At 59.6% G+C, this 57,671-nt stretch carries 47 protein-coding genes, 7 pseudogenes and 1 other annotated feature (2 of these 55 cut by a window edge); of the genes and pseudogenes, 16 read left to right on the top strand and 38 right to left on the bottom strand.

From position 1 onward, the window contains the following. Positions 1–1,069, bottom strand: the 5' portion of a protein-coding gene (locus tag BLT55_RS27895) for a glycoside hydrolase family 28 protein (protein ID WP_223862862.1). 548 nt of this gene lie to the left of the window's left edge; the window shows 1,069 of its 1,617 coding nt (coding positions 1–1,069); its start codon is at positions 1,067–1,069; its stop codon lies beyond the left edge, outside the window. 135 nt (positions 1,070–1,204) lie between these two features. Between BLT55_RS27895 and BLT55_RS27890 the strand changes: the two genes are divergently transcribed. Next, positions 1,205–2,182, top strand: coding sequence for an IS5 family transposase (locus BLT55_RS27890; RefSeq protein ID WP_007247761.1), 978 nt, complete (start codon positions 1,205–1,207; stop codon positions 2,180–2,182). A gap of 339 nt (positions 2,183–2,521) precedes the next feature. Here BLT55_RS27890 and BLT55_RS27885 read toward each other — a convergent pair whose 3' ends face one another. Together BLT55_RS27885 and BLT55_RS27880 are read right to left on the bottom strand one after the other, a co-directional pair. Further along, the gene (locus BLT55_RS27885) at positions 2,522–2,785 is read right to left on the bottom strand and encodes a bacteriocin immunity protein (protein WP_005759799.1); all 264 of its coding nucleotides are present in this window, start codon (positions 2,783–2,785) and stop codon (positions 2,522–2,524) included. Next, entirely contained in the window at positions 2,785–4,785 is a 2,001-nt protein-coding gene (locus BLT55_RS27880; RefSeq protein ID WP_074801638.1) for an S-type pyocin domain-containing protein, read from the bottom strand. Before BLT55_RS27880 ends, BLT55_RS27885 begins: the two co-directional genes overlap by 1 nt. Before the next feature lie 215 nt (positions 4,786–5,000). Between BLT55_RS27880 and BLT55_RS35030 the strand changes: the two are divergent. From BLT55_RS35030 to BLT55_RS27860, 3 genes and pseudogenes are all read left to right on the top strand, one after another. Next, a pseudogene (locus BLT55_RS35030) lies at positions 5,001–5,111 on the top strand (TrfB-related DNA-binding protein); the annotation flags it as partial. 459 nt (positions 5,112–5,570) lie between these two features. Further along, positions 5,571–5,948: a hypothetical protein gene (locus BLT55_RS27865; protein ID WP_007247501.1), complete on the top strand. Its 378-nt coding sequence runs from the start codon at positions 5,571–5,573 to the stop codon at positions 5,946–5,948. Between the two features lie 46 nt (positions 5,949–5,994). Further along, positions 5,995–6,831 carry a DUF932 domain-containing protein gene (locus BLT55_RS27860; RefSeq protein WP_010210211.1) on the top strand — a complete coding sequence of 279 codons (837 nt, stop codon included), beginning with the start codon at positions 5,995–5,997 and terminating at the stop codon, positions 6,829–6,831. 318 nt (positions 6,832–7,149) lie between these two features. Here the strand turns inward: BLT55_RS27860 and BLT55_RS27850 are convergent, their stop codons facing one another. Next, positions 7,150–7,428 (bottom strand): hypothetical protein, encoded by a 279-nt coding sequence (locus BLT55_RS27850; protein ID WP_054071655.1) that lies wholly within the window; start codon positions 7,426–7,428, stop codon positions 7,150–7,152. 445 nt (positions 7,429–7,873) lie between these two features. Here BLT55_RS27850 and mobA point away from each other — a divergent pair, with 445 nt between their 5' ends. Together mobA and traI are read left to right on the top strand one after the other, a co-directional pair. Next, on the top strand, positions 7,874–8,203 hold the full coding sequence (gene mobA, locus BLT55_RS27840; RefSeq protein ID WP_003344297.1) for a plasmid mobilization protein MobA: 330 nt from the start codon (positions 7,874–7,876) through the stop codon (positions 8,201–8,203). A 10-nt stretch (positions 8,204–8,213) separates the two neighbouring features. Further along, positions 8,214–10,169, top strand: coding sequence for a TraI/MobA(P) family conjugative relaxase (gene traI, locus BLT55_RS27835; RefSeq protein WP_074801635.1), 1,956 nt, complete (start codon positions 8,214–8,216; stop codon positions 10,167–10,169). A 66-nt stretch (positions 10,170–10,235) separates the two neighbouring features. Here the strand turns inward: traI and BLT55_RS35025 are convergent. The 5 genes and pseudogenes from BLT55_RS35025 to BLT55_RS27800 form a co-directional block, all read right to left on the bottom strand. Then, positions 10,236–10,799 (bottom strand): annotated as a pseudogene (locus BLT55_RS35025) (helix-turn-helix domain-containing protein); the annotation flags it as partial. 54 nt (positions 10,800–10,853) lie between these two features. Beyond that, positions 10,854–11,000, bottom strand: a pseudogene (locus BLT55_RS35020) (autoinducer binding domain-containing protein); the annotation flags it as partial. A gap of 457 nt (positions 11,001–11,457) precedes the next feature. Further along, positions 11,458–12,687 (bottom strand): IS91 family transposase, encoded by a 1,230-nt coding sequence (locus BLT55_RS27810; RefSeq protein ID WP_074801624.1) that lies wholly within the window; start codon positions 12,685–12,687, stop codon positions 11,458–11,460. Next, positions 12,668–12,949, bottom strand: a complete 282-nt coding sequence (locus BLT55_RS27805) for a hypothetical protein (protein ID WP_057424767.1) — start codon at positions 12,947–12,949, stop codon at positions 12,668–12,670. Before BLT55_RS27805 ends, BLT55_RS27810 begins: the two co-directional genes overlap by 20 nt. A gap of 422 nt (positions 12,950–13,371) precedes the next feature. Then, positions 13,372–13,824 (bottom strand): type III effector, encoded by a 453-nt coding sequence (locus tag BLT55_RS27800; RefSeq protein WP_223283037.1) that lies wholly within the window; start codon positions 13,822–13,824, stop codon positions 13,372–13,374. Positions 13,825–14,029: 205 nt separating this feature from the next. Here BLT55_RS27800 and BLT55_RS27795 point away from each other — a divergent pair, with 205 nt between their 5' ends. Genes BLT55_RS27795 through BLT55_RS27780 form a run of 4 tightly spaced genes read left to right on the top strand, consistent with a single transcriptional unit; the run spans position 14,030 to position 15,184 of the window. Continuing rightward, a complete protein-coding gene (locus BLT55_RS27795) occupies positions 14,030–14,293 on the top strand; it encodes a type II toxin-antitoxin system RelB/DinJ family antitoxin (RefSeq protein ID WP_005730323.1) in 264 nt (87 codons plus the stop codon). Beyond that, positions 14,280–14,561 carry a type II toxin-antitoxin system YafQ family toxin gene (locus BLT55_RS27790; RefSeq protein ID WP_005730324.1) on the top strand — a complete coding sequence of 94 codons (282 nt, stop codon included), beginning with the start codon at positions 14,280–14,282 and terminating at the stop codon, positions 14,559–14,561. The genes BLT55_RS27795 and BLT55_RS27790 overlap by 14 nt, the downstream gene beginning before the upstream one ends. A 30-nt stretch (positions 14,562–14,591) precedes the next feature. After that, a complete protein-coding gene (locus tag BLT55_RS27785; protein WP_054999813.1) occupies positions 14,592–14,954 on the top strand; it encodes a hypothetical protein in 363 nt (120 codons plus the stop codon). A gap of 2 nt (positions 14,955–14,956) precedes the next feature. Beyond that, positions 14,957–15,184, top strand: a complete 228-nt coding sequence (locus tag BLT55_RS27780; RefSeq protein ID WP_054999814.1) for a hypothetical protein — start codon at positions 14,957–14,959, stop codon at positions 15,182–15,184. Between the two features lie 75 nt (positions 15,185–15,259). Here BLT55_RS27780 and BLT55_RS27775 read toward each other — a convergent pair whose 3' ends face one another. The 5 genes and pseudogenes from BLT55_RS27775 to BLT55_RS27750 all read right to left on the bottom strand — a co-directional run. After that, on the bottom strand, positions 15,260–15,892 hold the full coding sequence (locus BLT55_RS27775) for a recombinase family protein (RefSeq protein WP_074801626.1): 633 nt from the start codon (positions 15,890–15,892) through the stop codon (positions 15,260–15,262). 434 nt (positions 15,893–16,326) lie between these two features. Continuing rightward, positions 16,327–17,556, bottom strand: coding sequence for an IS91 family transposase (locus tag BLT55_RS27765; protein ID WP_074801624.1), 1,230 nt, complete (start codon positions 17,554–17,556; stop codon positions 16,327–16,329). Then, positions 17,537–17,818, bottom strand: coding sequence for a hypothetical protein (locus BLT55_RS27760; RefSeq protein ID WP_057424767.1), 282 nt, complete (start codon positions 17,816–17,818; stop codon positions 17,537–17,539). Before BLT55_RS27760 ends, BLT55_RS27765 begins: the two co-directional genes overlap by 20 nt. A gap of 279 nt (positions 17,819–18,097) precedes the next feature. Next, on the bottom strand, positions 18,098–19,327 hold the full coding sequence (locus tag BLT55_RS27755) for an IS91-like element ISPsy3 family transposase (protein WP_074801702.1): 1,230 nt from the start codon (positions 19,325–19,327) through the stop codon (positions 18,098–18,100). Between the two features lie 81 nt (positions 19,328–19,408). Beyond that, positions 19,409–20,365 (bottom strand): annotated as a pseudogene (locus BLT55_RS27750) (DUF4158 domain-containing protein); the annotation flags it as partial. Positions 20,366–20,458: 93 nt separating this feature from the next. Here BLT55_RS27750 and BLT55_RS27745 point away from each other — a divergent pair. The 3 genes and pseudogenes from BLT55_RS27745 to cmaL all read left to right on the top strand — a co-directional run bounded on the left by BLT55_RS27745 (position 20,459) and on the right by cmaL (position 22,798). Continuing rightward, entirely contained in the window at positions 20,459–21,064 is a 606-nt protein-coding gene (locus BLT55_RS27745) for a recombinase family protein (protein WP_054093013.1), read from the top strand. Between the two features lie 32 nt (positions 21,065–21,096). Further along, a pseudogene (locus BLT55_RS27740) lies at positions 21,097–22,079 on the top strand (IS3-like element IS51 family transposase); the annotation flags it as partial. Next, positions 21,135–21,251: a sequence feature (AL1L pseudoknot), on the top strand. (Overlaps the previous pseudogene by 117 nt.) A gap of 422 nt (positions 22,080–22,501) precedes the next feature. Further along, positions 22,502–22,798 (top strand): coronamic acid biosynthesis protein CmaL, encoded by a 297-nt coding sequence (gene cmaL / locus BLT55_RS27730; RefSeq protein WP_004666829.1) that lies wholly within the window; start codon positions 22,502–22,504, stop codon positions 22,796–22,798. 25 nt (positions 22,799–22,823) lie between these two features. On the opposite strand, the pseudogene BLT55_RS27725 reads toward cmaL, so the two are convergent. Then, positions 22,824–23,880, bottom strand: a pseudogene (locus BLT55_RS27725) (IS630 family transposase). Between the two features lie 333 nt (positions 23,881–24,213). Here BLT55_RS27725 and BLT55_RS27720 point away from each other — a divergent pair. After that, entirely contained in the window at positions 24,214–25,191 is a 978-nt protein-coding gene (locus BLT55_RS27720; protein ID WP_007247761.1) for an IS5 family transposase, read from the top strand. Positions 25,192–25,711: 520 nt separating this feature from the next. Here BLT55_RS27720 and BLT55_RS27715 read toward each other — a convergent pair. Both BLT55_RS27715 and BLT55_RS34170 read right to left on the bottom strand, forming a co-directional pair. Continuing rightward, on the bottom strand, positions 25,712–26,323 hold the full coding sequence (locus BLT55_RS27715; protein WP_004666828.1) for a LysE family translocator: 612 nt from the start codon (positions 26,321–26,323) through the stop codon (positions 25,712–25,714). A gap of 18 nt (positions 26,324–26,341) precedes the next feature. After that, entirely contained in the window at positions 26,342–26,455 is a 114-nt protein-coding gene (locus BLT55_RS34170) for a hypothetical protein (protein ID WP_004666827.1), read from the bottom strand. 83 nt (positions 26,456–26,538) lie between these two features. Here BLT55_RS34170 and BLT55_RS34165 point away from each other — a divergent pair, with 83 nt between their 5' ends. Continuing rightward, complete coding sequence (locus BLT55_RS34165) at positions 26,539–26,913, top strand: hypothetical protein (RefSeq protein WP_004666826.1); 375 nt, start codon at positions 26,539–26,541, stop codon at positions 26,911–26,913. A 59-nt stretch (positions 26,914–26,972) separates the two neighbouring features. On the opposite strand, the gene BLT55_RS27705 is transcribed toward BLT55_RS34165, so the two are convergent. From BLT55_RS27705 to BLT55_RS34160, 7 genes are all read right to left on the bottom strand, one after another. After that, positions 26,973–27,734: a thioesterase II family protein gene (locus BLT55_RS27705; protein ID WP_005734271.1), complete on the bottom strand. Its 762-nt coding sequence runs from the start codon at positions 27,732–27,734 to the stop codon at positions 26,973–26,975. A 9-nt stretch (positions 27,735–27,743) separates the two neighbouring features. After that, the gene (gene cmaC, locus BLT55_RS27700; RefSeq protein WP_004666824.1) at positions 27,744–28,166 is read right to left on the bottom strand and encodes a coronamic acid synthetase CmaC; all 423 of its coding nucleotides are present in this window, start codon (positions 28,164–28,166) and stop codon (positions 27,744–27,746) included. A gap of 9 nt (positions 28,167–28,175) precedes the next feature. Beyond that, a complete protein-coding gene (locus tag BLT55_RS27695) occupies positions 28,176–29,105 on the bottom strand; it encodes a chlorinating enzyme (protein WP_004666823.1) in 930 nt (309 codons plus the stop codon). After that, positions 29,092–30,879: an L-allo-isoleucine:holo-[CmaA peptidyl-carrier protein] ligase gene (gene cmaA / locus BLT55_RS27690; RefSeq protein ID WP_055000476.1), complete on the bottom strand. Its 1,788-nt coding sequence runs from the start codon at positions 30,877–30,879 to the stop codon at positions 29,092–29,094. The genes BLT55_RS27695 and cmaA overlap by 14 nt, the downstream gene beginning before the upstream one ends. Continuing rightward, positions 30,876–31,724 (bottom strand): alpha/beta fold hydrolase, encoded by an 849-nt coding sequence (locus BLT55_RS27685; RefSeq protein WP_004666821.1) that lies wholly within the window; start codon positions 31,722–31,724, stop codon positions 30,876–30,878. The genes cmaA and BLT55_RS27685 overlap by 4 nt, the downstream gene beginning before the upstream one ends. Positions 31,725–31,734: 10 nt before the next feature. Continuing rightward, positions 31,735–31,965 carry an acyl carrier protein gene (locus BLT55_RS27680; protein WP_004666820.1) on the bottom strand — a complete coding sequence of 77 codons (231 nt, stop codon included), beginning with the start codon at positions 31,963–31,965 and terminating at the stop codon, positions 31,735–31,737. Between the two features lie 233 nt (positions 31,966–32,198). Continuing rightward, positions 32,199–32,378 carry a hypothetical protein gene (locus tag BLT55_RS34160; RefSeq protein WP_223862779.1) on the bottom strand — a complete coding sequence of 60 codons (180 nt, stop codon included), beginning with the start codon at positions 32,376–32,378 and terminating at the stop codon, positions 32,199–32,201. On the opposite strand from BLT55_RS34160, the gene BLT55_RS34155 reads away from it, so the two are divergent. Beyond that, positions 32,337–32,618 (top strand): response regulator, encoded by a 282-nt coding sequence (locus BLT55_RS34155; protein WP_229626617.1) that lies wholly within the window; start codon positions 32,337–32,339, stop codon positions 32,616–32,618. The two genes, BLT55_RS34160 and BLT55_RS34155, sit on opposite strands and share 42 nt — an antisense overlap. Here the strand turns inward: BLT55_RS34155 and BLT55_RS27670 are convergent. The 14 genes and pseudogenes from BLT55_RS27670 to BLT55_RS27605 all read right to left on the bottom strand — a co-directional run. Beyond that, positions 32,509–34,089 carry a sensor histidine kinase gene (locus BLT55_RS27670; protein ID WP_004666818.1) on the bottom strand — a complete coding sequence of 527 codons (1,581 nt, stop codon included), beginning with the start codon at positions 34,087–34,089 and terminating at the stop codon, positions 32,509–32,511. The two genes, BLT55_RS34155 and BLT55_RS27670, sit on opposite strands and share 110 nt — an antisense overlap. Next, positions 34,086–34,682 (bottom strand): response regulator transcription factor, encoded by a 597-nt coding sequence (locus BLT55_RS27665; RefSeq protein ID WP_004666817.1) that lies wholly within the window; start codon positions 34,680–34,682, stop codon positions 34,086–34,088. Before BLT55_RS27665 ends, BLT55_RS27670 begins: the two co-directional genes overlap by 4 nt. Before the next feature lie 194 nt (positions 34,683–34,876). Continuing rightward, a pseudogene (locus BLT55_RS27660) lies at positions 34,877–35,845 on the bottom strand (IS5-like element ISPsy2 family transposase); the annotation flags it as partial. A gap of 112 nt (positions 35,846–35,957) precedes the next feature. Then, a complete protein-coding gene (locus BLT55_RS27655; RefSeq protein WP_004666814.1) occupies positions 35,958–36,701 on the bottom strand; it encodes a thioesterase II family protein in 744 nt (247 codons plus the stop codon). A gap of 55 nt (positions 36,702–36,756) precedes the next feature. Next, complete coding sequence (ccrA, locus tag BLT55_RS27650) at positions 36,757–37,962, bottom strand: crotonyl-CoA carboxylase/reductase (protein ID WP_004666813.1); 1,206 nt, start codon at positions 37,960–37,962, stop codon at positions 36,757–36,759. A gap of 49 nt (positions 37,963–38,011) precedes the next feature. Next, positions 38,012–38,455: a PaaI family thioesterase gene (locus tag BLT55_RS27645; protein WP_004666812.1), complete on the bottom strand. Its 444-nt coding sequence runs from the start codon at positions 38,453–38,455 to the stop codon at positions 38,012–38,014. Then, positions 38,452–44,652, bottom strand: coding sequence for a type I polyketide synthase (locus tag BLT55_RS27640; protein WP_055002093.1), 6,201 nt, complete (start codon positions 44,650–44,652; stop codon positions 38,452–38,454). Before BLT55_RS27640 ends, BLT55_RS27645 begins: the two co-directional genes overlap by 4 nt. Positions 44,653–44,657: 5 nt before the next feature. Continuing rightward, positions 44,658–52,826 (bottom strand): type I polyketide synthase, encoded by an 8,169-nt coding sequence (locus BLT55_RS27635; protein ID WP_074801616.1) that lies wholly within the window; start codon positions 52,824–52,826, stop codon positions 44,658–44,660. Next, entirely contained in the window at positions 52,714–54,132 is a 1,419-nt protein-coding gene (locus BLT55_RS27630) for a class I adenylate-forming enzyme family protein (RefSeq protein WP_054998987.1), read from the bottom strand. The genes BLT55_RS27635 and BLT55_RS27630 overlap by 113 nt, the downstream gene beginning before the upstream one ends. Further along, positions 54,129–54,662 (bottom strand): hypothetical protein, encoded by a 534-nt coding sequence (locus tag BLT55_RS27625; RefSeq protein WP_004666808.1) that lies wholly within the window; start codon positions 54,660–54,662, stop codon positions 54,129–54,131. Before BLT55_RS27625 ends, BLT55_RS27630 begins: the two co-directional genes overlap by 4 nt. Then, positions 54,659–55,768: a beta-ketoacyl-[acyl-carrier-protein] synthase family protein gene (locus BLT55_RS27620; RefSeq protein WP_004666807.1), complete on the bottom strand. Its 1,110-nt coding sequence runs from the start codon at positions 55,766–55,768 to the stop codon at positions 54,659–54,661. The genes BLT55_RS27625 and BLT55_RS27620 overlap by 4 nt, the downstream gene beginning before the upstream one ends. Before the next feature lie 29 nt (positions 55,769–55,797). Then, positions 55,798–56,295 (bottom strand): 3-hydroxyacyl-ACP dehydratase FabZ family protein, encoded by a 498-nt coding sequence (locus BLT55_RS27615; protein ID WP_004666806.1) that lies wholly within the window; start codon positions 56,293–56,295, stop codon positions 55,798–55,800. A gap of 11 nt (positions 56,296–56,306) precedes the next feature. Continuing rightward, a complete protein-coding gene (locus tag BLT55_RS27610) occupies positions 56,307–56,558 on the bottom strand; it encodes an acyl carrier protein (RefSeq protein WP_054998986.1) in 252 nt (83 codons plus the stop codon). Between the two features lie 86 nt (positions 56,559–56,644). After that, positions 56,645–57,671 carry the 3' portion of a class I adenylate-forming enzyme family protein gene (locus BLT55_RS27605; RefSeq protein ID WP_004666804.1) on the bottom strand. 503 nt of this gene lie beyond the right edge of the window, so only the last 1,027 of its 1,530 coding nucleotides appear in the window; the start codon falls outside the window, past its right edge; its stop codon occupies positions 56,645–56,647.

Below are 57,671 nucleotides of genomic sequence, written 5' to 3'. Positions count from 1 at the left end.
TTTCACTGCCGATGGACAAGCCGTGCCCATAGTAGAAGTGATTGTGCGCGAACATCAGGTCCCGGCTGCCGGGGAGGCGGCTGGACTTTATCGCTACGTTGTCATCGCCTGTACTGATATAGGAGTAGGCCAGCAGTACCTTGTTTGATTGGCCGGGGTCGAAGCCATCGGTGTTCTTCACGGTTTCCGGGGTAAAGCAGGTGCCCGGTGTCTTCTGGTCGGGCGTCGAACCGGTCGGGCAGTGATAACCCTCAACCGTATAGACGCGGCTGGGATTCAAAATCTTGATCCCCCAGACAGTCACCCCTGTCACGCCGTCAGTCACAATGTTGAAGGCCGGCGCGTTTTGCAGCGTTAGCCCCTGGATGACAAAGTCTGTCCCCCCACTGACCTGAATCAGGCGCGGTTTTTGCTGGTAAGCATTGGACAAGGTCTTCTGGTAAACAAGGTCCCACCAGCTACGCAGATTGGCATTTGCCCCTGAGGTAAGCAGACTCCCGCCGCGACCATCAATCACGCCTTTTCCTATCACGCCGCTGGCGCGGGTGTTTTTTGCAGAAATCAGCGAGCTGCAGGCGTCCTGATTGGCGACCGTGGTCACTCCGCAGGTGCCCTTGCCGTTGTCATAGTCTTTGGGGTTGCGTGACGCGAAAAGCGTAACGCCCTCGTCGACCCACAGCGTAACGCCGGACTTCAGTTGCAGAGGACCGCTGAGGAACGCTGAGTTGTCACCTGTGCCCTTGACAAGCTGGACGGCTTGTCCGGCGGCACAACCGTCGATTGCACTCTGGATTCTGTCCTGGTCAGGTCGGGAGTCGAGCGCCGCACTGTCGACACTGTCCAGTGAGCCGTTCCTGGGCGTTAGTGTGGCCTGTATCTGCTTGCAAACTGGCGGGCTGGATGGCTCGCTTACCCTGCCCCAGGACGTGACTACTGCAGCGTCGCTGGCCGCCTGCGTGGGTAAAGTGACAGTAAGCGAAATACCCACGGAAGTGGCTATCCAGAATACGTGCCGAAACGTGCGGGCACCGTATTTTTGCCCCGCCGTAATGAAAGATTGCATGTTCATGAAAGCTTTCCTACCTATTTTTTGACCAATGAGCGCCACCGACACTTATGGAGGCGCTGCAAAAATAGCCAACTGTCCCCACCCTTGGCACACTATGTTCCTTCAACAGCCTCCCTCTCCGTGAGCGTTACGCGCGTGCAGAAGACCTTCTCCGAACTCGAATATACCGGCAAGAAAAAGCAGACTCGCCGAGATCGCTTCCTGGCTGACCTTGAACAGTTGGTGCCCTGGGCCCTGCTGGAGGCGCAAGTGGCGCCGTTTTATAGCAACACCGCAGGCAAGCGCGGACGCCCTGCGATAGGGGTGTCGCGCATGTTGCGCATGTACGTCGTGCAGCAGTGTTTCGGTTTCTCCGATGAAGGTTGCGAAGATGCCGTCTACGACAGCCAGGCCATCCGCGGTTTTATGGGTATCGACCTGGGTCGCGAGTCTGCACCGGATGCCACCACCTTGCTGCGTTTTCGCCGCTTGCTGGAAGTCCATCAGCTAACCCGGCTGCTGTTTGAAACGATTAACCAGCATCTGGCCAGCCGGGGGCTGCTGCTCAAGGAAGGCACTATCGTCGACGCTACTCTGATCGCCGCGCCGCCCTCGGTCAAGAACCGAGAAGGCAAGCGTGATCCTGAGATGCATCAGGCCAGGAAAGGCAATCAATGGCACTTTGGGATGAAGGCCCACATTGGTGTAGACGCCACGTCGGGGCTGGTGCACAGCGTAGTAGGGACGGCCGCTAACGTGGCGGATGTCACCCAGGTTGGCCAGTTGCTTCACGGTGACGAAACCTATGTTTCGGGTGACGCTGGATACACCGGTGCGGCCAAGCGACCGGAGCATGCTGAACGGGACGTTATCTGGTCGATTGCAGAACGGCCAAGCAGTTACAAGCAGCACGGCGAAGGCAGCGTGCTGTATCGGGTCAAGCGCAAAATTGAATATGCCAAGGCGCAACTGCGTGCCAAGGTCGAGCACCCCTTCCAGGTAATCAAGGTGCGCTTCAATCATCGCAAGGTTCGCTACCGTGGGCTGGAAAAGAATACAGCGCAGTTGTTCAGTTTGTTTGGGTTGGCCAATCTGATGCTGGCCAAGCGGTATTTACAACAGACGGCAGGATAAATCCGTCTGAAAGGCGGGACTGGCCCGCCTTTCAGCAAAATGAGGGCAGAAATCTGCTCGAGAAACGTAAAATAAGGCCGGCAGGTTGAAAAAAACCGGCTTGGAAATGGGGACGGTGCGAACGGGTTAATTGTTCAGCGTCTCCTTAAGGAACCGCGGATTTATTCCGTTTTCACTCCGTCAAGCCTCACGCCTTGATTTATAGGGAGCAATAAATAAATCAGCACTTACTTAAGCTAAGGAGACGCTGATTTATTCTAAAACCCAGCTGTTGCCCCCAGATAAATCAAGGCCTCCAGAGCGTTGCAGGGACGAAAAATCGAATAAATCAGCGCCTCCCTAAGCTGTTTTGAAGCCTGGCTTACCGTTGGCGGATCGCCACTCTTTTACCTTATTAATAATTTTCTCAGGCGTGCTATCTGCATCTGAAGAAGCATAATAAATAAGGTCAGTGCCTTCAGGATGCTCGGTAATTTTTTCGAAATGCGCCAAGAGTATGTCTAGTTGGTCATCTGTCTTGGCGACGTTCTCTTTAAATATTTCCTTCATGAACTCCAAAAACTCAGACTCTGTGTATTCTGCAATACTATTTTTAAGGTCCATTATTTTACTCCTTTATGGATTTCTATATGACGCTTAGGCGTCAATACTCGCATATTGTCAACATTATAAACATCTCCATTTTTTGCCACCTCATCAATGTGATGAATCTCAAAAGATGAACGTTTACCCACTGTATCAGTTTTTCTAGACTTAGCAGCTTTACCAGTGATCATGCGATCTCTATTTGGGGTAATAAATTGCTTGGCAAGCTCTGGATCATTGACTACAGTTTTCCAGAAGTTCTCCCGAAAGTCTCTGAAGTTCTTGAACTCCTTGCCGCGAAGCTGATCAGCAATCTGCGATGGAATGGGAGCCCCTTCACCTTGCGATGCAGCCCCTAGCCAGATCCCCGATACAGGTTGACCGACACCTGTTGCAACGCCCGGATCTTCTCGCCGATCCCGGAACATCGTATAGATGGGTGGTAAACCAGAGTCTGCCGGAAAAACCGTAATGAAATCATCAAAACTGGCTTCTGAAACAGCCGGGAATGCATCTATCCTCCCTTCAACGGGCGTTACTGCAGCCCCCGTATACACGGGTGGAGCTGGCTGTTCAGCAGGCGATGTTGTTGAGCTATTCCCAGGACTGACAATCGGTGTCCAAGTCAATATCCTGGGTGGTACATCTCCCGTCGTCACGCTATAGGTGTTCTGCTCTACATCAAGAACAGCTGATACCACTCTTACTTTCGACGATGCTGTCAAAGCATCGGTCTTGACAACAAAAACTTCAGACTGCCCATCTGCTGCTGTTTTAGAGCTAAGTCGAAATGGCAAATCAACAGTACCACCAGATGCCGCAATCGCTGGCAAGTCTTTACCAAGCTCAGGCGTCAGATCCGACAATGGTGTGTTGAAAGCATAACGCTCAGGTAACTCTCCGTTAGCCAGTTTGGGTGAATAGACCAAAGCTGACACGCCGACCAAAAGCCCCGAAGCCGTACCAGCGGCTAAATTAGTTAGCGCGGCAACAGCGGAGCGGATAGCTGCTTGCAAGGTAACTGTCGCCGCTTCGATAACGGCAATCGTTCCCGCAGCCGTCATGATAACGGGAGCGGTAGCCGAAAGCGGGCCAGGCGCACGGAATGTATTAGCTGTCCGAACAGCCTCTGCAGCAATACGAGCCTGCTCTTCGGCAATGCGTTTGGCTTCCGCAGCTGCTGCTTCATCAGCTAAGCGTTTGGCTTCCGCAGCCGCTGCTTCATCAGCCAAGCGTTTGGCTTCTGCAGCCGCTGCTTCATCAGCCAAGCGTTTGGCCTCTGCAGCCGCTGCCTCATCAGCCAAGCGTTTGGCCTCTGCAGCCGCTGCCTCATCAGCCAAGCGTTTAGCTTCTGCCTCTGCAGCAATGCGAGCATCCTCTTCAGCCTGCGCCGTAGCCACGGTCTGTAAAAGTGCAGCTGACTTTTCCGTGAGTATTCGGATCTTCTCCTCAATAATTTTCGCAGCATAGGCGGCGGTAGCTGACGCTTCCCAACTTTTGAAAACCTCGAGCGGGGTGCCACGATCTTGTCTTGATTGAAAGATATTTACAAAATCTACTGCGCTTTTTTTAATTTCTACTGCCAACACATTTCTGCCAAAAAAAGCGCTGGCTGCTGCGTTGGCATTTGCCAGTTCTGCAGTGTTCTGCGTGATCAGGTTATCCACCACACTTTTTTCAGTTTTGGCCTTTTCAAGTGCGGATAAAGGATTGGGCCCGACTGCAGCAGCAATTTCTGCGTCAATGTCTGCCGGTAATTGCGGCAAATAGGTCGTAAAGGCTTGCTCAATGTTTCGTTGAGTAGTGGCTACCGTTGCCACCACAGAAATCGTGTACTGCTCACCTTTAATTCCTTGCTGACTAAAGAACTTATCAATTTCAGCGTCTGCAGGCACTTTACCGTCCCATGGCAGCGGCTTGGCAATCACACCACCTCCTGGAATAGGACCTGGAGGCTGAGGCAGTGGTGGATCAGGCGTAACGATGATAGGGGGCAGTGTAATCTCGTTCTGTGACATGTCTTTCTCCTTAATTTGTGGGTCACCTTGCAAAATCTCACTCTCAGAACTGATGGTATCGAGGCATGAGATAGCTGTATATATATACAGTAAAAATGACGATCGTCAACTCAGAGATCTATAGGCTTCGCATATCTGAAGACGGCGCAGGCAAAAAAGTGAAGTGGCGTAAACGGAGTTTGATCGTCAATACGTTGGGCCTGCTCGTGCTGCTACTAGAGGGTGTCCCGGCTGATTGGGTCAATGTCGAAGCCTGGCTGCCCCCTTCAGCTGCAGGTGATGTTCTGGCATTAGCTCAATCACTCAGATCTGCTCAATCGCAATAGGAGAGGAGTGCCCTGGCTGTTTGGGCCTCGGTGCAGCTCGATCGTTGACAACCTCTGACGTGCGTTCCCTTCGCTGCGCTCAGGGCCGGGCTTTCGTGCTGCGCATCGAGCCAGGCCATGAAGCCGGCCCGTCTCGCCCCTTCGGGCTTCAATCCTCGCCGGCAAGCCGGCTCTAACGCCTCCGGCCTCTCGGCCTGCGCGCTCCGCTTGCCGTCGCTGCCTGTACTTCCCGTATCACCTGCAGGCTTTGCTGCGCACCTTTCGCCGTGCGCTTGACGGTAGATCGAGCGCGGCACCTGACAAGGGTTCGGCTGCGCCCGCGACACTCCCCCGTTCAGACTCGCTTCGCTCCCTTAGCTGCGGCCTCGCATCGCGCCCTTGTCACGCACCTATGCGCCCGATCGACCTAAGCGCATCGGCGAAAGGCACTCAGCTAAGCCAGCACAGAGGTGAGACGAAATGAACAGGCAAGCAAAGCAACAGCTGATGAAGCGCTTCACAAGCGGTCAGGTCGAGATCTGCAAAAAGCTGCTGAAACTGAGTCGCCAGGTACACAAGTTCAATGCCCGCGTCGAGTTCCTGGTGCTGACGTTTAAGCATGACCTGGTAGACGCCGTAGTCCGGTATGAACTTTGGGACAACGGTTTCGAAGGCCTGGGCGAACGCCAGTTCGACAACTGCTTTGAAATGGGTGACTCGGCCGAGGTGATCGCCGAGCTAATCACCACAGCGCGTCGTGAAGGTTTCGTGGAAAAAATTCAGACCTGGTGCGGCAATGAATCGTTTGCCCGCTGGTGCAGCTACGCCGACCGCCAGGGCGACCTTTTCGCCGCTTAACCCCGCTTGCGCCCGTCAGGCCGGGCGCTACACCAGGAGAAAAAATATGCGTATGTCCAGCAACTTCCGTAACCCATGCATGATCCGCAGTGACGTCCCACTGAGCAACGATCAGATCGCCCACTATGTGCCTTCCATCTTCGCCGAAGAAGCGCACGACAGCAGGTCGGCACGTTATCTGTATATCCCGACAGTGCAGGTACTTGATGCGCTGCGCGCCGAAGGATTTGAACCATTCATGGCCTGTCAGACACGCGTGCGTGACCAGGGCAAACGTGAGCACACCAAGCACATGCTGCGCTTGCGCCATGCGAGCCAGATCCTGGACCAGGAAGCCAACGAAATCATCCTGCTCAACAGCCACGATGGCAGCAGCAGCTATCAGATGATTGGAGGCAAATTCCGTTTCGTGTGTGCAAACGGACTGGTACTGGGGGACGTTGCCGCTGACCAGAAAGTGCGCCATAGCGGCCGTGGTGATGTGGTAAATGACGTGATCAAAGGCGCCTTCGAAGTGTTGAAGCATTTCGAACAGATCGACCACATAACCGCTGACATGAAGCATCAACAATTAGACCAGGACGAGCAAGAGGCCTTTGCATTGGCTGCCTTGGCGTATCGCTACGATCCGGCAGAAGGACCTGCGCCTGTTACCCCGTCCCAGTTGCTCATGCCACGCCGTCGGGAGGACCGTAGCAGCGACCTTTGGACCACCTTCAATCGAGTCCAGGAAAACACCATCAAAGGCGGTTTGACCGGGCGCAACAAGCAAGGCCGACGCACGACAACGAGGGCAGTTAATGGCATTGATCAGGATGTGAAATTGAATCGCGCACTGTGGGTGCTCGCACAGGCTCTGCAAAGCCGTCAGCTCGCCGCCTAATCTCAAGCCCGGACATGATCTGTCCGGGCACACCACACCCTAACGGAGGAGAACACCATGTGCCCGTATATCGTAACCTGGACCATGTACAGCGAAAACCCCGGCGACCACAAGGCAGCCGCCCAGGAAGTAGCGGAGCGATATTTTCAAGAACGGATTGCAGCAGGAGAGCCCGATACGGCTTGTACGTTCGTTGTAACAAACAGCAAAGGCGAATCGAAACAAATCGACCTAGCAGTGCATTAGCTGACGAAAATTGCAGAAAAGAAGCCCCACGATGTGGGGCTTTTTTTGCTGATATTTTAACGTGAGCGGACGTTAAGCTGTCTGCGCTTTAACGCGAGGGGCAGCGCGTTTGCGAGAAGACGTCAATTCAGTAATTTCCTTGGCAGTCACATTCAAGCCCACGTCAGCAAGCGCTTGCTTGACCTCGATGACTGTGTAGCCTTTCGCTGCGCATAGCTTAACTATTTCCGCTTTCAGTGATTGAAGCACTTCCGCCTGGCTCAGCTTGTCCTGGCTCAGGTCTGGAAGCTCAGCGAGTTTCTGGCGTGCGGCTTCCAACTCTTTTTGGGTAAACGTCTTTTGCTTCGCCATTGCGCGATTCCGAATGATGTTGATCGATAACCCAGCACCCGATCATAGGGCAGGGCGCCCGTTAGTCGTCGAGGATATCAGGAAGCGGTCAATCGATGACAGTGTGGTTTTGCATGCTCAGGCAGATTGTGGTGGGACAATTAGACGAGCCAACGCTCTACGGGCCTTTTCCTGCCGGTCAAAGCATGGCCGCCCGTATGAGCTGTGAGGATCGTCTGAACGCATCGAAAACCCCAACCGGCCACCACCGCAGCCGCTTCTCTGCTTTGGCCCTAGGCGGCATTGAGCCAAAATGGTAGCCTAAAGGCTAAATCAAGATCATAAGATATGACCGGAAATGTTTTGTACGGACGGCCCGCACGCGGTCCATCCGACAAAACCCGGATCAGGGCTCCGCCCCGACACCCCGACAGCGTTATTCAGTTAGTTAAGGTTGAGTCAGAGCATGTCGAAAAGCACAGCGCGTCAAGCAACGGTGAGGATCGAAATTCGTTGCACTGAAGAGGATGCGGCCTTGATTCGCGAAAAAGCGCTGGCTGCCGAGATATCTGTTTCAGATCTGATGCGTCGTGCTGCGCTGAATCGCAAAATCAAGACACCGACTGACAAGAAGCTAATGGCCGCGTTACTACAGCTCGGTGGCTTGCAAAAGCATTTGTTCAACCAGATGCAGGACAGCATGACAACTGATCTGAGCAAGCAATTCTCTGACGTGTTGGTCGCCATCCGAAATGCCGTCAATGCCATCGATCTGTCCCAGACTCGCATCAAGTAGCCAATCAGCCATGAACGTCATCATCCCCCCGAAACGCGGCGATAAGGGCTCCAGCTTCAACCGGCTGGTGAGCTACATCAGCGACCGTGATGACAAGCCCAAAGATGATGATCTAATAAGCGCTGCACCTCGCCAGAATGCTTCGCGCACCAAGAAAGCGATGTTCGATCGGCTTGTCGATTATGCGGATCGGAATGATGGTGACAACCGTGCTGTCGTAATCACTGACGTGTTCCCCGATGGCCGTCAGCGCTTGATCAGTGGAGGCATTTCTTGCGAGACAAACTGCTTCTCCTGGGAGACATCAGCGGCGGAAATGAACATGGTTGCCGCCCAGAGTCGTCGCTGCCAGGACCCGGTCTATCACTTCATCTTGTCGTGGCGCGAAAACGAACTGCCTACAGATGCGCAGATATTCGAATGCGCCGAACACTGCATTCGTCAGCTGGGCATGGAAGGACATCAGTACGTCACCGCTATTCACCAGGACACCGACAATACGCACTGTCATGTAGCCGTGAACCGAGTCAATCCTATTACCTACAAAGCCGCCGCCTTGTGGAATGATGCTGACACGTTGCAGAAAAGCTGCCGGGTCCTCGAACGCAAATACGGATTCATTCAGGACAATGGGAGTTGGCAGTGGGGTGTCAACGACCAATTGGTCCGTGCTCCTTTTCGGTATGGCAGTGCTCCGCAAGGGACTGTGCCATTGCAGGTCTATTCCAACACCGAGAGTCTCTATCACTACGCCGTGCGTGAGGTGCGCGAAAAAATATCTGAGCTCATCGAATCGCGTGAGATTACCTGGCGTCAAATCCATCTGGCCCTGCATGAACTTGGCTTGGGATTGAGGGAGCAAGGCGAAGGTTTGGTGATCTATGATTTCTTGCGTCCCGAGGGTCCTGTGGTCAAGGCTTCTTCGGTTCATCCGACGCTGACCAAGTTTCGATTGGAAGCCCACATAGGTCCGTTTGAAGGACCTCCCAACTTCGAACATGAAGAATGGAGCTATGGTATTTTTTCCACTTACCAGCCTGCATTTGAACTCCGAGATAAAGACGTGCGTTTCGATCGCCGGCAGGCGAGAGCTGAGGCTCGGCTGGACTTAAAAATGCGCTACAAACGCTATCGTGACGGATGGGAAAAACCTGATCTTCATGTCAAGGATCGATACCAGCAAGTGGCTGCTCGCTACCAGGCAATGAAGGCGGACGTCAAACGCTCTCAGCACGATCCATTGCTTCGCAAGTTGCTGTATCGAGTTGCCGAGTTCGACCGGATGAAAGCCATGGCTGAGTTGCGCATCGAGCTTCGTGACGAGCGGCAAGCGCTTGCCGAAAATGGCTTGCTTCGTCCGCTTGCATATCGTCCCTGGGTCGAGCAGCAAGCTCTTAGAGGAGACGTTGCGGCTGTCAGTCAACTGCGTGGTTTTGTATATCGAGAAAAGCGTAAGGGGCGCACTCCAGACGGTGGTTTTGATCGTCTGATCCAATGCGGTCAGGCAGATGACTCTACTGTCTATCACCTGCGGACTTACACCTCGCATCTGCATCGTGATGGCACTCTCGAATATCTGCGCGATGGCAGGGTGGGTGTGATCGACCGTGGCGATTTCGTCCGCGTTAAACCAGGGTTCAATGATGACGATGATTTGGATAACTATCGGCTGGCAGCCAACCTGGTATCCACGAAAAGCGGTGACGCTGTGAGAATCATTGGTGATGACCAGTTCGTTGACCAGGTGCTTGATGCGGGATGTGGCCTCAACCATCGCGGAAGTCAGTATGTGTTCCAGGTGACCGATCCAGACCAGATGGCGCGCTATGACGTGATCGAGAAGGATCACCGTCAGTATTACGGATACGATGAGCCGGAGGTGAGTCCCCATTCACCAGCCCGGCATGACCAGGTGGATGACGCCCCCGATGATGGTTACCAGCCTCCAAGACCATTTGGCGGTTGAAACCCGAGTCTCCTTAGCGCAGGTCATTATTTGCGCAGCGTTTTAGCAGTGATAATGGCTACGTGCTGCGCTAATATGTTCGGCGGCCACGGGATGCAGGTGCAACAAGCGGATCTTGCTGCCTTTGCCGTGGACCCGTAAGTGCTTGATGCCGCGTCGTTCCTGCAGGCCGTGGTATAGCAGCACGACCAGAATCACCCGGTCGCGCAGTCCTTTAACGGTGTCGGTATTCGGCGCCTCGAGCAGCTGCTTGGCTTGGTGATCGCCGAGGGCCGGGGTCTTGCCTTCGTTGCTTTATATCCGGCCCGTTTGATGCCGTGCACCGGAATCGACCGAATTGTTTTCCAACGGGTGATCGAAGTGGCAGGCCTGCGCTGCTAGCAGCCCTCGTGCAGCGGCGCTACCAACCGCCTGCTGGCGGCTGACCGAGCCGAGTTTGCGCCGGGCGTTGAGCAGGTGGAAGTCAACCGTGCGCTCGGAGCGAGTGAGGATGTGGCTGATCTCCCAGGACGTTTTTCCAGCGCTCGCCCAATACAGGCATTCCAGCTCGCGAGGGGTCAGATCGTCGTTGCACGGGTTGTCCGTCTGCCAACGCCGGCCCAGGCCGGAAACCAGGTAAGGCACGAGCATGAACAGCAGAGCCGCAGCCGGGTGAGCGAAACCGTCATCCTCGTGAACACCGGTGCCGTCGAATGCGACGCTTAACGTGCCGCGCAGGCGTTCGTAGCGCAATGGAATGCTCAAGCCATGGCAGAGCCCGTGTTCTTCTCGGCGTTGCCAGAAGTGCCGGGTGCGCCCGCGGGCGCGTCGGCCTTGCTGGGCCCAGAACATAGGTGTAGCGGCCTGCAATCGAAATGGCCCGGACCTGCAATCATCGCGTTTTTCGACCAGGATTGATTGCATCTATCCGAGCCAGCAAACCGGGATTATTTGCGAATGAACCTGCGTTCATCTGGTTCGACCTGCAATCGATTGTCATGAACCGGAATTATTTGCGAGTGATCGCTCGCCGCTTATGTCTCATTTGAGCACACCCTTGTGAGACGTATGGCCGAGACGCTTTTTGCGTCTCAATAGGGCGGTTTTTAATTTTTGATACAGTACGTTCATGCATAGGAATTTCAAAATGCCTATGCATCAAGCTGACGCTTGGAAGGAGGCGTCATGCCTTCATAGCGATGTGTAGGAAGACGCTGATGCGTTACTTATGCAGTGAAAATCCCTATAAATCAGCGTTAATGCAGGTTATTTCACCGCGAAGCCTAGGTGCGGACGCACCTTCCCCCTGTCAGGGCTTCACGTACCTCATCTGCGCGATCGCCTGAGCGTTGAGGACCAGTCCCTGTACCGTCAGCCCGCTGATTGCCGCCGTGTATACCATCCGCGCGCCACACAGCACGCAACGGAACGGATCGACGTTTAGAAAGGCTTTGGCCATCTGCACAAAATACAGCTTCGGTGTCGGTCCTGGCGTCGCCATCTTCAATGCTTCATACACCTTCGGCAGGTATTTCCCACACACCCGATTGGCCAGAAAACCAAAATACCGGATCATCCGGAAATGCTTTTCCGGGATGTGCTGCACCACCCGGCGCAGCATGTCGGCCTGGCTCAGCGTTTCCTGCTGATAGGTCTGTGTGCGGTGATCCAGGTAGGTGAAGCTCAACGTGGCCCCGTTGGTGTAATGCGCCAGACGACTGCCCGAGATCGGCGGTTTTTTCAGGTAGCGGCCCAGGTAATTGACGGTCTTTCGGCCGTTTTCCGTCTTCTTCGACAAGTGGATGTGCCAGTGCTGGCCGCCAGCGGTCAGTATCAGACGGTGCCAGTCGCTTTCACAGTGGATGTGGGCCAGCGGCGGCGGCATCGTCAGTTGCGAAAGCGGCTGTCCCAGCAGGTAATCGCGCACCAGCCACATCCAGCGCCGCCGCAGGGCCTCTTTGTGGAACGACAGATTTTTCCAGACGCCCTGCTCATCCAGGCCGCCCGCGGTCACCGACAGGTGGACGTGGGGATGCCAGTTGAGCCGCCGTCCATAGGTGTGCAGCGCCCCGAAAATCCCGACGCGCAAACCGCGCCGCTTGGCGGTGTAGATCAGGTTATCGGCCGCCAGACGAAACAGCGCATCAAGCAGCCAGCGGTTGTAGAAGAACAGGGACCACAGCGTGTCGGGCAGCGTGAACACCAGATGCTGCCAGGGGCAGTCGGGCAGACGGTTGTTTTGCACGGCGATCCACTGGTCGGTGGCCTTTTTGCCGCAGGAAGGACAGGCCCGGCAATGGCAGGTGTTGCACAGGTATTTGACGTGCGGGCAGCTGTCGTTGCCGCAGGTGTAGTGTTTGACGCCCAGTATCGAGGTGCCGCAGGCGAGCATTTTGCTGATCGACTCCACTTCGATTTGGCGCAGACCGCCGGCCTCCAGCAAATCTGCCCAGCAGCCGTTGGCCGTGAAGAGGTTTTTGAGCGGTCGAGGTTTGTAAGCAGGCGGTGCAGAGGCCACGTCAGCAGGGCGGCTCCTCATCGTGGTGAATGACGGCGGTGATGGCGAATCCGCCTGGCCCTTCTCTCATCGAAACGCTTACGCAAGAAGCGTCGGGAAACATGTCGTTCAGATACGTTGTCTGGCAGCAACTACAAAGATCGACATCACCCAAAGGATCGATATCGAAGAAAAAGTCGGTATCGGGAACGAAGGTGGTATGCCCGGCGCGTTGGAGACGGGTCTGCTTTGCCTTGGCTTTTGCCCGGCTCGCCCGTTTACGTTTTTTGGTCTCTGACGCCATGTGTAAGCCTGTGCTGAGGAGGGATCGACTCGATTTCGGCTATGATAACCGATTTCAAAATCCCACAATTTGCAGCCGCAGGCTGCCCAGTTCAAAAAAAACTCGTTTGTTGGACGTGCTAAGTATCCTCTGAAAAAGCCCATTTTTTTGGAGAGGAACCGGGCTGGAGCGCCTGTATTTACTGGCTTCGACTTTTGAAGAAAAGGCTTTTTCAGACCTTCCCTAACCGGTGCTGGTTCAGTTGCAGCTAATGTGAGCCGGAAACGATGGAATGCAAGTCGATGTGGCTGAATGCAAGCTCGCTCGCAATTAATCTGAGCCAGACGGCTTCGTCAGTCGCAGTTAGTCTGAGCCGAAAATTGCGCTGATTGCGAGCACGGCTGTTTTCGATTGCAAGCCGCTACACCTATGCATGAACAAGACTACTCCCTGAAAGGGCGAGGAACCGCTAGCGATGACGATGGCCCACTAGGGGTTTCAACTAAATGAAATTGCTCCGGGGCTGGACTATCATCAGACACGCCCATTTCGCGCTGTAGGTTGCCACGCATTTGACCCCAAGCTGCTATATTGCTTTCCAGAGTGTTAACAAGCTCACTAAGCGGCGTACCCGAACTGTGTCTCGACATTCCCGTCATGTGCCTGTGTTCTATATCAGCCGCATCAAGGTTTCGTTCTGTCTGCCGACGAAGATTGTTGTATTGAGTCCGCAGGCTTTCGGATCCCCCATGCCCCAGAAATGCATGCTCATTCGGAGGCAAGTCGGTCGACTCTGCCAGCCTGAGTCTGAGGTTGCGTAAATCAAGGGATGTTGTCTGATTATCTTCCCCAGCACTGTTACTAACTCTATCTGGAGAGTTTACCTGATGGGCCATGCTTGATCCGCCGACACATATGTTTCCCATTTGAATAAAACCTCGTCAGTTTAAGTGATTTGCGACGAATTTTGAGTGGTCTTTGGGCCGGATTAGGTTCCGTGGGCGCGTCAAAATGGAGTTGTACGCCGGAATCTCCGAAAATTCTGTTGGAAAATGTCACCACTGAGCTACAATGTGGCCCACCAATTTAGAGGATCAAATCATGTCTGCAAACGCAGTTGTTCGTGCCCGCATTGACGAGCATATAAAGGAAGAGGCCACCGTCGTGCTCGCAGCGATGGGACTAACCGTATCCGACGCCTTCCGTATAATGTTGACCCGAGTTGCCCGGGAGAAAGCCTTGCCCTTCGAGCCGTTGGTACCGAACACCACCACGATTGAGGCAATGAAGGAAGCGCGCCGTGGCGGTTTGAAATCGTTCGCTACCGTCGAGGACTTGATGGCGGACCTGAATGCGAACGATTGAACAAACCAGTAGGTTCAAGCGCGACTACAAGCGCGAAGCCAAAGGTCCGCACCGCCAAACACTGGCGAGCGATTTTGTTGCTGTCGTCACAGCCCTGGCGAACGACCAGGTACTGGCCGATAAGCACCGCGATCACGCGCTCACCGGTGACTGGAAAGATCACCGGGACTGCCACATCAAGCCCGACCTGGTGTTGATTTATCGCAAGCCAGATGACGCCGTGTTGCAACTCGTACGTCTCGGATCGCATAGCGAGCTTGGCTTGTAAGCACCAGTCCTGCCCAGAACAAGGACTAGCATGCTAATCAGCAGCACCGATGAAGAATGGGACGAACTCGTTCCCGAGAATTTCGATACCACCGCGCTGCTGCGTGCAGTCGATGCCGTAGACGTGCTGCGCGAAGACTTGAACGACAGAGAGGGTGGTGGGCCGCCGCAACTGCGTACTGACCTGTTGCTACTGCATCAACTGGCGATGGCAGTGTTCAACGACGGATCGCGCAGCCAAGTAGCCGGACTGTTTGAGTTCGCCATCGATCTGGAAGATCAGGTGCTCGGCCTGATGACCTCGCTGGAACAGGTGCAGGAAACACTCTCTAAGTTAACAGCGCTGTATCCGGAAAGCCTGTCCTATGAAGATGGCGACGTGAGTGAGTCCTGATCATGGCCAAGCTGCCGTCGGTCGAAGGTTTAAGCGATGACGAGCGGGAGTTGCTGATCGAAGCGCTGCGCGCATTGCGTTACCAGCGTGGAAAAGCATGGAATACCGCTTGCGATGCCGCCTTAGCAGTCAGTAAACGCCAACCTTCATTGCGCTCTGCCGGTATCGACGATATCCAGCGATTAGCGCGACGCCTCGGCGGACGTGCATCCCGCTGGTCTGAGGAGTGAATCGTACTCTGCCTCTGGCATCTTCTCCAGGAAACAGTTGGTTAACTAGGTTGACGGAATTTTCGGTGGTCCGGCTTAGGCCCCCGGTTTAGCCAGGTGATGTGCCCATACACGCTTCACCTGGCTGACACTGACGCCCGCCAGCCGCGCAGTCTCTGCAATGCTACACCCGCCGCCTTTAAGGGCAATGATCTGTTCATGCACTTTAGCATTCGGCTTGCGTCCTCTATATAGACCAGCGCTCTTGGCCAAGTCGATGCCTTGCCGCTGTCGCTCTCGACGGTCTTCGAAGTCGTCACGCGCTATTTGCAGTGCCACACGCAACAGCATGTCTTGTACGCCTTGCAACACCACCTTGGCGACGCCACCGGATGCCTCGGCCAATTCCGATAAATCGACGATGCCGGGCACCGCCAAGCGTGCGCCCTTAGCCTTGATCGCGTCCACAAGCCTTTCTGCTTCGACCAAGGGAAGACGGCTGATTCGGTCGATCTTCTCAGCGATGACGACTTCACCTGGTTGCAGGTCCTCGATCATGCGCAACAGCTCGGGACGGTCGGATCGAGCGCCCGATGCTTTTTCGCGATAGACCGCAGCCACGTAGTAGCCCGATGCTCGCGCATTGCCAATGATCGCTTCTTGGCGCTGCAAGTCCTGGTCTTCGGTACTGACACGCAGGTACACCCGCGCAACATTGAGAGTCGTCATTATATGGCCCATTTTGGTATACCCAATTGAGCCATTGCTTGTCAGCTATGGCGCAATTGGTACAAGCGCAAGCCTATAAAACCACTTGAAAAGAACCACCCTATTGAGCCATACGAACGTTTGAGGCCGGTATTACGTTGGTTTCTGTTCCGTTGTTCCTAAATCCCAAAGCTGAATAGTCTTTATTTTTAATAAATGCTAATTGTTAATTAATAATTATCTTGATTTTAGGCCCATATAGGCCTACCATGTCCATGCATAGGAATTTCAAAATGCCTATGCATCAAGCTGACGCTTGGAAGGAGGCGTCATGCCTTCATAGCGATGTGTAGGAAGACGCTGATGCGTTACTTATGCAGTGAAAATCCCTATAAATCAGCGTTAATGCAGGTTATTTCACCGCGAAGCCTAGGTGCGGACGCACCTTCCCCCTGTCAGGGCTTCACGTACCTCATCTGCGCGATCGCCTGAGCGTTGAGGACCAGTCCCTGTACCGTCAGCCCGCTGATTGCCGCCGTGTATACCATCCGCGCGCCACACAGCACGCAACGGAACGGATCGACGTTTAGAAAGGCTTTGGCCATCTGCACAAAATACAGCTTCGGTGTCGGTCCTGGCGTCGCCATCTTCAATGCTTCATACACCTTCGGCAGGTATTTCCCACACACCCGATTGGCCAGAAAACCAAAATACCGGATCATCCGGAAATGCTTTTCCGGGATGTGCTGCACCACCCGGCGCAGCATGTCGGCCTGGCTCAGCGTTTCCTGCTGATAGGTCTGTGTGCGGTGATCCAGGTAGGTGAAGCTCAACGTGGCCCCGTTGGTGTAATGCGCCAGACGACTGCCCGAGATCGGCGGTTTTTTCAGGTAGCGGCCCAGGTAATTGACGGTCTTTCGGCCGTTTTCCGTCTTCTTCGACAAGTGGATGTGCCAGTGCTGGCCGCCAGCGGTCAGTATCAGACGGTGCCAGTCGCTTTCACAGTGGATGTGGGCCAGCGGCGGCGGCATCGTCAGTTGCGAAAGCGGCTGTCCCAGCAGGTAATCGCGCACCAGCCACATCCAGCGCCGCCGCAGGGCCTCTTTGTGGAACGACAGATTTTTCCAGACGCCCTGCTCATCCAGGCCGCCCGCGGTCACCGACAGGTGGACGTGGGGATGCCAGTTGAGCCGCCGTCCATAGGTGTGCAGCGCCCCGAAAATCCCGACGCGCAAACCGCGCCGCTTGGCGGTGTAGATCAGGTTATCGGCCGCCAGACGAAACAGCGCATCAAGCAGCCAGCGGTTGTAGAAGAACAGGGACCACAGCGTGTCGGGCAGCGTGAACACCAGATGCTGCCAGGGGCAGTCGGGCAGACGGTTGTTTTGCACGGCGATCCACTGGTCGGTGGCCTTTTTGCCGCAGGAAGGACAGGCCCGGCAATGGCAGGTGTTGCACAGGTATTTGACGTGCGGGCAGCTGTCGTTGCCGCAGGTGTAGTGTTTGACGCCCAGTATCGAGGTGCCGCAGGCGAGCATTTTGCTGATCGACTCCACTTCGATTTGGCGCAGACCGCCGGCCTCCAGCAAATCTGCCCAGCAGCCGTTGGCCGTGAAGAGGTTTTTGAGCGGTCGAGGTTTGTAAGCAGGCGGTGCAGAGGCCACGTCAGCAGGGCGGCTCCTCATCGTGGTGAATGACGGCGGTGATGGCGAATCCGCCTGGCCCTTCTCTCATCGAAACGCTTACGCAAGAAGCGTCGGGAAACATGTCGTTCAGATACGTTGTCTGGCAGCAACTACAAAGATCGACATCACCCAAAGGATCGATATCGAAGAAAAAGTCGGTATCGGGAACGAAGGTGGTATGCCCGGCGCGTTGGAGACGGGTCTGCTTTGCCTTGGCTTTTGCCCGGCTCGCCCGTTTACGTTTTTTGGTCTCTGACGCCATGTGTAAGCCTGTGCTGAGGAGGGATCGACTCGATTTCGGCTATGATAACCGATTTCAAAATCCCACAATTTGCAGCCGCAGGCTGCCCAGTTCATGTATAGGAATTTCAATAATTCCTATACAAGGTAATCCGCCGAAAAAGGTCCCCTCGCCTCGGCGTGATGCCAACGTGGCGTCGATGTCGGCAAAAAGCTTTTTTCACCCATCACCCACGCCGAAAAATGGATTGAAAGCGACTTTTCTGTACCTTTTCCAGATTTTGGACGCACCTCTCCCGTATCAGGCCGGCACGTACCTCAATTGCGCGATGCTTTGAGCGTTGTTGATCAAGCCCTGCACGGTCAGGCCGGCGATGGCTGCGGTATAAACCATCCGTGCTCCGCACAGCACGCAGCTGAACGGATCCCGATGCAAGAACGCTTTGCTCATCTGCGCAAAATACAGTTTTTGCGCTTTGCCACGCCTTTCCATGCGTAGCGCCTCATACACCCGGGGTAGCTGTCGGCCACAGACGCGGTTGGCCAGAAATCCAAAATACCGGATCATCCGAAAGTGCTTCTCCGGGATGTGCTGCACCACCCGGCGCAGCATGTCGGTCTGGCTCAGCGTTTCCTGCTGATAGGTCTTGGTGCGGTGATCCAGGTAGGTAAAACTCAAGGTTGCGCTGTTGGTGTAATGGGCCAATCGGCTGCCCGAGATGGGCGGTTTTTTCAGGTAGCGGCCCAGGTAATTGACGGTCTTTTTGCCGTTTTTCGTCTTCTTCGACAAGTGGATGTGCCAGTGCTGACCACCGGCGTTGAGCACAAGGTGACGCCAGTCATTTTCGCTCTGCAGATGAGCGTTTTCAGGGGGGACGGTGGTGTGCTCCCACTGACTGAGCAGGTACTGGCGTACATTCCACATCCAGCGCCGACGCAAGGCTGATGGATGAAACGACAGATCTTTCCAGACACCTGCGTCATCGATCCCACCCAAGGTGACCGAGACATGGATGTGTGGGTGCCAGTTAAGTCGCCGGCCGTAGGTGTGGATGGCGCAGAAAACACCCACCTCCACGCCCCGGCGTCGGCCCGCATAGAGCAGGTTGTCGACGGCCAGGCGGCACAAGGCATCGAGCCAGTGACGGTTATGAAAGAACAGCGGCCACAGGGTGTCAGGCAATGTGAACACCAGGTGTTGCCAGGTACACTCGGGTAAGCGGTGCTGTTGATTGGCGATCCACTGATCGGTAGCCTTTTTGCCGCAGGATGGACAGGCGCGGCAACTGCAGGTGTTGCAGAGGTATTTGACGTGCGGGCAGCTGTCGTTGCCGCAGGTGTAGTGTTTGACGCCCAGGATCGAGGTGCCGCAGGCCAGCATTTTGGTGACGGACTCGACTTCGATGTCGCGCAAGCCGCCCTCCTCGATGAGGTGTGCCCAGCACTGGTTAGCGGTGAAGAGGTTTTTGAGCGGTCGAGGTGTGTAGGCTGGACTCATCTGAAGCAGCGGCGGTGGGTAAGCAGGCTTCATGATGATCAATAATGGGCCTCATGACAAAGCTCAAATCGATGTTTCTGCTGCTACGCGATCGCAAGAACGGGCGATTTGCAGCCGCAGGCTGCCCTGTTCATCATTTAGCCGTTTCGCCTCGCGCCAGGTTTTCCCCACGATTCGGTCATGAGTCTCGATCACAGTATCAGCGATCGCAGCCTCCCATTCCACAGAGCAGACAGCAATGATTGCCCAGCGCCGATCCGAACTGATGTCCTGCAAACCATCGGTAAAGTAGCGCTCGCCCTGCCGGCGCAAACGAGCGACACGGTGCGGTGGGACACCGGCAAGTACCTGCGGATCGAGACTCAGGCTACGCAAGAACTCCAGCTTGTCGAGCAGCCGGTTTGCAGCAGCAGAGTTGTTGCCGACCTCGAACTGGCGAAGCCAGATGAAACGGCTGATATTGGCATCGAGCAACTCGGTCAGCAGGCCATCAAGCCGTTCGCGCACAGCGCTATAGAGCCTTTGCGCAATTCGTGTATCTATCCGTCGTTCCGCGGCGACCAGCGCGTCTGCGCATAGTCGTTCGATAGTAGATATCGCTGGCAAAATCATCAGATTTTCACGGCAACGCAAGACGAGACGCTGAGCAAGATCTTCGTTCGAACGGGCCTCCTCAGCCTGATCGAAAAGCCAGTCGCGCAGATCACGAGCACCGCGACCAGCGAAGGTTTTGTACCCATAGTTCTCGCGCAACGCCGCCATATGCTCATGGCGAGTCTGTCGTCGGGCGGCATAGGTGAGAAGTGCATTGGCCGAGACTCCAAGCTGAGCCCCGATAAACGACAAGATCTCATACGGAATCACTTCGCTCGGAGCTAGCGTGCTCCCTGGATATCGCAACGCGCAAAGCTGCAACGCGTACCCCAACCTGTTCTCGGGTCTGCGGCGTTCTTGAATATGTGCAAGATCGTCATCGCCCAGTGTGTAATGCCGAAGCAGCGATAACTCATCGGTGGGCAGATCAAACAGTGCCGAGCGCTGTCGCTCGGTGAGAATGTGTCGTCTCGGCATCACTACTGTCCCTGTTGAAGCATAGTCTGTTTTGTACAAAACTCAGCCCATGCAAATCAAGGCTTCCCGCCCCATAAAACGACGAGGGTTCAATTGGGACAACGAGCCGCTATTTATTGCCGTGTTTCGACGGCTGACCAATCATGCGAACGGCAGGAGCGTGACCTCACAGCGTTTGCCCATCGTGCAGGTTTTGAGGTCACCGCAATTTTTAAGGAAACTGGATCAGGTGCGAAGCTTGACCGTTCTGAGCGACGTAAGATCATGGCGCTGGCCCAGTCGAGACATCTCGAAGTCATCCTGGTGACGGAATTGTCTCGATGGGGCCGATCAACGATCGATCTTCTCAACACGCTACGAGAACTGGAAGGCTGGAAGGTGTCTGTCATTGCTATGAATGGTATGGCGTTCGACCTGTCGTCACCGCATGGTCGTATGCTGGCGACGTTTCTATCCGGCATCGCGGAGTTCGAGCGCGATCTCATCAGTGAACGAGTCAAGTCAGGCCTCGCCGCTTCTCGTGCCCGAGGGCGTAAGCTCGGGCGGCAAGTAGGCGTGCGCCCGAAATCCGACAAACTTTACCCCAAAGTCATCGAAGCGATTGAAGCAGGTCGCAGTTACAGATGGATTGCCCGAGATCTTGGTATTAGCAAGAACACCGTCACTGAAATTGTCCGCAGGCATCGCGAAACGGCTTAGCGTGTCATTTCGCCCCCAGCCTGAACCGACCCCAGTTGCGTCAAGCTAACGAGATCTTGCGTAAGGCCTCAGCCTATTTTGCCCAGGCGGAGCTCGACCGCCCATTCAAACGATGAAGACGTTTATTGATGAAAACCGCCAGTCCTACGGGGTCGAGCCGATTTGCAAGGTGTTGCCAATCGCCCCGTCGACGTACTACCGGTACGCTGCTCAGCAGGCTGACCCCAGCCAGCAGTCAGCGCGTGCGCAACGTGACCAGAAACTGGGTGAGCACATCCAGCGAGTCTGGGATGAGCACTTCCAGGTATATGGCGTGCGCAAGGTCTGGCGACAGTTGCTGCGTGAAGGACTGCAAGTCGCCCGCTGTACGGTGCAACGTCTGATGGGAGAGCTGGGCCTGCAAGGCGTGGTACGCGGCAAGCCCGTCAAGACGACGGTCAGCGACCAAGCCAGGCCGTGCCCGCAGGATCATGTCAACCGTCAGTTTGTGGCTGAGTGCCCGAACGCCCTGTGGGTATCGGACTTTACCTACGTCAGTACCTGGCAGGGTTTTGTTTACGTGGCCTTCATCGTTGATGTCTTTGCCCGATTCATCGTCGGTTGGAAGGTGTCCAGTTCAGCGCGTACCGATTTTGTACTCGATGCACTGGAGCAAGCCCTTTACGCCCGTCGCCCAGTCAAGCAGGGTGGACTCATTCACCACAGTGACCGTGGCGTGCAGTACGTGTCCATTCGCTATACCGAGCGTCTTGTCGAAGCCGGTATTGAGCCATCGGTCGGGAGTGTCGGTGACTCTTACGACAATGCCTTGGCTGAGACCATCAATGGTCTTTACAAGGCTGAAGTGATTCATCGACGTTCTTGGCCCACACGGGGGGCGGTGGAGCTGGAAACGCTAAAATGGGTGGACTGGTTCAATCACCGCCGCCTGCTGGAGCCAATCGGTCATATTCCACCGGTCGAGGCAGAAGCAATCTATTATCAGCAACTCACCGAGTCTGCCCAGGTGGCATGACTCAAACAAAAGGGTCTCCGAGAAACCCGGGGCGGTTCACTTACGATCCAAGAGACGCGTCTTGGGTGAGAACGTCATCGAGCGTGCTGGCTTCGCTGACCGTCTTCTGCGGCAACCTCATTTCCAACATCAGGACCATGCTGGAACGGAACAAGGCGTGAACATCAGTGAGCAAGATCGAAGAGCTCGGGATGGCTACGTATATCTCCAGTAAAGCGTATCCTCGGAGCACTTTGGTCAAAATGGACGATGGGCGCTAGCCCATTACGCCTTTAAGGTCGATTCATGGTTGAGCGTGGGCCGTCTCCTCGAACGATCAGATGGCTTGCATCCCGATGCTAAGCCCATGGCGAAGGTGACCCTCTTGGAAAAAAATTATGGCACCCGCTGTCGGGTTTTTGCTTTGATGTGTGGAGGGTAAAATGAACGCCTATCTTATTGGTAAAATGAGTATCACCGACCAAGCTCGGTATGATAATTACAAGCGGCTAACGCCTGACATTGTAAAAGCTCATGGAGGCCGCTTCATCTCGAGAGAAGGCCAGAAGTTTCTTTTGGAAGGAGAGGCTGAAAGCCGTCGCGTGGTGATTGTAGAGTTCCCTTCAGTTGAGGCAGCACAGAAGTTCTACAATTCTGAAGAGTATACAAAGGCTAGACACCTCCGCGAAGGTGCAGCCGACGAGATGCAATTGTTCATTGTGGAGGGAATGGATAACTAGTGTTCCGTCTCAAAATTAAATTCCCTTATGCCTGCGAAGTCATCGCCTCGCGGGCTCGCTGTATCTTGTTCAAGATATCTTCTCCTTTGGCGTTCCAAACGTAGCGAGTTCGCAGTGCCAGAAATGTGGTGATCGAGCTTTCCAACTCGCGAACCGAGCTGAAACTGCCGTCGCGCAGGTATACCGTGATGTCGCGAAAGAAGCGCTCAACCATATTCATCCACGAACTTGAGGTAGGGGTGAAATGCATATGGAAGCGCTTGTGCTTTTCGAGCCAGGCCTTCACTTTCGGATGCTTGTGCGTGGCGGTAGTTGTCGACGATCAGATGCAGTTGAAGGTGCTTGGGCGTTTCCCGATTGATTTTTTTGAGAAAGTCCAGCCACTCCTGATGCCGATGTTGGCGCTCGATAGAACTGATCAACCGCCCCTCAAGGTAATCGAGCGCAGTGAACAGGGTGACGGTGCCATGGCGAATATAATCGTGCGATTGCGTGCGGATATGACCGATGCCCAGAGGCAGTCCCAGCTGGGTACGCTCCAAGGCCTGAACCTGACTTTTTTCATCGCAGCACAGCACCAGTGCTTTGTCTGGAGTATCCAGATACAACCCGATGACGTCCCAGAATTTCTCTTCGAAGTTGGGATCGTTGGACAGCTTGAACGTACGAGCCAGGTGCGGCTTTATGTCATTGGCAGCCCATATGCGCTGGACGCTGGCCGGAGAAATACCCGCGACTTGCGCCATGCTTCGGCAGCTCCAGCGAGACTGGTCAATACGAGGTTGAACCACTTGCTCAAGCACTCGGGCCAAGGCTTCTGGCGGCAAGAATGACTTACGTCCGCGGCCAGGCTTATCGATCAAACCGTCTAGTCCCCGCTCTTGAAAACGCTGGCACCAAAGAGTGACCGAGCGAAGAGAGAACCCAACCAGGCGGGCTATTTCAACCCGTGAACAACCTTGAGCAGCTAACAGGATGACCCTCGCGCGGCGACCGTCACGCTGACGGATGGTGGCTGATCGTGTGCGACGGCTCAGTTCGGCGTGTTCTTCAGGACTCAGGAGGATATCTTGGGCGCTCATTTCTTCGTCTCCATCAGTGTGGTAAACGAGCAAGCATAGACGATTTTACAGAGAGCTTATTTTTGAGACAGCACACTAGAATTTACGCCATGAGCTCTTAATATAATCATGAGTAAGAAAAATGCCACTTCGGAAAATATCTAAGGAGGCGCTGATTTATTCGATTTTTCGTCCCTGCAACGCTCTGGAGGCCTTGATTTATCTGGGGGCAACAGCTGGGTTTTAGAATAAATCAGCGTCTCCCTAAGGAGGCGCTGCAAAAATAGCCAACTGTCCCCACCCTTGGCACACTAAGTTCCTTCAACAGCCTCCCTCTCCGTGAGCGTTACGCGCGTGCAGAAGACCTTCTCCGAACTCGAATATACCGGCAAGAAAAAGCAGACTCGCCGAGATCGCTTCCTGGCTGACCTTGAACAGTTGGTGCCCTGGGCCCTGCTGGAGGCGCAAGTGGCGCCGTTTTATAGCAACACCGCAGGCAAGCGCGGACGCCCTGCGATAGGGGTGTCGCGCATGTTGCGCATGTACGTCGTGCAGCAGTGTTTCGGTTTCTCCGATGAAGGTTGCGAAGATGCCGTCTACGACAGCCAGGCCATCCGCGGTTTTATGGGTATCGACCTGGGTCGCGAGTCTGCACCGGATGCCACCACCTTGCTGCGTTTTCGCCGCTTGCTGGAAGTCCATCAGCTAACCCGGCTGCTGTTTGAAACGATTAACCAGCATCTGGCCAGCCGGGGGCTGCTGCTCAAGGAAGGCACTATCGTCGACGCTACTCTGATCGCCGCGCCGCCCTCGGTCAAGAACCGAGAAGGCAAGCGTGATCCTGAGATGCATCAGGCCAGGAAAGGCAATCAATGGCACTTTGGGATGAAGGCCCACATTGGTGTAGACGCCACGTCGGGGCTGGTGCACAGCGTAGTAGGGACGGCCGCTAACGTGGCGGATGTCACCCAGGTTGGCCAGTTGCTTCACGGTGACGAAACCTATGTTTCGGGTGACGCTGGATACACCGGTGCGGCCAAGCGACCGGAGCATGCTGAACGGGACGTTATCTGGTCGATTGCAGAACGGCCAAGCAGTTACAAGCAGCACGGCGAAGGCAGCGTGCTGTATCGGGTCAAGCGCAAAATTGAATATGCCAAGGCGCAACTGCGTGCCAAGGTCGAGCACCCCTTCCAGGTAATCAAGGTGCGCTTCAATCATCGCAAGGTTCGCTACCGTGGGCTGGAAAAGAATACAGCGCAGTTGTTCAGTTTGTTTGGGTTGGCCAATCTGATGCTGGCCAAGCGGTATTTACAACAGACGGCAGGATAAATCCGTCTGAAAGGCGGGACTGGCCCGCCTTTCAGCAAAATGAGGGCAGAAATCTGCTCGAGAAACGTAAAATAAGGCCGGCAGGTTGAAAAAAACCGGCTTGGAAATGGGGACGGTGCGAACGGGTTAATTGTTCAGCGTCTCCCTAAGTATCCTCTGAAAAAGCCCATTTTTTTGGAGAGGAACCGGGCTGGAGCGCCTGTATTTACTGGCTTCGACTTTTGAAGAAAAGGCTTTTTCAGACCTTCCCTAAAGTATTGACGCTATAAGAAGATCCTCGTACTAACCTGTTTGCCTTTATGCGGCCCATGCTTGCTGCAACAAAATATCCTCCTTTGGGTTTATCCAAGAGCAGTGGCAGAGAGACCCCGAACGATGCAAGCATTATCCAAACCACTACTTCACGGGACCTAAGGAGACGCTGATTTATTCTAAAACCCAGCTGTTGCCCCCAGATAAATCAAGGCCTCCAGAGCGTTGCCGGGACGAAAAATCGAATAAATCAGCGGCTCCCTAACACCTAAAATGCCAATTTGGTCTTGATCAGTGAGTCAGTCAATTGGGAAAGGATCGCCACCGCGAAGCAGCAAATGATCACCGAGGCTGTGCGATTAATATTCAGCGTTGTCAGCCAAGCATGCCCGCTGCGTTTGATGTATGCGCCAAGCAGCACCCAGGCACAGCCAATCGGGATTACCACCATACTGAGTTGCGCGACAAAATACAGGTACAACTTGATATCGGTAAAGGTCTGCTCGGGAGCGATGAACGAAACCACCAGTAGACCCTTGGGGTTGATCAGGGTCAGCCGAAAAAAGTACATTCCGGATATCTGCACGTTGGGTGAGGAATGGCAAGGGTTATCGGGGTTGCGCCATAGCCGGTGTGAGGTTTTGAACAGATAAGCCATCGACGCCAGTTGTACCACCTTGAGGCACCAGGGAGCGCTGTCACCGATATGTCTGAGCAGATACCCCCAAAAGGAAATCTGCAGCAGGTAGGCCGAGTATTCCAGCAGGCTCAAAGACCAGGCGTGTCGGAATCCGCTCAGTGCTCCAGACCGCAGCAGCAATGTATTCGTTGGCCCTGGCATCAAGAGCAGCAACCCAAGTACAGACATGATGTTGAACATGATAGCTCTCCTGGGCGGTCAATCCACTAGGTAGATTTCGACACGCTCTTTGTGCGTGCCGATGTTATTGCGCTTGAGCCGAATACGCCCGACCTCGCCCGTGGTACGCAGATGTGTACCGCCACAGGGCACCTCTGAAAACCCCTTGATGTACCAGCAACGGCGCAAGCACTCGGTGTCCGTAAAGCGGCTTTCAATCGGTAGGCGGCTACGAGGTGCTCTACACCCTGCAGGATTTCCGGAAAGTACTGGCTGACATTACCCTCCAGCGAGAAGTCGATCCGCGCTTTGTGTTGGCCGATATGGGCACCGATCTTTTCCAAGTCCGGGAATTTAACTCCAGCACAATTTCAGCGGCGAAATGCAAACGCATAAGCGCATACCGACGAGGCCAATCGATCTCCACGCTAACCAGATCGCCCACGGCAAAGTCTGGATCTTCGGCAAGGCCGATAGATGATGCGCTCGTCAACAACCGTGGCCTGGGTGACTTCGATACGGTTGATGCAACCCTTATCCGATTCTTGGCCGCCGTATTCGGCGAAGAAAATCGTCGGGCTGATCACCACGTCGAGCCCGTCAATACTTAGCACGCAAGCGTCTAGGGACGAAAGATAAGGGGTGTTCCAAAATACACGTTCCATAACGCTCAACTGCCTTGTTCATCTAGAGCGGTTAACAGAGGCAAGTACAAAAGCTGAAAATTGATGTTGAAGAAAAAATGTCCGCCGGGTACGTACTCGCTATGGAAGCTTTTGCTGGTGTAGCGCTGCCATTCGTCTAGGCGATGGAGCTCAAGCAACGGGTCGTCCTGGCCGTTGAGAACGTAAAGGGGCACTGGCAGCGGCCGGATAAAGCGATAAGTGAGTTGTGCATTGAGCGCTAGGTCGGCTTTGAGCTTGCCCAGCGCATGCCTGGCGAAACTGCACGAGGCATCCGTCGGCAGTGGCAAGAGGCTCTCTGAGCATACGTGCTGCCACAATTGGTTGTCGTCCATCGCACCCAGTAGCGGTGAGTAGCCGGTATGGGGCGGCATGCGCCCGGACAGGACCAAATTCGTCGGCAGCGGCCGGTCGCGTTCGACTAGCGCGTGGGTTACATCAAGCGCCAACCCGGCACCGAAGCTGTGACCGTAAAACGCGTACGGCATGCCTACGCTTTGCAGTGCATCGAGGATCGCCTCGATAACATGCGCGACCCGCGTGACCGGCGCTTCCATACTTCGATCCTCGCGTCCAGGTAGTTTCACTGCCCATGTCGCAACGCCGACCTCGGCTAGCCGGCTCAAACCATTGAACGCTGAGGCGCCACCTCCTCCGTAGGGGAAACACAGCAGCAGGCGACATGCGTTCATAGGGGCGCCTGGCAGTGGTGCAAGCCAGGGCCGTTGCACCACAAAAGGATCGGCCATGGCGGCTCCTTAACCGGTGATCTCGAACAGGCCCACTGCGGGGTGGAACATGTGCGAGGTTGTCAGCGAGCGATGTTCCTCGGTGGCCGGGTACGGAATGGTCATGGGTTTGGTTACCGAGACGCCTCCGATACTGGCCAGAGACGTCTGAGTAGTCTGGATATCGCGGACCCTAAAGGCCGCATGGTATATACACGCCTCCACATTCACCAGCAGCCGGCTGACCACGCTGTCAGGTCGAAAGGGTTCGACCACTTCCACGATTTCGCCTGCTGGCGAGCGGAGCTTGGTTATCAACACGCCAAACTTTTCGATGGGTTGTTTATGGAACAGCACCTCGAACCCCAAGGCCGTGAAGAACGCCGAGGTTTTCTCCGTAGACCGCGTGGCATACGCGATGTGATCGATTGCCAGGTAGGAGGGCTGTTCCATGATCAATCCTCAATAAATGACTAGGGGCTTCAGGTCCATGCCGCTTAGGCTCTTGATGGCCACTTTGTTCTTGGGGTCGGTGGTGGTACCGGCCACCTGCACCACGCCGAACCGATCAAGTCGATACTCGCCCCCGAATTCCTTAACGTAATCTGTATCTGGATAAACCTTGACCCGTCCGGGTACGTAGCGGGCCACATAGCCCAGGCGGGTCTTGTCGGTTGTCGAATTGGGTAGCGAGGAGTGCATAAGCATCGAGCGGAAGATTACAAATTGGCCCGCTTTCATCACGATCGGTACTGCCGAAGCTTCATCCGGCTTCCATGACTTGTCCTTTTGCAGAGTGGTGTAGTCGTAGCCGTTGAATCCACGTGCATACTGCCCCTTGACCACATTATTGTTGGTGACCGGGTCGAAGGTCATGCCCCTGGTTTCGTCGTAGTTCATTTGCTTGTGGCTGCCGGGGATGAACTGCATGCAGCCGTTTTCTTGGGAGGCATCAGTGAAACCCGTCCACACATTAATAGCGCCGCCGAACGGCTCGCCCTCGGGCCACACCAGTTGCGGCTCGCCGGAGGCGTGAGCGAAAGTGTCTGCCTGGTGCCAGTCAGTGCCTTCGTTGCCTGGGTATTTGGGGATGAACTCGCTGCGCCAGCAGATTACATCCGGGCCGAGGATGCTTCGCACTCGATGCACGATTTCCTTGCGAAACACATGACTGGTCAGCAAGTCCACATCCAGGTGCCGGTCGTAGTTGGTGATCGCGACATCCAGTGGCGCGTCGTAGGGAGCATGGGTGCGGTTGAACAGTTGTGCTCGGATGGTCTTATGCATCTGTTTCATCTCTTCAGGCTCATAGAGCGTGAAGGGACCGATGAACCCATCTCGATCAAATTGCTGAAGTTCCTGTTTCGTCAACGAAAAGTCAGTGATTTCCATGTTGGCTCCTGAGAGAAGTTACTGGGTCTGCATGCGTTGCGTAGTACTGCACCCACTCTTGAAAGGTGCTCAGCCTGGCGACTTCGTCGAAAGGGGTCGTTCTGCCAAGTATTTCGTTGATGCGGCTATGGGCCATGACCACGCTCAAAGATGAGGCGCCATAGCCGTAAATTGAGTGTTCCAACTGCAGGTTGCGGGTGCCGAGGATGCCGGACCAGATCTCTAGCACTGCCGAACCGGCCTGAGGGGACACCACCGCTGCTTTCTCCGGCGGCTGTAAGGAACGCTTGTCGACTTTGCCATTGGCCGTCAGCGGAAGTTCCGCCAGGTAGTGGATCCGCCTCGGTACCATGTAATGAGGAAGCCGGTCGCCCAATAGGCTCATGAGCTTGCTTTCTTCGATAGTTGGCGAGCCATGCCGGAACACGATGAAAGCGTGTAGGCTGTTTTCCAAATCGTTCATGACATGCGCCTGCACCACAGCCTGGGCGACGCTAGGCAGTTGGGTCAGCGCATGTTCGACCTCGGCGATCTCCACCCGGAAGCCTTTGATTTTTACCTGTTCGTCAATGCGGCCTTGGTAGAAAAGCATGCCGTGCTCATCTTGGATGACATAGTCGCCGGTCCGGTAATAGGTGCCTTCCGGCAGTTGTAGAAAGCGGGTTGGGGTCAAAGCTTCGTCGAGGTAACCTAGGGCTAGATTCGCACCTGTGAGCAGCAACTCGCCGGGCGTGCCGACCTCCACCTCTTGCAGTTTGGCATCGACGATTTTGCCGTGCACCTGGTGTAGGAACTGCCCGATAGGAATTACGTCTCGCTCGGCGTCCTCAGGCTTGTTCAAACTGTACCAAGTGGAGAACACTGTATTCTCGGTCGGGCCGTAGCCATTCACCAGGGTAATGCGAGGATTGGCCAACAGCAGCGCGCGGGCATGCACCGGTTTAAGTACTTCACCGCCGACATAGAGCACGCGCACAGCCTCGAGCATTGAAAGGCGGTGTTGCGCCACCAGGTGGAACAGTGAGGTGGTCAGTAACAGCACATCGCAGCTGGCCGCGCGTACGCAGTGATCCAGTGCATCTATATTGAACTCGCTAGGTTGCAGGGTGACGCAGGCGCCTGTCAGCAGCGGTACCCACACTTCAAACAATGCAGCATCGAAGCCGATGGACGAGTGATGTACGTAGCTGCGGGGCTTGCCTTGGACCTGTTGCTGTACGTTGTCTACTAGATTCAGCAACCCGTCTTGGCTGATGCGTACACCTTTGGGGACGCCGGTAGTGCCAGAGGTAAACATCACGGTTATCACCGAAGCATCATCCAGACGCCGTCGGATAGGCTGGCGTAGGGCAGGGCCGTCGGAGCACAGAGTGCCGCAGTCGTCCAGGCGAAAGCATGTTAGCGTTGGGTCAGGGCGCAAGTCCGTTGGCTGACCGAGCAATAGCAAATGATTGCAGCCCAATTGTTCCAGCACGGCGATCAGGCGTTTGCTTGGCGTGCTTGGCTCGATGGAGACGTAGGTAATTCCCAGTTTGCAGCAGGCCAGCATCGTTATCAGATACTCAAGGCACCGGTTGGCCATCAGCGGCATGTAAGGATGGTCTGCCAGGCCTTGACGTATCAGTGCTTCGCTACGTTCCAACACCTGCGTCTGGAGCTGTTGATAAGTGACTGGTTTTCCTTCGTGCACCACCGCAATTGCGTTTGGCGCTTGCGTGCAGACCGACTCAAATCGGCGGTAGGCTTTGGGAGGATGTGAATGGTAGGAGGTCATTGAATGGCCCTCTGCTTGTGACGGGTCAGAAAACGGGTCATCGTCAGGTACAAACGTTCGTGGCCATCGACAAAATCGTGATGCTGGCCATCAGGATCTTCCACCAGTTCACTGTGAGGCAGCAGCTGGGCGATGTACCGGGAAGATGCGGTGTCGGTATAACGGTCCTGGCTGCCGCACCACACCAGCGTGGGGGTCTTTACGGCCTGCGCAATTCTGACCAATTCCAAGCTCGCCAGGTTGTTGAGGAACGTAAGGTACTGGCGGAACGCAGACAGTTCTCGCAGAGGGCGAACCTGCTGGTAGCGATAGTCACTCGGGGTATAGGTGCTTTGGGTGTGCAACAGACTCACGGCTTCGTAGACTTGGGCGCAATTGCCTTGGGGAATGGACTGCATCATGCGCTCCACGTCGCGCTCGTATTGGCTCTTGATCACCCCGTCGTCTTTGAGAAAGTACGCGCCATTAAGCAGTAGCAAGGTGCGACAAGCACCTTGGTTGGCTGCCAAGAGTGCCAAAGGCGCTGAGGAGCAATAGCCCACCAGTGCATCTACACGCACGGGTTCTGGCAGCGCTGCATTGAACTGGCGGATGAAGTCCGCAACGCCTTCTTCGGGATTGACCCCGGCTTCGTTGGCGTACGCCAGCCAGGTGTCGCTTTCCAGGATTATCAGATTGAAATGGCTGATCAGAAATAGTGCAGCGTTCTTCATGTAGCAGCACTGGGTGCCCACGGGCGATAACAATAGGAGGGTTTCCCGGGCAGTGTCGAACGGCAAGCTCTGGGCACAGATCACCTTGCCGGCTCGCTCTAGGTCCAGGTTTAGTGTGAACAGGCTGTGCATGGCAACCCTCTCAGGCTTTATCCGCCGCAGGGGCGACTTGCAACTGCGCAAGCACCGTTTGCTTGCAGGGCGTCAAGAAGAACTGCTCCATATTGATGTTGGCGCCAAACGCCTCGTTGACCTGACCAATCAACTGGATAGCGGTAAGAGAATTGGCACCCAGGTCGAAGATATCTTCGTCATTTCCCACCGGACGCTGAAAAATGGCCTCGAAGATCTGATCGAGTTTTGCTGAGCTCATGGTTTACATGCCTCGTCGTCAATAAGGGAGCCGGTTCCCCGGCACATCGGTAAGCTTCACGCCGAAAGCCATCTGCTCGCTCAGGGAGATGGCCCACGCTGGACCACGAACCGACTTTAAAGGCGTACCGCGCGAGCGCCCATCGTCCATTTTGACCAAAAGCGCCCCGGGGATACGCTTTACTGGAGGTATACGTAGTCCATGCCGAGCTCTTCGAGCTTGCTCATCGATGATCACGCCTTGTTCCGTTCCAGCGTGGCCCTGATGTTGGAAATGAGGCTGCCACGGACGACGGTCAGCGAAGCCAGCAGGATCGAGGAGGCGTCTGCCCAGGCGTGCCGGCCCCCGATCTCATCTTGCTCGATTTGCAAATGAAAGGTACTAACGGCCTGGAAGGCATCGCCTTGCTGCAAGAGCGCTGGTCCTCGGCGAGAGTGGTGATCGTGTCCGCCTTCGACCGGGATCAGTGTGCGAGGCGATCCAGCGCGGTACGGTGGAGTTTCACTCTAAGACAGAATGTCCAGAGCACCTGCTACAGCGGATCTAGGCGCTGCTCTCCGGTGGCTCCTCCCAACGGGCGCCCCTCATCACCACTCCGTTGTCGCTCACTCTACGATGCCGCGCCGCGCCAGGCTTTGGTTGAAATGCGCTAAAACGGCACCGGCATTCAAGACTCTCGCTCGGTCTGGATGTATTGGGCACAATGACCGTCTCACCATCAGCTCTCACCGGCCTGACCAGGGGAAGATGCACCCGAAAAGTGCTGCCGTGCCCCTCTCGGGAAGCCAAGGTCAATGGATGGCCTAATAGGCGAGCCAACCTAGCAACGATGGCAAGCCCCAGACCTAGCCCTTCGTGGTTGTTCCGGGTCGGATGATCGAGTTGGTGAAAGTCGCGAAAGATTTCCTGCTGGTGCTGGAGAGCGATACCGACGCCGGTGTCGACGACCTCGATCTGGAGGTAGCCATGGCACCGCTGGCAAGCGATCAGGACGCCGCCCCTCAGGGTGTAGCGGATCGCATTGCCGATAAGATTTCGCAGTATCAGCTCCAGCAAGGTTGGATCGGATAGAGACAATAGCTCCGTGTCCAGCGTGCGGTAGCTGAGGCCCTTGCCGTTGGCGAGGGGCGCAAGCTCCATTTCCAGTTTATCCAGCAGTGGCTGCAGGGCAAAAACGTGCAATGTCGGCTGCAAGGCACCCAGTTCGATGCGTGATAGTTCCAGTAAGGTATTTAGCATGTCGGTAGTAGTCTTGACGGCCGTTCGGGCCCTGGCCAGCAATTGCCGCTGTTGGGAATCGAGCGGACTGCCGGCCAAGGCTGCCAGAAAAAATCCCTGAGCCTGCAGGGGCTGGTGCAGGTCATGGCTAGCTCCAGCCAGCAACTGACAGCGCGCCGTATTCGACTGCCGCGCCCGTTGCAAGGCGATGCGGAGCTGCTGCAGGTCACGGCGTGCCCGCTTGGTGGTCTCATCCAGCAGCAATTGCCTTTTCAATTGCTTCACTAGGCGCTGCCGACCCGAGTGCGCCAATCGGCAGAGCCCCAAGCCGTAAAGCAGCACGGCGCTCCCCAGGATTCTGTGCAGGTCATCACCAACGCGCAGAAACCACATAGTGATCAGTGCCACCGGCAGCAGGATGCGTCCCAGATAAAGACTGGGCACGGCACAATTCAGCGACACCTTGACATTGCCGAGCGTGGCGAACAGCACCAACAGCAAGCCGATGACGGGTGTAGGAAACGCCTGTTGGAGGGCAATTTCGCACAGCATTACCCAGACGACGCTTTCCAAGATACCGGCCAGCATCAGGACCCGAGTCACTGGCTGCACTCGGCCAGCGTCCAGGTCGAGTCGCAATACCTGGCGCGCATAGATGACTTGGCCCACCCTAAGACTCACGACGGCGACATACCAAAGCAACAATTGCGTTTGGATGGCGTTAAGGTCCCAGTCGCCGCTCAGTTGCGCGAGGGCTGACCAAGACACGCGGGCCTGAAAGCCGTCGAGCAGGCTGAAGGTCAGGATCAAGCTGGTAGCGAGCAGGGTAGTCTTGACCAGCGACTGGGTGAGTTCGACCAGAATGAGTCGCAGGGCCTCCTTGTATGAGCGAGCGTCGTGCCTCACAGGACGAGTCCTAGGCGGCGCGCGGCATCGGCCGCCTCCGTACGGCAGGACGTCTGGAGGATAGTCAGTATCGCCTGGACATGGCTGCGGACCGTGTGCTCCGAGCGCCAGAGCTGCAAAGCGATCTCCTTGTTCGTCAATCCCCGGCACAGCAACCCGAGCACCTGGCGCTGGCGTGAAGTGAGCGGCAACGGGGTGGCGGCGATAGTCCTCGGTTCGGGAGGCTCTCCGGAGAGCAGCGCCTGGATCCGCTGTAGCAGGTGCTCTGGACATTCTGCCTTAGAGTGAAACTCCACCGCACCGCGCTGGATCGCCTCGCGCACGATCGCATCCCGGTCGAAGGCGGACACGATCACCACCCTCGCCAAGGGCCAGCGCTCTTGCAACAAGGCAATGCCTTCCAGGCCGTTAGTACTTTCCAGCTGCACATCGAGGAGGATGAGATCGGGTGCCGGCAACGCCTGAGCAAGCGCCTGCTCGATCCTACTTGCTTCGCTGACCGTCGTCCGTGGCAGCCTCATTTCCAACATCAGGGCCACGCTTGAACGAAACAAGGCGTGATCATCAATGAGCAAGATCGAAGAGCTCGGCATGAACTACGTATACCTTATATAAAGAGTATTTCTAGGGAAGGTCTGAAGTAGCCGGATGTTTTCCGGCTACCGAGTCCTCAGCACTTTTCAAAAAACGATGCATGTCGGAATTTGCTCAATTCTCTTCGTTTTTCGGCTCTTTCGGCCGCTGCAAAGCCCTTTGCAGTAACCATTTCCTGCATTACACGCGCACCCTCTCCTGCGCTCGCCAACAAATGTCGGCGGGCCATCCACAAGTTTGACAGGGCGAACAACGTCACTATCTGCGCGGTGTTCTTGGCCAAGCCCCGAAAGCGCACTTTTTCATAGCCAAACTGGCGTTTGATTACCCGAAACGGATGCTCGACCTTGGCGCGAACCTGGGCCTTGGCCTTCTCGATTTTGCGGATCGCCTTGTACAAAACACTGCGTTTTCCGTGCTTTTTGTAAGTGCTGCGGCGGGCGGCAATCTGCCAAATGACCTTGCGCCCAGCATGTTCTTCGCGCTTCTCGACCCCGGTGTAACCTGCGTCGGCGCAGACTACGTTTTCCTCGCCGTGCAGCAGTTTGGCAACCTGCGTAACGTCTGCCACATTGGCCGCTGTTACTACCACGCTGTGCACCAGGCCTGACTCGTAGTCGGCGCCGATGTGAGCCTTGGCGCCGAAATAGTACTGGTTACCTTTCTTGGTTTGATGCATCTCAGGGTCGCGATTGCCATCTTTGTTCTTGGTCGAACTGGGCGCGTGAATCAGCGTGGCATCGACGATGGTGCCTTGACGCAACGACAAGCCACGGTCGCCCAGATAACCATTAATTACGCCGAGAATTCCAGTCGCCAACTCGTGCTTTTCCAGCAGACGACGGAAGTTGAGAATGGTGGTTTCGTCTGGAATGCGCTCCAGGCTCAGGCCTGAAAACTGACGCAGGATGGTCGTCTCATACAGCGCTTCTTCCATCGCCGGATCGCTGTAGCCGAACCAGTTCTGCATCAGATGAACACGCAGCATCGCCATCAGTGGGTAGGCGGGACGGCCACCTTCTCCTTTTGGATAATAGGGCTCAATCAGGGCAATCAAACCTTTCCAGGGCACCACCTGATCCATCTCGATCAGGAACAATTCCTTACGGGTCTGCTTGCGCTTGCCGGCGTATTCGGCGTCGGCGAAGGTCATCTTTTTCATCATCGAAAAGCTCGGCGGCTAGTGTCCGCAGATTTTGCCAAATTAGGAAGTCTTTTTCAGAGTTTCCCTTAAAAGTCTCAATCGTCCAAGAATGCCTGTGTAGTGGCTGGCTTTATAAGGTTTTTAGCAAGAATTGATTCATGATCTGTAGTACGTCGTAATGATGGTCCTTGATAAAGAAATGGCCGCCCTCGAAGGCTTGGAAGGTGGTTTCACCAGAGGTTACGTCGCGCCAACCATGGGCGACGTCGGGACCATGGGTGGAGTCTTGGCGACCGCTCAAGATCAAGAGGGGGATCGGCAGGCGGGGTTGCGGCTGCCAGCGATAGCTGCGAACTAGGGTCAGGTCCGCCTTGATGGTCGGGAGGAAAAAACTCATCAGCGCCCGGTTGCTCAGGACCACTTCGGGCGTACCACCGTAGGCGCGGATGAGGGCAATTGTATCAACGTCGGAAAGTGCTGGCTGCGCTACCGGTTCGAAGCAGGCGGGGGCCTTGCAGCCAGACAGGATCAAGCCGCGTGGCAAGGGTAGCTGCCGCTCTGCCAAGGCTCGGCATATCAGGAAGGACAGCAGGGCCCCGAAGCTATGGCCGAAGAAAGCGAAGGGTTTCTGGCAGTCGGCGAAAAGCGGCACCAGCGCCTGGACGAATTCCTGGATGTCGGCATAGGACGTTGCGGGGCAGCGCCCTCGGCCTGGCAGTTCCAGAGTGATCCACTCGATGGAGGCATCGAGCCGGCTCGCCCAGCCTAAGTATGCCTGGGCGTCGCCACCGGCATAGGGAAAGGCATAGAGGGTGCGCGGTCGTTGCTCGCGGCTGGCCCGTACCAGCCAAGTGTGGTCATTGGTTGAGGACATGACTAGGTCTCAAAGCAAGAGGGAGTAGGAGGTCGCGCGTCGAGCCGGCAGCCAGTCAACAACCGACCCCGAGGCCGGGTAGCTCGGCCTTGACCAGCACAGCAGCATTGCCTACGACTTCGCCACTCAGTAGCGCCTGGTGCGCCCTGGGTGTTTCCTCGAAGCGATAGAGGGTGTTCAGGGTCGGCACTACCCGGCGTTGTTCGACAAGTTGCAGGAATTCCTGGCACTCGCGGATGTTGGCGTAGTGGGAGCCCTGGATGCGCTTCTGGTGCATCCACAGGTGGCGGACATCGAAGTCGCAGTTGTAGCCGGACGTGCCACCCACGATGACCACCATGCCGGAGCGGTCGCATATCTGCAGCGAGGTGGGGAAGGTGGCTTGGCCGGAGTGCTCGATCACCACCTTGGGCAGCTCCTTTTTCCCCAGCGTCATGAAGAAGTCGCGACGGAAACTCGCGAAGCTTTTGGTCCAGGCGCTGTGAGCGTCGGAGTTCAAGTCCGGCAGACGTCCCAGGTGCGGATAGTCGGTTCTGAGCAAGTACCCCACGGCGCCGAGTTCGCAGGCGTAGCGGCCCCTTTCTGGACTGGACACCACGGCCACCGGCAGCCCCCCGAGCGCGCGGGTCAACTGGATCGACATAGAGCCCAGGCCACCTGCCGCGCCCCAGATCAGGACTGCGTCGCCAGGCTTGACGGTATTGGGTGCCCAATGTGTGAGCTGCTTGTAGGCGGTCGGACCATTGAGCATCAGGGTGGCGCTTTCCTCCCAGCTCAGGAACTTTGGTTTTGGGAAACATTGGTAGTCTTCGACGAGGGTGTATTCGGCGAAGGAACCGTAGCTGGTCTCGTAGCCGTAGATTTCTTGGTTGCTGCAGAACATGGGGTCGGGGGCGACGCGCGATTCTATGGCCGTGGCGTCGTAGACCGAGCAGGACACCACCACGGTATCGCCCACCTTGACGTGGGTGACAGCGTCGCCCACGGCTTTCACGTAACCGGAGGCTTCCGAGCCGCCGATGTGGAAGGGTTCGGCGTCACGGTTCCGCTTGCGCCTCGCGGCGATGATGTCCACCGGCTTACCCTGGGCGGCCCAGACGTTGTTGTAGTTGAGTCCGGCTGCCATCACTTCGATGAGGACCTGGTGCGGACCCAGGGTGGGGATCCGGACCTGTTCGAGCTGGATGGCCTGCTGCGGTTCTCCATAGCGCTCGGGGCGGATCAGAAAGGCCTGCATGGTTTCAGTCAGTGCTTGATTCATGGGCTTCCTACTGGTTTTTAGGTTGAGAATCGGTAAGGCCGATCCGGGGCTAGTCGAGAGGGAGGCCTCGTTCGGTCGCCCCCCTGGTGGCGACCACGATGCCGGAGGCCGTGGCGCAAGGCGTCCCTCGCGAGTTGGTCAGGACCGCGGAAACGAATGTCAGGCCCGGTGCCTGGCGATCGAGCCGTGTCGTGATGTAGCAGGGGAGGTGACGTACCTGGCGCAGCAGCTTCACCGACAACTCGATGACGCCCGCAGGCGTGTGACCGAGGGCGGCATGACCGCCGAGACCAATGGCGGCCTCCAAGGCAGCGCAAAGCACGGCACCATTGATGCTAGGCAGGGTCATGTCTCCGAAAGCGCCACCATGGGTCGGGCACGACTCTGCGATGGCTAGGCAGACGCTGTCGGCGCTCAGGGTAACGACGCTCAGGCCCAGGCTCTGGAAGAGTGGCGACCGATCCAGGACATAGTGGAAGTTCTCCGAGGTCATGACGCCGCTCCGCTGTAGTCCGCCAGCACCTGGATGAGGTGCTGTGCGGTTTGCTGCACCTCATCGCTGAGCAGGGCGAAATGCCGTCCAGACGTCTTCACCACCTGCGTCAGGCGTGGCCAGAGTTGCGGCCAGGTGTCGCTGGCGCCCGCTGCGGAGGCCTGCTCCGCCTGCAGCAGCAGGACCGGAGCCTCCAGCGGCAGGGGGCTCCAGCGGCCAAAGAGCTCCAGGTAATAGGCCATGGCGCTCAGGCCGTCGTCGTCTGTCGACCAGAAGTCGCTGCGGCTTTCCAACCAATCGCTCAGGACTTCCTTCAGGACCGCCGAACGCATGGCGGCCGGCGGGTAGGTGTCGATCAGGCAGAGGGCCGCGGGGTGGATGCCGCGCTGTTGCAGGAGCTCGGCGACTGCATAGGCGACCAGTCCGCCGGTGGAAAAGCCGAGCAGCGTGAAGGGGCGACCGGCAGCGCAGGCTTCGACGGCGTGCGCGAGCGCCACTGCAACAGCTTCGGCGGAGGCCGGCAACGGCCCGTTATCGTAGCCAGGCAGGGGCAAGGTGGCCATGTCATAGTGGCCTTTGAGTTCGCGGCTCAAGCGCTGATAGGTGAGATTGGCCCTTGCGGGCAGGAAGGAGTTCAGGCAGATGAGCAGTGGCCGGTCACGCTCTTGGCGCGACCAGCTGGGCGCGGGCGCGTGCCCTTCGGCGGCATCCGGGCCAAACGTAGGACGTTTGGCCGCGAATTGCGCCAATCGCTCCAGCCCCTGTGCCAGACGCCCCTGCCGCATAGCCTCGCGCAATTCTTCGAAAAGCATGCCCACTGTCGCGATGGTTGGCGCTGGGGCGCGCTCCGGTTGGTCCAGGCAGGCGCTCAGGTGGTCGGCCAAGGCGCTGAGGGTCGGATGGTCGAACACGGCCGTGGACGGCAAGCGGATGCCGGTGGTGGCCGCCAGCCAACTGCACAACTCGACGGCCGTGAGGGAATCGAAACCCAGGACAAGGAACTCGGTATCTCCAGGTATCGCCGCTGGATCGGGATGCTCAAGCACCTCACCGACCCCTTGGGCAATCACCGCCAGCAGGCGTGTCCGCCGCTCGGTGGGAGCTAGTTTCGCCAAGGCTTCGGAGCCTTGGCTTGCCGTCTGCCCGCTGCCTTCGGCGAGCAATTCGCGCAGCAGCGCCTGGGGTCCATGGCGGCGGAGTGCAGGCAGGTCCAGGCGTGCAGGAATCGCGAGGGGCGGCAGGGACCCGGTCAGCGCCATATCCACTTGGCTCAGGCCATCCTCCAGGGCGATGGGCAACTGACCTCGGTCGAGCAGTTCCTGGATACCCGCGGCGGCCATTCGTTCACCCATGGCCGAGCGCTCGGCCCACAGGCCCCAGGCCAGGGCAACGGCTGGCAAGCCCAAGTGGCGACGATAGTGGGCGAGGGCATCGAGGAAGGTGTTGGCAGCGGCATAGTGGCTCTGGCCCGGCTGGGGCAGCAGGCCGGCAGCCGAGGAATAGAGAACGAAGGCAGCCAGCTTTCGCTGGCGGGTCTGCCGGTGGAGTTGCCAGGCCGCGTCCAGTTTGGGCCTCACCACCGCTTCGAGCTGCGCGGGGGTGAGTTGCAACAGGGGCGCCGGATCGACGACGCCAGCGACATGGAAGACGGCGGTCAGTGGATGCCGTGCGGGCAGCCCGTCCAACAACTGCGCAAGGGCCTGCGGGTCGGCGACATCGCAGGCGGCGACCGTGGTGGCGGTCCCCTGTTCGGCCAGCTCTTCCACCAAGGCGGTGGCCTCGGGCGCGGCGGCACCACTACGACTCACCAGGAGCAGGTGACGTACGCCGTGCTTGGCGACCAGATGACGCGCGAGAGCCCGACCCAGAGTGCCGGTGCCCCCGGTGATCAGCACGATGCCCCCCGGATCGAGCGCGACGTCCGACTGTTGCTCGGTTGCCGGCGCCACGGCGCTGGAGCGGACCAGTCGCGGTGCCAACAGACGCCCTTGGCGCCAGGCCAATTGCGGCTCGTCGCCCTGTGCGGCTGCCAGGGCGCGCGCGAAGTCACGCGGGGTAGCGGGGGCGGTATCCAGGTCCAGCAGCAGCATGCGGCCGGGGTGTTCCTCCTGAGCGGTGCGCACGAGTCCCCAGAGCGCCGCCTGGGACAGGTTGGGCACGTCTTCGTCATCGGCGGTGGCCACCGCCCGGCGGGTTGCCACCAGCAACGGATGCCTTGCCGTCCGCTCATCTTCCAGCCACTCGCGTAGCGTGGCCGCCAGATCTTGCAGGGCGCGGTTCGCCGCGGCCGGCGTAGCCGGGGGTACCGGCGGTACAAGGACGAGCGCCGTGCCGGGGGGCGTCGTTGCCAGGGTGGTGATCGCGTCGGCCAGGTGCTGGTAGGCAGCACTGGCGCAATCGCTCGGCAGGTCGTCCCCAGCGCCCAGCCAGAGCGCTTCGGGCGGGTCAGCCATGGGGTCGGGCGATACCTCGCGCCACAGTACCCGGTAGCCGACGAGGCGGTGTGGCAGGGTGCCTGTACTGGCCGACTTCAGCACCATGGATTCCAGGGTGACGACGGCCCGGCCTTGGTAGTCCGCCAGGCGCATACGGTAGTCGCGGGGCGCGGTCGGCGAGGTGGGCCGCGCCTTGAGTTGGAGCAGGCCACGTAGCTGCGTGGCACCGGCTTGGTACAGGCGCATGCCACTCATGGAGAACAGCAGGCGTGGTGCTGCGGCGGGAGGCGCCGCACCCTCGACCAGCAGGCCAGATTGCAGGCCCGCGTCCAACAGCGTCGGGTGCAGGGTGAAAGTCGGGCCTGGCTCGCTATGGGCACGCTCCGCTTCGACGTAGATGCCTTCGGGGCTCTGCCAGGCGCGGACGATCCGCCGGAAGGAGCCTTCCAGTTCAACGCCCTGTTCGGCCAAGCGCACATAGAGGTCAGCGAAGGCCGTCGGCTCGGCGTGGGCTGGCGGCCAGACGGCGGTCTGCAGGTCAGACCAGAGCGGTGGCTCGGTAGGGTCGGGCAACAGCTGGCAACTTGCGAAGTGCTGCCAGCCACCCGTGGCATCTGGCTCCGCCGGGCGATAGTAGGCCGCGACGTTACGTACACCCTGGGCGTCGGGTACGTCGAGGTGAATCTGGATATCGACCGCACCCTGCTCCTGCAAGGGCACCAGGCGTTGCAGTGTCAGGTCCTGGAGCAGCGGACAACCCAGCCGGTTGCCTATTGTCAGGATGCACTCTGCGGTCATGGCGCCGGCACCGTACGCCAGCCCACCGACGCGATGTTCCAGCAACCAGGGCTGGCAGGAACCATCCAGTTGCCCCCAGAAAACCCAGCCCTGGCCATCGGCGCGTTCGAGCCCGTGCGCCAGCAGTGGATGCTCCAGAGCTAGCAGGCCGGGCATGTTGCCCGCATGGCCGGTTGCGCCGGAGCGCGGCTGCAACCAATAGTGCCGGTGTTGGAAAGGATAGGTGGGCAAGGCCAAGGTGGGGGCGGGCGGCAGCAGTCGGCGCCAGTCCAGCGCGGCGCCCCGGGTGTACAGCTGGGCGAGCGCTGCGAACAGCGGGCGAGGATCGTCCTTGTCGCGACGCTGGGGGGCGATCCACTGCGCCGCCGTATCACCGTTGGGATGGTGGCTCGCGTTGGTCCGGCCGAGCGCCGTGAGGACAGCATCCGGCCCGATTTCCACGGCCGTGGTCAGGCGATGCTCCAGCAGCCAGCACAGCGCAGCGGCGAAGCGTACCGGTTGGCGGGCCTGTTCGGCCCAGTAATCGGGCGAGCGTGCCTGCTCGGCGGTCAGCGGCGTACCGGTGACGGTCGAGACGATGGGCAGGGTGGGGGCGTGGAAGCTGAGCCCTGCCAAGGTTTGGCGCAGTTCGGCAAGGATGCCGTCAAGGTGCGGCGAATGGAAGGCATGGCTGACCCGTAACATCTGGGTGCGATGCCCCCGTTGCTGCCAGTCCGCGGCCAGGCGCTCGACCGCACTGCGATCGCCGGAGATCACCACGGCCGTCGGCGCGTTCACCGCGGCGATGGCGACGCTCTGTTCGAGTCCGGCCAAGGTGGCACTGACGTCCTGCTCGCTCGCTTCGATGGCGACCATCGCGCCCTCGTGGGTGATAGCTTGCATGAGGCGGCCACGCACGGCGACGAAGCGGGCGGCATCGGCCAGCGCGAAGACGCCAGCGACATGGGCCGCGGCGATTTCGCCAATGGAATGGCCCAGCAGCACGTCGGGGACGATTCCGAAATGCCGCAGCATCCGGTATAGGGACACCTCAAAGGCAAACAAGGCTGGCTGGATGAAGTCGGTGCGATCCAGCAGCGCGGCGCGGTCGCTGCCCTTGTCGGCGAACATGACGTTCTTGAGCGGCTGCGTCAGCAAGGGGTCGAGGGCGGCGCAGACCTCGTCCAGCGCTGCGGCGAACGGCGGACAGATGCGGTACAGATGACGCCCCATGCTCGGCCATTGCGCGCCCTGGCCGGAAAACAGAAAGGCGGTCGTGCCGCTTGGCGAGCGCTGGCCCTGGATCAAGCCCGGGACATGCCGGCCTTCGGCGAGCGCGCGGAGTTGCATCAGGGCGTCTTCGCGCTGGGCGGCCAGAATCACCGCGCGATGATCGAGGGCGCTGCGCTGCATGGCCAGCGACGCATTGAGCGCGGCCAGGTCGGTTGCCGGGTCTTCGAGCAGGGCGATGGTCTGGCGCGCCTGGGCCCGCAAGCCTTCCGCACAGGCGGCCGACAGCGGGAAACTGATGGCTGGCAGCCCTTCCAACTCGGCGACGGTCGGGTGACAGGCAACCTGCGTGGCCGGCGGCGCCTGTTCGAGGATCAAGTGGGCATTGGTACCGGAGAAGCCGAACGACGACACGCCGGCCCGCCGGGGCTGGTCGGTCTCGGGCCAAGGACGCGCCCTGTGGAGCAGGCGCACGGTCTGCTCCGACCAATCGATCTTGCGGGAGGGCTCCTGGGCGTGCAGGGTCTTGGGGAGCACGCCCTGGTTCAGCGCCATCACCATCTTGATGACGCTGGCGACACCCGCCGCCAACTGGGTGTGCCCGATGTTGCTCTTGAGCGAGCCCAGCCAGAGTGGCCGCTCCGGCGGGCGTCCGCGCCCATAGGTGTTGATCAGCGCGCCGGCTTCGATGGGATCGCCCAGTGCGGTACCGGTACCGTGCGCCTCGACCACGTCGATGTCGAGCGAGCGTAACCGCGCATTCTGTAGCGCCAGCTGGATCACCTGCTCTTGGGCCGGGCCACTCGGTGCGGTCAGGCCGTTACTGGCGCCGTCCTGGTTGATGGCGGTGCCGCGGATCACCGCCAGCACCGGATGACCGGCGCGCTGGGCGTCGGCGAGCCGCTCCAACAGCAGCACGCCGGCACCCTCGGCGAAGCAGGTGCCGTCGGCCTGTTCGGCGAAGGCCTTGCAGTAGCCATCGGCGGCCAAGCCGTTCTGCCTGGTGAATTCGGCGAAGACCTCGGGCGTGGCCATGACGGTCACCCCGCCGGCCAGCGCCAGCGAGCACTCGTGGCTGCGTAGCGACTGGACCGCCAGATGGATGGCGGTAAGGGAAGCGGAGCAGGCGGTATCGACCGTCATCGCCGGGCCGCGCAGGCCGAGGACAAAGGCGATGCGTCCCGAGATGATACTGCTGAGTCCGCCCTGCAAGCGATAGCCGTCGGCAGCCGGGTTACGCCGTTGCAAGTCGGCGAGATAGCCGTTCTGAGTCGCGCCGAGAAACACGCCGGTGGCGCTGTTTTTGAGGGTGGCGGGCACGATTCCGGCCCGTTCCAGCACCTCCCAACTGACCTCCAGCAGGAGTCGCTGCTGGGGGTCCATCGCCAGGGCCTCACGGTCGGAAATGCGAAAGAAGGCGGCGTCGAAGCCGGCGACCTCGTCGAGAAAACCACCCCGCCAGCCGGCGACGCGTTCGCGGAGCGGCGAGTCTGCGGGGAACAGGCTGTCTAGCTGCCAGCCCCGGTCGCTCGGCAAGGCGCTGCTCAAGGCCTCTCCCGCTTCGACGAGGCGCCACAGCGCCTCCGGTGAAGCCAGGCCACCGGGCAACCGGCAGCCCATGGCGACGATGGCGATGGGTTCTTGGGCGGCGGCCTGCAGCTCGTGGTTCTGCCGCTTGAGCGTTTCGTTGGCCATCAGACTAGCCCGCAGGGCTTCGGTCAGCCGCTCGCTGTCGGTGTTCCTGGTCTCGGTCATGGCGCTTACTCCTGGGTTCGCAGGGCGAGGGCAACGAGCTCGTCCGCGCTTGCCGTCGCGAGGTCGGTGGCTTGGGGCGGCGCCGTGCCGGAGGGATGCAGGGCAAGCTGCAGCATCGGGGCGAGTAGATCGGCTTCCCGCAAGGCGCTCAGCGACAGGCTGGCGAGCAGCGCTCGCACCTTGGGCTCGTCTATCGCCGCGGTGTCCGCGTCGGGGGCACCGCCGTCGGGGAACAAGGCGTCGTTCAGGTAGGCCGCCAAGGCGGCCGGTGTCGGCTGATCGTAGGTAAGGGTCGCCGCTAGCCTTAGCCCCGCGGCGGTAGCCAACCGGTTGCGCAGCTCGAGCGCCATCAGCGAATCGATGCCACTCTCCTTGAAGGTCGCCTCCGGTAGCACCTGGCCCGGACCGTCCAGGCCCAAGATGGCGGCGACCTGGGTCGCGATGACGGTCTGCAACTGCTTGGTTCGGGCTTGAGGGTCAAGTCCGGCCAGTAGCTGGCGCAGGTCCTGCACCTTTGCCGGACCCTCGCTGCCCCGCGCGCCGGGGCTGCCCCCCCCCAGACGCTCGAACAGTGGGTGCAAGGTACCCGCCTGGGCATTCTTGCGTAGCGTCTGCGGATTGAGCGGTGCCGCGACGAAGAATGCTTGGGGCGCGGCGATCGCCGTGTCGAGCAGCGCGTGACCATGCTCGGGGGTGATGGGCGCAAAGCCCGTGCGGGCGATCCGCGCATTATCCGCCGCCGTGAGGCGGCTGGAGAGCCCGGTGACCGGCTGCCACCAGCCCCAGGCCAGGGAGGTCGCCGGCAGCCCCTGACGCTGCCGCGTCTGCGCCAGAGCATCGAGGAAGCGGTTGGCCGCGGCATAGTTGGCCTGGCCGGGACTGCCCAGTGTGCCGGCGCTGGAAGAGTAGAGGACGAACGCCGCCAGATCCAGCTGGCGGGTGCGCTCATGCAGCATCCAGGCGGCGTCCGCCTTGGGCACGAAGACCCGCTCCAGCTCCTCGGGGCCTAGGTTGGGCAGGGTGGCATCGGCTAGGACCCCGGCGGTATGGATGATGGCGGTAAGCGGGTGCTCGGCAGGCAGCGAGTTGAGCAAGCGTTCGACGGACTCGGGATCGGCTAGGTCGCAGGCTGCCAGCCGGACCTGGGCGCCCGCGGCCTCTAACTCCTGGCGCAGCGCCAGGGCGCCGTCCGCCTGGGTGCCACTGCGGCTGGCCAATACCAGATGCCGGGCTTGCCCGGTGGCGACCAGATGGCGTGCCGCCAGGCTACCCAGGGTGCCGGTGCCGCCGGTGATCAGTACCGTGCCGTCCGGGTCTAGGGTGCGCGGCAGGGTCAGCACCACCTTGCCGGTGTGGCGCCCCTGTTGCATCCAGCGCAGGGCCTGGACAGCATCGCGCAGGTCGAAGGCTGTGACCGGCAGGGGCGTCAGTATCCGGTCGTGCACCAAGCCGAGCAGCTCGTCGAGCATACGCCCGGTGTCCTGTGGATCCTGGTCCGGTCGATCTAGGTAATGATAGTGGCGTCCGGGATACTGAAGCGCGACTGCGGCGGGCTCGCGTACCTCGGTTTTGCCCAGTTCGATGAAGCGTCCGCCGCGACCGAGCAAGGCCAAGGATACGTCGATCGCTTCGCCGGTCAGGGAGTTGAGCACTACATCCATCCCCGCTTCGCCAAGCAGGGCGCCGAAGCGGCCGGCGAAACTCAGATCCCGCGAAGTGGCGATATGATCCGGGGCGATGCCCAAGGCCTTCAGGATCGGCCATTTGTCCGGGTGGGCGGTGGCGAAGACCTCGGCGCCCAGATGTTTCGCCAACTGGATCGCCGCTTGGCCGACGCCGCCTGCGGCCGCGTGGATCAGCACCTTGTCACCGGGACGCACCTGGGCGAGCCGGACCAGGCTGTAGTAGGCGGTCAGGAAGGCTACCGGGAAGCCGGCGGCTTGGGCGAAGGTCCAGTCGGCGGGCAGTTTGCGCGCCGCGCGCTGGTTGGCGACCAGCAGCGGGCCGAAGGCGCCTTCGCTCATTACCAGAACACGATCGCCGGGCCGCAGGTCGGTGACGCCCGTGCCGACTTCGGTGACGATACCTGCGGCTTCCGTCCCTAGTTTGTGTTGCGGCGGAATCAGCCCTAGGGCACAGACCACGTCGTAGAAATTGACCCCGGCGGCGCGCACTGCCAAGCGTATCTGGCCGTTTTCCAATGGAGCCTCGGCTTGGTGTTCCGGTTGCAACGCCAGGTCGTCGAGATTGCCTGCACGCGTGATCTCTAGCCGCCAGGCACCACCGCCCAGCGGCGGCGTGAGAACGCTGTTCGGGCCGCTGCGGGTCAGGTGCGGAACCAGCAGCTGGCCGCGCCGCAGAGCCAACTGGCGCTGGTCGCTGGCCAGCACGGCCTGCAATGGTGCCGGATCGGCCAAGGGGCCCTCGGTGTCCAGCAGCAACAAGCGCCCCGGATTCTCGTTCTGCGCGCTGTGCAGCAAACCCCAGAGGGCAGCATGAGCCGGATCGACGGCTTCACCGGCGACCGTCGCGTTGGCCTTGCGGGTCACTACCAGCAGCCGGGTATCGGCCAGACGCTCTTCGGCTAGCCAGACCTGCAGTTGGGCGATCACCTCGACGCATAGCTGGCGGGTCGCCAGCGCGCTGTTCGCGCCCTGCACCTCGGGCAAGTGCCAGACCAGGACATCGGGTGGTGTGGTGCTGGACTCCAACGCTTGGCCGAGAGCCGTAAGAGAGGGATAGGTCGGCGCGCTGCTGAGCCCTGGCTCGGCGGTGCCTATCCGTACCCAGCGCGTCACGGCTCGCTGCACGCGCGGTCGTGCCGACAACTGGCTCCAGGTGAGCCGCAGCAGGTCATGGGCGGGCTGGACACGGGCCAGATCTCGCAGGGTGTCGCGGGAGGCCGGGCGCAGCTGGAGCGCGGCGATGTGCAACAGGGAGTTACCCGTCTCGTCATAGGCGCTGATCGAATAGGTCTCGGCCTGAGTGCGCTGCAGCACTGCGCGGAGCTGGCGCGGGCGATCCGCGGTCACGCTGACGCCAGCGAAGGCGAAGGGCAGCCGTAATGGCGCGGCGGCTTCTTCGTCAGCCAGTGCCAAGGGATGCAGGGCCGCATCCAGCAGGGCGGGGTGCAGGACGTGGGTGCCGCTGGGCAGGGTCTCGGGTAGGCTTACCTCGACGTAGGTCCGTTCGCCGTCCTGCCAAGCGGCGGTGAGCCCGCGGAAGGCCAGGCCGTACTCGTAGCCGGCCTCGCTGAGCCGTTCATAGAGCGCGGCGCTGTCCAAGGGGATGGCGGCCGTCGGTGGCCAGGCCTGGTCGAGCGGTATCAGTATCTGGGGGGGCATCGGCACCATCTGCGCATTGGCGTGCAGGGTCCAACCGGCGGTGGCATCGCCATGGCGTCGCGCATACAGGCTGGCCTGGCGCAGGCCTTCGGCTTCCGCTCGGCTCACCGTGAGCAACAGGTCGATCTGCCCCTGCTGCTCCAGCACCAAGGGTGCCTGTAGCGTCAACTCCAGCAACTGGGTGCAGTCGGTCTGGGCCGCAGCAAACACCAGCATGTCTAGGTAGGCGGTCCCGGGCAGCAGTACCACGCCGGCCGCAGCGTGATCTGCCAGCCACGGATGGGCGCCAAGTCCGAGGGTGCCGGTCAGCAGCAGGCCACCCTCGGGTAGATCCACGGCCGCGCTCAGCAGTGGGTGCTGGGTGGCTCGCTGGCCCGCACCGGTGACATCGGTCGGCCCTTGTCCGGTAAGCCAGAACGGCTTGTGATCGAACGGATAGGTGGGCAGTTCGACGATGCGTCCCTGGGGATACAGCGCCCGCCAGCTCAACGAGTGACCCTCAAGGTAGAGCTGCGAGATACCTGCCACAAGGCAATCGACCGCAGGCTTGTTGCGTTGCAGCGAACCGAGGCTGCTGGTCTGGTCGCCAATCGTTTCTTCCAGTGGTGGCAAGAGGACCGGATGGGGACTGCATTCAATGAAGGTGACGTCGCCTGCGCTGCTCAGCGCCTGGACCGTGTCGGCGAAGCGCACTGGCAGGCAGAGGTTGTCGCACCAATAGCCCGCGTCCAGCTGGCGGCCATCCAGGGAGACGGCAGGATTGCGTCCGGCGACGGTGCTGTGGAAGGGGATCTGCGTCGCCTGGGGTCGCAGGTCGGCGAAGCGCGCCAGCAACTGGGGACGCAGGACTTCGATCTGTGGGGAGTGCCCCGCCACGTCGACCGCGACGCGCCTGGCGACGATGCGTTCTCGCTTGCAGGTTTCCAGGAGCCGCGCGATGGCGTTGGTGGCGCCGGAGATCACCGTGCTGCTAGGACTGTTGAAGACCGCCAGCGTCAGCGAGGCGTCCACCCGCGCGGCCAGTTCGGCGGCCTGCTGCTCCGGCAGGACGACGGTAGCCATGGCGCCGGTGCCGGCCTGGGCCAGCATCAGCTGCGAGCGGATGGCCAGGATCTTGACCGCATCCTCCAGCTTCAGGGCCCCGGCGATATAGGCCGCGGCGATCTCGCCCTGCGAGTGACCAATCACCGCGTCCGGGGTACAGCCCAGCGACTGCCAAAGGCGGGCGATGGCCACCATCACCGCGAACAGGGCGGGCTGGACCACGTCGATACGCTCGAGCGAAGGTGCACCTTCCTCGCCACGCAGCACCGCGACCAGCGACCAGTCGACATAGGGCTGCAGCGCGGTCTCGACCTGGTCGATGGTTTGGCGATAGACGGCGAAGGCGGCGTACAGCTCCATACCCATGCCGGCCCACTGGGAGCCCTGACCGGGAAAGATGAAGACCCGCTTGCGCCCCCGGACCTGCGCCGCGCCCTGGAGCAGGCACGGATGGTCCGTACCGCTCGCTAGCGCATGCAAGGCTTCCAAGAGTGCCTCGCGCGAGGTGCCGCGCAGCGCGGCGCGGAAGGGGAAGCCGCTGCGTGAGACGCCTAGGGTGTAGCCGATATCGTCCGGCGCCAGGTGCGCTTGCTCGAGCACATGGCCGTGCAGGCGTGCGGCAACATCGCGCAGGGCTTCGGTGCTCTTGGCTGCCAGCGGCCACAACGAAGCCTGGGTCTCGGGCACCTGGCAGGCGCTTGTTGCCGCGGGGGCAACGTATTCTTCGACAATCAGGTGCGCATTGGTGCCGGAGACCCCGAAAGAGGAAATCCCGGCGCGGCGCGGCCGGTCGGCTACGTTTGGCCAAGGGCGTCGTTCGCTGAGCAGCTCGATAGCACCGGTCGACCAATCCACCTCGGTGGAGGGCGCGGTGATGTGCAGGCTGCGGGGCAGGGTGCCTGTGCGCAGGGCCATCACCATCTTCATCAGGCTGGCGACCCCGGCGGCGGCCTGGGTATGGCCGGTGTTTGACTTAATCGAGCCCAGCAGCAGCGGCCGCTCCGCCGGGCGCTGGCCATAGGTGGCCAGCAGGGCATTGGCTTCGATGGGATCTCCAAGGCGGGTGCCCGTGCCGTGGGCATCGACGGCATCCACGTCCTCGGGCTGCAAACCCGCATTGGCCAGGGCGTGGCGAATGACCTGCTGTTGCGCGGTGCCATTGGGCGCGGTCAGGCCGTTGGAGGCGCCGTCCTGGTTGACGGCGCTGCCGCGGATGACGCCGAGGATCAAGCGCCCCTTGGCTTGCGCCTGGGAGAGGCGTTCGAGCACCAGCATGCCCACGCCTTCGCCCAGGCCAACGCCATCGGCCGACGCCGAGAAGGCCTTGCAGCGGCCGTCAGGGGCCAGAACCCGCTGCTGGGAAAAGTCGATCAGCACGCCGGGGGTCGGCATGACCGTGACCCCGCCGGCCAGGGCCAACTGGCAGTCGTTGCTACGCAGCGCTTCGCAGGCGGTATGGATGGCCACCAACGAGGACGAACAGGCGGTATCGATCGCCAGCGCCGGTCCCTGCAGGCCTAGGCAGTAGGACACCCGGCCCGCGGCTACGCAGGTGGCCGTGCCCATGTAGCCATAGCCGGTCACGTCCTCCGAGGCGTGCTGGATCTGGGTGCCGTACTCCGTCCCCATGATGCCGGCGTAGACCCCGGTCAGGGAGCCATGCAACGAGGCCGGGTCTATTCCCGCACGCTCCAGGGCCTCCCAGCAAACCTCCAGCAACAGGCGCTGCTGAGGTTCCAAGGTGAGGGCTTCACGCGGCGAGATACCGAAGAAGGCCGGATCGAAGGCCGAGGCATCATGCAGGAAACCACTGGTGCGGGTGGATATCTTGCCGAACCGTCCGGGCTCGGAATCGTAGAGCTTGGTGGTGTCCCAACCGCGGTCGGTCGGGTACTCGCTGATCGCGTCCCGCTCTTGCATCAACAGCGTCCAGAGCGCTTCCGGGCTGTTGGCACCACCCGGATAACGACAGCTCATGCCGATGATGGCGATGGGCTCGTCATGGTGCGAGCCCGTCACGATGGGTGCGGCCTGGCGCTGGCTCGGTGACTGCAGCCCGAGGACGCCGCGCAGATAGGTGACGACGGCGCGAGGGGTGGGATGGTCGTATACTAGGGTCACCGGCAGGCTGACGCCGACCGCGGCTGACACGGCCTGGGCAAATTCGACCACGTGCAGCGAGGTGAAGCCGCAGTCGCGAAATGCCTGGGTCTCGCTGGCAAATGGCTGGCCGATCAGCGTTTCCATCTCCTGCGCCAGCAGCTTGAGCAGCAGCCGACACTGTTCAGGCTCACCGAGTTGGGAGAGGTTCGCCGCGGCGAGGGTATCGTCACCTGCCGTTGCGGCGGTGGGCTCGCCGGGCGCCAGCTGCGCGGACGTCGACCCTTCCGGCAGCAACCGCTCGATCACCTGCGACCAGTCCACCGGGGCGCCGTGCACGAAGGCATGTGCCATGGCCTGCAGCAGGCTTTCACGATCATCCTTGCGCTGGTCTAGGGTAGCCACGGCCCCGCCGACGACACCAGCGCCACGTAAGGCTTCGTCGATAAGCGAGGTCAGCACCGGATGCGGGCTCACTTCGATGAACAGGCGGTGCCCATCGGCAATCAACGCCTGCAGGCTATCCTGGAAGCGCACGGTTTCGCGGAGTACGCGGAACCAATAGTCCACATCCAGATGCTCGCCGTTTTGCCGCCCGCCGCTGACCGAGGAATAGTAGGGAATCTGTCCGTCCATGACTTTGGCCGGGGCGCGCGACGTTACGGCGTCGCGTAGCGGCTCCACCTGCGGCCCATGGCCCGCCACCTGACCACCAGGTACGCGCCAGGCCCAGAAGCCAGCGTCGGTGAGTCGCGCCTGCAAAGCATCGAGGGCCATCAGGGTGCCGCTCAACGTCACACTGCGCGGCGCGTTGATGGCCGCGACGCTGAGGCTTTCTTGGTCGTCCAGCAAGGGCTTGATGTCGTCCAGCGCTGCGGCTACCGACAGCATTCCGCCTTGGCCTTCGATGGCGGTGAGCGTCTCGCCCCAGAGCACTGTGAGCGCGGCACCGCTGGCCTCGTCCAGATAGCCGCCGACGTGGGCGGCGGCGGCCTCGCCCACGGAGTGACCGATCACGGCAGCGGGCTCGATCCCGAAGGCCTGCCAGGTTTCTGCCAAGCTACAGGCCAGCGCGAATTGCAGCGGTTGGATTCGCAGGAGGCGCTCGATTCGCTCGCCCTCGGCGAGGGCCCGTGCTGGATTCCAGCCAATACGCGCCTCTATAAGATCGCCATGGCGGTGCAGGGCCTGCTGGTAGCTCGGCAGGGTCGCGCTCAGTCTGGTCGTCATCCGCGGCCATAGCGGTCCTTGGCCTGGAAACACCAGTACCGGCTGCCGCAACTGGTCGGCGCGGCCCAGCACCAGATGGCGCGAGGCTCGGCCGCGGGCCAGCATATCCAGCCCTTTGAGTAGGCTGGCTTGATCGGTGGCTAAGATGGCTGCGCGGTATTCGGCATGGTCGCGTGTCAGTTGCTGTCGGCAGAATACCTGCCATTCGGCGAAGGAGCGCGTCTCGTGCTCGGCGCGCAGACGTTGCGCGGTAGCGGCGAGTGCCGCGGGGCTTGCATCCGACAGAATCAGGGGCACGGTGAAGGTGGTCACGGGCAGACTCCTGCAGAAATATTGGAAACGATTAACGGCGGCCTTTTTGCCAGATGGCGTGCTGCGCGAAGGTGACGTCCAGTCGATCCGGTTGCTCAGCGCGCAACAGGATCCCGGCAAGTTGTTGCCGTAGCGCTCGTTCATTGAGGTCGGGGTCCTGGCTCTGCACATCGAGGATCAGCGCTACCTCGTCGTTCGGCCCGGCGTTCGGCCGTACCCAAGCCTCAGCACTAACGATTCCGGGCAGGCTTTCGACGATTTCGCAAATCGAGCGGGGACAGAGCTTTTCCCCTCGGCGCATGACGAACGTCGGGTTACGCTGGCGGAAGAACAGATAGCCATCCGCATCGATATGGAAGTGGTCACCGGTGGCGACTAGGCGCTTCTGGCCGCGCAGCGGCGGCAAGCGGTCCGCTTCACCGGCACGGATGCGCCGCTGCATGGCGGTGTCTGTGACCACCAACAACTCCCCTTCACTAGCACCCGGCGCTCCTCCCAGCTCGACCTCGACCTCCGGTAACGGCCGGCCGACCGACGCGTGCCGTCCGGCGGGCTCGAGGTGCGCGGCCAGCGTCGCTACGCGTGGGCCGGCCTGGGTCAGGCCATAGGTCAGATAGAGCTCGAGGTCCGGGTTGCGGGCCAGCAGCCGCGGCACAAGATTGGCGGCCAAGGCGTCGCCACCGATCGTCAACCGGCGGAGTGAGGGCGGGAGCCCATCCAGGTCCGCCGCACACAACGCCGTAACCATCACGGGCGTCAAGGAAGAGAGGGTTATGCCAAGGTCCAGGAGCGTGCGGTGATAATGGATCGGAGTGAACGGCGGCGTAGCCAGGACCACCTCGTTGCCCAGGACGTAGCTGCTGAGCAACTGCGCCACGAAGGCGAAAGAGTAGAATAGCGGCAGGTTGATCAACAGCCGATCGGCGGCGCTTTGGCCAATGGAGGCGGCATGTCGCCTGGCATTGAGCAGCAGCGCCGCGCTATCGAACACACAGCCGCTGAAGATGCCGGAAGTCCCGGAGGTGAGCAGCACCACTTCGCCTGGTTCGTAGGGCAGGGTGACGACGTCCTTCAGTCTGGCCCATTGCAGTTCGCTCGATAGCCGTCCGGCCTCCCGCGCGTCGAGCGCCTTGATGGCGGCGCCGCAGGGCAGGATCAACAGGTCGGCGCCTAGTAGTTTGGCGATGCGGCGAATACGTCCAGGCGGTGCTGAGTAGGGCAAGGGGGTCGGTACCGCGCCCAGCAGCAGCAGCGCAAACACCAGGGCAACGAAGTGGGTCCCGTTGGGTAGCGCCACCAGCACCGCGCGTCCGGGCTTGACCCCGAGGCGCTGCAAGCCCTCGCACAGGGTGGCGAATCCCTCAAAAGGCTCGCGTCCGCTGCCCGCTTCCATAGGCAGTACCCGCTCGAAGAGCGCCTGGACACCTTGGGTGTCGACAACCACGTTCATGGGCTCACCTGCTCGGTCTGCAGTTGCAGCAAGGTGCAGCGAACTCGATGCTGTGTGCCGTCCGTGTCGTGGGTACTCACCAATACGTGACTGGCAGCGCCGCTATCGAGCCAGTCTTGGGCGAGTAGGGCGGCCGGCACCAGGCCGTCTTGGGGGGGCATGGACAGGACCATGCTGGGACCGCTAAAGTGCAGCAGTTGGCCTGCCAGGCTGCAGACCAGTCCCGGACAGGCACCGGAAAAACGTAGCGGCGACAGGCGATTCCTACCCAGATCGCGGGCGATATGCTGCATGGTGTGCAGGGTGCAGACGTCGCTCACGACAATGTGCCCTACCGTCTGGCCGGCGGCCAGCACCGCATCGCGGCAGCTGTCCAGGACGCACTCCACGGCCTCGAACACCAGCCAAGACAGCGGATCGGCATAGGCGGAGGCTTTTTGCGCCGCGCCTCCCGCCGAGCCAAGGGCGGCCACTGACTCCGCTTGACCAAGGGCGTTTAGATGGTAGACGCTCCAATCGAGGTCGGTCATCGCATCGCCTCTCGTGCACGTTGAAAGACCAGGCAGGTATCGAAGCCACCGAAGCCCAAGGTCACGCTGATGCCGACCTCGGCGGGACAGGCAAGCGCCGTCCGCATGGCCAAGGGCAGCGCTATCCCTGTCAGGGGATTTTCCAGGCCGACGATTGGCGGTACCTGCTGGTTACCAAGCGCCAGCAGGAGGCTGATAGCCTCCAGCGCGCCGGTAGCCCCGAGCGTATGCCCGAAGGCGCCCTTGGTGCCGAACAGCAGTGGAAGGCGTGGCGAGCTGGCGAATAGATCGCTGTAGGTTTTGGTTTCGACCTCGTCGTTGAGCCGCGTGCCAGTACCGTGGGTACTGATGCAACCCACTTCGTGGGCGGTGAGGCCCGCGTCGCAAAGAGCGCGTCGTACGGCCAAGGCCAGACAGTCGCCCGACAGGTCCGGCGCGACCGCGCTCACGGCGTCGTTGGCCGAGCCAGCCCCGGCGAGGATGCCGTAGGGCCGCGCGCCCCTAGCCAGTGCGGCGGCCCGCGTTTCCAGCACCAGAAAACCCGCGCCTTCGCCCAGTACGGTGCCGCTGCGCGCGCGATCGAAGGCGCGCAGACCGTCCGCCGACAGCGTACCCAGTTGCGAATGCCCGAGCCGCTTGGCCGGGGTGAGGATGTCAGCACCGCCGCACAGGCAAATATCGGTAAAGCCCCTGCGAATCAGGCTCAACCCCAGCAACAGCGCATCGGCCCCTGCCGAGCAGGCCGTGCTAACGGTGATCGGCGCGTGCTGGCAGCCTGCCTCTCGCGCCGCCTCCACCGCCCAGCGGGAGAGCGATTCGGTCTCCGGCTCGTCCAGATGGTGCCCATAGCTGGTGGCCAGGACCGGCACCACTTCCTCGGTAGCTTTCGCCAGTCCGGCGTCCTGCAACGCCCGGCGGATGGTCGTCACCGTCAACCGGTGCTGACGCTCCGGCAGCGGCAGGGCTGGGTCTAGGTCGGGCAATGGCGAAGCCAAGGGACTGCGCAGCGCAACAGGGAAGTCAACCGAGCGGATGCCCGAACGTCCGGCGAGCAGGCTTTGCCAGACGACTTCCAGATCGTCGCCCAGGGCGGTTGACCAGGCCATCCCCGTGACCCATACCTCCACGGGACGGCTCACCATAGGTGCTCTCCCAAGTCGGCGAGCGACTTGCGGACCAGCGAACCCTTGAGCATCCCGACACTGCGACCGTCCACCGTCGCTCGGCAACTGAAAGTGAAGAAATCCGGCCTCAGGCTTTCGCAATCGAGCTGGAAGATCACCAGGTCGCCCGGTACCACGGGGCGTGTGAAGCGCGATTTGATCGAGCCGACCAGCGTCACCTCATCGCCCGCCAGGCGCGAGGTCGATAGCTGGAACAGTATGATCGCCGACTGAGAAATGGCCTGCATCAGGTGGCTCGCCGGGTAGATCGCCCGTTCCGGGAAGTGGCCGGCGAGCGCGTCGGTCTGCCCCGATACCGCCATCAGCGTCTTGATCTGGACGCCTGGCTCGTAGTCGAGCACACGATCCAGGTACACCATTGGATGGCGATGGCGCAGCCAGGTCTTGAGTTCGGTGAAACCCATGGTGCGTTGCGCACGGGGCTGCTTATCGCTCTCGGGAAGGCTCATAGCGATCGCCCTCACTTGGCCGGCAGGGCGGTCAGCAACTGGGCCAGCGTGTGGACCGAGTCGAAGTGCTTCGGATTGAAGTCCTCGTCCTCGATCTTGACGCCGAAGGCGTATTCGCACTGTGCCCGCAATTCGCTGAACCCGAGTGAGTCCAGCCCTAGGGCATTGCGTAGGTTGGCGTTGAGGTCGATATCCGCGCGGGGCGTGCTGATGAACAGCTCATCGACCAGAATGTCGACGATGGTTTTTTCGATCTCGTTCACGTTGAGAGCTCCAGCGGTGGGCAAAGGGTTGGTATCGGGGCCGGCTGTAGAGCCGGTCCCGCAGGCAACGCGCGTCACTGACGGGGTTAGGTCGATGGGGCGGCGCCGAGGATCTCTCGGTAGTCGCTTGCCAATTGTTTGCGGCTCACCTTCCCCGCGGAGGACAGCGGAATACGCTCGACGAACAGGTATTGGCGGGGGTGCTTGTATTCCGCGATCAACGCCTTCAAGTGCTGCTTCAGCTGTTGCGTGGGAAGCTCCCGCCCACTGGTAGTACGCAACAGAGCGACCGGGCGCTCGCCGATGGTGGCATCAGGAACACCGAACACCACGGCTTCGGCGATGTCGAGCAGCTTGAGCAGCTCCTGCTCGACTTCCACGGGGGATATGGAATAAGCGTCGCATTTCAGCATGTCCTTTTCCCGACCGATGATGAGGTAACCGCCATCGTCCTGGCGCTGCACCAGATCGCCCGTAGCTATCCAGCGCGTAGCAGGCAGGCGATCAGCATCCTGGCCGTTCCACAGCCCCGGGGTATTGGCTGGCGAGCGAATCAACAGCTCGCCGGTCTCCGTCTGCTGCAGCGCGACGCCGGGCAGCGGCCAGCCGATCGATGATTGCTCGGTGCCGGCGACATCGGGTTGGCAGAAGATCGGGCCAGACTCCGTCGTACCGTAGGAACCACGCAACGTGCCGCCCCATAGGTCGTGCCAACGCCTACCCAGCTTCGGAGGGCAGAGGTCACCGCCGCTGACGCTATAGGTGCTCGTCAGAGAGGGAAGGGGGGGGGCTGCCGATGCCTCGCCTGCAGCGAGCAGGTTATTGAAGTGCGAGGGAGCGCCTTTGAGAAAACTCAGCGGCAGTCGTTGTAGCAGCGCCAGGGTCGTCTCCGCCGTAAGTACGGGTAGCAACACAACGGCCCGCCCCAGACGGTGCGCGGCCAGGATCATCAGGATGCTCCAGGGCACGATCGCATCCATCATCGAATGGACGGCCCCCGTGTCGAGGGCACCTTGAGCCGTGCGGGGTGGCATCATAGCCTTCATCAGGGCGACGGCCTGCGCCAGGGTCGCTTGGGAATGCACGATACCCTTAGTTATTCCTGTGGTGCCG

The sequence above is a fragment of the Pseudomonas cannabina genome (assembly GCF_900100365.1).
Classification (GTDB): Bacteria; Pseudomonadota; Gammaproteobacteria; order Pseudomonadales; family Pseudomonadaceae; genus Aquipseudomonas; species Aquipseudomonas cannabina.
This window is presented reverse-complemented; position numbering and strand designations above follow the sequence as displayed.

Bases quoted from the DNA above. Each gene is read 5' to 3' on its own strand.
- BLT55_RS27865 (WP_007247501.1), top strand. From the start codon at position 5,571: ATGAACAGGCAAGCAAAGCAACAGCTGATGAAGCGCTTCACAAGCGGT.
- BLT55_RS27705 (WP_005734271.1), bottom strand. From the start codon at position 27,734: ATGGCCGATCCTTTTGTGGTGCAACGGCCCTGGCTTGCACCACTGCCA.
- BLT55_RS27665 (WP_004666817.1), bottom strand. From the start codon at position 34,682: ATGCCGAGCTCTTCGATCTTGCTCATTGATGATCACGCCTTGTTTCGT.
- BLT55_RS27860 (WP_010210211.1), top strand. From the start codon at position 5,995: ATGCGTATGTCCAGCAACTTCCGTAACCCATGCATGATCCGCAGTGAC.
- BLT55_RS27715 (WP_004666828.1), bottom strand. From the start codon at position 26,323: ATGTTCAACATCATGTCTGTACTTGGGTTGCTGCTCTTGATGCCAGGG.
- cmaL (WP_004666829.1), top strand. From the start codon at position 22,502: ATGAACGCCTATCTTATTGGTAAAATGAGTATCACCGACCAAGCTCGG.
- traI (WP_074801635.1), top strand. From the start codon at position 8,214: ATGAACGTCATCATCCCCCCGAAACGCGGCGATAAGGGCTCCAGCTTC.
- BLT55_RS27760 (WP_057424767.1), bottom strand. From the start codon at position 17,818: ATGGCGTCAGAGACCAAAAAACGTAAACGGGCGAGCCGGGCAAAAGCC.
- BLT55_RS27810 (WP_074801624.1), bottom strand. From the start codon at position 12,687: ATGAGGAGCCGCCCTGCTGACGTGGCCTCTGCACCGCCTGCTTACAAA.
- BLT55_RS27850 (WP_054071655.1), bottom strand. From the start codon at position 7,428: ATGGCGAAGCAAAAGACGTTTACCCAAAAAGAGTTGGAAGCCGCACGC.
- mobA (WP_003344297.1), top strand. From the start codon at position 7,874: ATGTCGAAAAGCACAGCGCGTCAAGCAACGGTGAGGATCGAAATTCGT.
- BLT55_RS27755 (WP_074801702.1), bottom strand. From the start codon at position 19,327: ATGAAGCCTGCTTACCCACCGCCGCTGCTTCAGATGAGTCCAGCCTAC.
- BLT55_RS27765 (WP_074801624.1), bottom strand. From the start codon at position 17,556: ATGAGGAGCCGCCCTGCTGACGTGGCCTCTGCACCGCCTGCTTACAAA.
- BLT55_RS27630 (WP_054998987.1), bottom strand. From the start codon at position 54,132: ATGAACGTGGTTGTCGACACCCAAGGTGTCCAGGCGCTCTTCGAGCGG.
- BLT55_RS27615 (WP_004666806.1), bottom strand. From the start codon at position 56,295: ATGAGCCTTCCCGAGAGCGATAAGCAGCCCCGTGCGCAACGCACCATG.
- ccrA (WP_004666813.1), bottom strand. From the start codon at position 37,962: ATGAATCAAGCACTGACTGAAACCATGCAGGCCTTTCTGATCCGCCCC.
- BLT55_RS27800 (WP_223283037.1), bottom strand. From the start codon at position 13,824: ATGGCCCATCAGGTAAACTCTCCAGATAGAGTTAGTAACAGTGCTGGG.
- BLT55_RS27655 (WP_004666814.1), bottom strand. From the start codon at position 36,701: ATGTCCTCAACCAATGACCACACTTGGCTGGTACGGGCCAGCCGCGAG.
- BLT55_RS27880 (WP_074801638.1), bottom strand. From the start codon at position 4,785: ATGTCACAGAACGAGATTACACTGCCCCCTATCATCGTTACGCCTGAT.
- BLT55_RS27695 (WP_004666823.1), bottom strand. From the start codon at position 29,105: ATGGAAATCACTGACTTTTCGTTGACGAAACAGGAACTTCAGCAATTT.
- BLT55_RS27785 (WP_054999813.1), top strand. From the start codon at position 14,592: ATGCTAATCAGCAGCACCGATGAAGAATGGGACGAACTCGTTCCCGAG.
- BLT55_RS27640 (WP_055002093.1), bottom strand. From the start codon at position 44,652: ATGACCGAGACCAGGAACACCGACAGCGAGCGGCTGACCGAAGCCCTG.
- cmaA (WP_055000476.1), bottom strand. From the start codon at position 30,879: ATGACCTCCTACCATTCACATCCTCCCAAAGCCTACCGCCGATTTGAG.
- BLT55_RS34155 (WP_229626617.1), top strand. From the start codon at position 32,337: ATGAAAGGTACTAACGGCCTGGAAGGCATCGCCTTGCTGCAAGAGCGC.
- BLT55_RS27625 (WP_004666808.1), bottom strand. From the start codon at position 54,662: ATGACCGACCTCGATTGGAGCGTCTACCATCTAAACGCCCTTGGTCAA.
- BLT55_RS27790 (WP_005730324.1), top strand. From the start codon at position 14,280: ATGCGAACGATTGAACAAACCAGTAGGTTCAAGCGCGACTACAAGCGC.
- cmaC (WP_004666824.1), bottom strand. From the start codon at position 28,166: ATGGAACAGCCCTCCTACCTGGCAATCGATCACATCGCGTATGCCACG.
- BLT55_RS27680 (WP_004666820.1), bottom strand. From the start codon at position 31,965: ATGAGCTCAGCAAAACTCGATCAGATCTTCGAGGCCATTTTTCAGCGT.
- BLT55_RS27685 (WP_004666821.1), bottom strand. From the start codon at position 31,724: ATGCACAGCCTGTTCACACTAAACCTGGACCTAGAGCGAGCCGGCAAG.
- BLT55_RS27645 (WP_004666812.1), bottom strand. From the start codon at position 38,455: ATGACCTCGGAGAACTTCCACTATGTCCTGGATCGGTCGCCACTCTTC.
- BLT55_RS27775 (WP_074801626.1), bottom strand. From the start codon at position 15,892: ATGACGACTCTCAATGTTGCGCGGGTGTACCTGCGTGTCAGTACCGAA.
- BLT55_RS27620 (WP_004666807.1), bottom strand. From the start codon at position 55,768: ATGGCCTGGTCAACCGCCCTGGGCGACGATCTGGAAGTCGTCTGGCAA.
- BLT55_RS27635 (WP_074801616.1), bottom strand. From the start codon at position 52,826: ATGAACGAGCGCTACGGCAACAACTTGCCGGGATCCTGTTGCGCGCTG.
- BLT55_RS27780 (WP_054999814.1), top strand. From the start codon at position 14,957: ATGGCCAAGCTGCCGTCGGTCGAAGGTTTAAGCGATGACGAGCGGGAG.
- BLT55_RS27805 (WP_057424767.1), bottom strand. From the start codon at position 12,949: ATGGCGTCAGAGACCAAAAAACGTAAACGGGCGAGCCGGGCAAAAGCC.
- BLT55_RS27885 (WP_005759799.1), bottom strand. From the start codon at position 2,785: ATGGACCTTAAAAATAGTATTGCAGAATACACAGAGTCTGAGTTTTTG.
- BLT55_RS27795 (WP_005730323.1), top strand. From the start codon at position 14,030: ATGTCTGCAAACGCAGTTGTTCGTGCCCGCATTGACGAGCATATAAAG.